The 55715-nt window shown below is 67.7% G+C and carries 55 protein-coding genes and 1 riboswitch (1 of these 56 running past the window's edge); of the genes, 31 read left to right on the top strand and 24 right to left on the bottom strand.

Annotated features, from left to right (window positions below; translation table 11 throughout):
- The 3 genes from AC1DDH_RS16715 to AC1DDH_RS16725 all read left to right on the top strand — a co-directional run.
- On the top strand, positions 1-273 hold a 273-nt coding region (locus AC1DDH_RS16715; protein ID WP_476872833.1), incomplete at its 5' end, for an enolase C-terminal domain-like protein.
- The gene (locus AC1DDH_RS16720) at positions 263-2536 is read left to right on the top strand and encodes a gluconokinase, GntK/IdnK-type (RefSeq protein WP_476887557.1); all 2274 of its coding nucleotides are present in this window, start codon (positions 263-265) and stop codon (positions 2534-2536) included. The genes AC1DDH_RS16715 and AC1DDH_RS16720, both read left to right, overlap by 11 nt.
- A 146-nt stretch (positions 2537-2682) precedes the next feature.
- Complete coding sequence (locus tag AC1DDH_RS16725) at positions 2683-3930, top strand: FAD-dependent oxidoreductase (RefSeq protein WP_476887556.1); 1248 nt, start codon at positions 2683-2685, stop codon at positions 3928-3930.
- A gap of 9 nt (positions 3931-3939) precedes the next feature.
- Here the strand turns inward: AC1DDH_RS16725 and AC1DDH_RS16730 are convergent, their stop codons facing one another.
- From AC1DDH_RS16730 to acsA, 5 genes are read right to left on the bottom strand one after another with little or no spacing between them, the layout of a single operon-like run.
- On the bottom strand, positions 3940-4182 hold the full coding sequence (locus AC1DDH_RS16730; RefSeq protein ID WP_223914546.1) for an acyl carrier protein: 243 nt from the start codon (positions 4180-4182) through the stop codon (positions 3940-3942).
- 28 nt (positions 4183-4210) lie between these two features.
- Entirely contained in the window at positions 4211-5620 is a 1410-nt protein-coding gene (locus tag AC1DDH_RS16735) for a 2-oxo acid dehydrogenase subunit E2 (protein WP_476955887.1), read from the bottom strand.
- The gene (locus AC1DDH_RS16740; protein ID WP_476955888.1) at positions 5613-6593 is read right to left on the bottom strand and encodes an alpha-ketoacid dehydrogenase subunit beta; all 981 of its coding nucleotides are present in this window, start codon (positions 6591-6593) and stop codon (positions 5613-5615) included. The genes AC1DDH_RS16735 and AC1DDH_RS16740 overlap by 8 nt, the downstream gene beginning before the upstream one ends.
- The gene (gene pdhA / locus AC1DDH_RS16745) at positions 6590-7660 is read right to left on the bottom strand and encodes a pyruvate dehydrogenase (acetyl-transferring) E1 component subunit alpha (RefSeq protein ID WP_476931438.1); all 1071 of its coding nucleotides are present in this window, start codon (positions 7658-7660) and stop codon (positions 6590-6592) included. Before pdhA ends, AC1DDH_RS16740 begins: the two co-directional genes overlap by 4 nt.
- Complete coding sequence (acsA, locus tag AC1DDH_RS16750) at positions 7657-9516, bottom strand: acetate--CoA ligase (RefSeq protein ID WP_476955889.1); 1860 nt, start codon at positions 9514-9516, stop codon at positions 7657-7659. Before acsA ends, pdhA begins: the two co-directional genes overlap by 4 nt.
- A gap of 110 nt (positions 9517-9626) precedes the next feature.
- On the opposite strand from acsA, the gene pyrE reads away from it, so the two are divergent.
- The 4 genes from pyrE to AC1DDH_RS16770 all read left to right on the top strand — a co-directional run bounded on the left by pyrE (position 9627) and on the right by AC1DDH_RS16770 (position 12902).
- Positions 9627-10211, top strand: coding sequence for an orotate phosphoribosyltransferase (pyrE, locus tag AC1DDH_RS16755; RefSeq protein WP_277528120.1), 585 nt, complete (start codon positions 9627-9629; stop codon positions 10209-10211).
- 98 nt (positions 10212-10309) lie between these two features.
- The gene (locus AC1DDH_RS16760; RefSeq protein ID WP_230012582.1) at positions 10310-11083 is read left to right on the top strand and encodes a GAF and ANTAR domain-containing protein; all 774 of its coding nucleotides are present in this window, start codon (positions 10310-10312) and stop codon (positions 11081-11083) included.
- A 95-nt stretch (positions 11084-11178) separates the two neighbouring features.
- Positions 11179-11724 carry a hypothetical protein gene (locus AC1DDH_RS16765; protein WP_223914539.1) on the top strand — a complete coding sequence of 182 codons (546 nt, stop codon included), beginning with the start codon at positions 11179-11181 and terminating at the stop codon, positions 11722-11724.
- Positions 11725-11873: 149 nt separating this feature from the next.
- On the top strand, positions 11874-12902 hold the full coding sequence (locus tag AC1DDH_RS16770) for a thioesterase domain-containing protein (protein ID WP_476850578.1): 1029 nt from the start codon (positions 11874-11876) through the stop codon (positions 12900-12902).
- Between the two features lie 23 nt (positions 12903-12925).
- Here AC1DDH_RS16770 and AC1DDH_RS16775 read toward each other — a convergent pair whose 3' ends face one another.
- Complete coding sequence (locus AC1DDH_RS16775; protein WP_476860029.1) at positions 12926-13780, bottom strand: HAD-IIA family hydrolase; 855 nt, start codon at positions 13778-13780, stop codon at positions 12926-12928.
- Between the two features lie 53 nt (positions 13781-13833).
- Between AC1DDH_RS16775 and AC1DDH_RS16780 the strand changes: the two genes are divergently transcribed.
- The 4 genes from AC1DDH_RS16780 (at position 13834) to AC1DDH_RS16795 (ending at position 16987) form a co-directional block, all read left to right on the top strand.
- Positions 13834-14508: a TrmH family RNA methyltransferase gene (locus AC1DDH_RS16780; RefSeq protein WP_476857644.1), complete on the top strand. Its 675-nt coding sequence runs from the start codon at positions 13834-13836 to the stop codon at positions 14506-14508.
- 189 nt (positions 14509-14697) lie between these two features.
- Complete coding sequence (locus AC1DDH_RS16785; RefSeq protein WP_476955890.1) at positions 14698-15396, top strand: DedA family protein; 699 nt, start codon at positions 14698-14700, stop codon at positions 15394-15396.
- 143 nt (positions 15397-15539) lie between these two features.
- Positions 15540-16559, top strand: a complete 1020-nt coding sequence (fbaA, locus tag AC1DDH_RS16790; RefSeq protein WP_018776137.1) for a class II fructose-bisphosphate aldolase — start codon at positions 15540-15542, stop codon at positions 16557-16559.
- A 2-nt stretch (positions 16560-16561) separates the two neighbouring features.
- Complete coding sequence (locus AC1DDH_RS16795; protein WP_476857647.1) at positions 16562-16987, top strand: DUF3151 domain-containing protein; 426 nt, start codon at positions 16562-16564, stop codon at positions 16985-16987.
- Between the two features lie 176 nt (positions 16988-17163).
- On the opposite strand, the gene AC1DDH_RS16800 is transcribed toward AC1DDH_RS16795, so the two are convergent.
- A complete protein-coding gene (locus AC1DDH_RS16800; RefSeq protein ID WP_028277428.1) occupies positions 17164-17796 on the bottom strand; it encodes a uracil-DNA glycosylase family protein in 633 nt (210 codons plus the stop codon).
- Positions 17797-17981: 185 nt separating this feature from the next.
- Positions 17982-19190 (bottom strand): cobalamin-independent methionine synthase II family protein, encoded by a 1209-nt coding sequence (locus AC1DDH_RS16805; protein ID WP_476857648.1) that lies wholly within the window; start codon positions 19188-19190, stop codon positions 17982-17984.
- Between the two features lie 401 nt (positions 19191-19591).
- On the opposite strand from AC1DDH_RS16805, the gene AC1DDH_RS16810 reads away from it, so the two are divergent.
- Positions 19592-20881, top strand: coding sequence for an adenylosuccinate synthase (locus tag AC1DDH_RS16810; protein WP_018776133.1), 1290 nt, complete (start codon positions 19592-19594; stop codon positions 20879-20881).
- A gap of 151 nt (positions 20882-21032) precedes the next feature.
- Here AC1DDH_RS16810 and AC1DDH_RS16815 read toward each other — a convergent pair whose 3' ends face one another.
- Positions 21033-21695, bottom strand: coding sequence for a GntR family transcriptional regulator (locus AC1DDH_RS16815; protein WP_230009254.1), 663 nt, complete (start codon positions 21693-21695; stop codon positions 21033-21035).
- Positions 21696-21800: 105 nt separating this feature from the next.
- Between AC1DDH_RS16815 and AC1DDH_RS16820 the strand changes: the two genes are divergently transcribed.
- From AC1DDH_RS16820 to AC1DDH_RS16835, 4 genes are all read left to right on the top strand, one after another.
- Positions 21801-22811, top strand: a complete 1011-nt coding sequence (locus AC1DDH_RS16820) for a 1-aminocyclopropane-1-carboxylate deaminase (protein WP_476860033.1) — start codon at positions 21801-21803, stop codon at positions 22809-22811.
- A 333-nt stretch (positions 22812-23144) separates the two neighbouring features.
- Positions 23145-23645, top strand: coding sequence for a hypothetical protein (locus AC1DDH_RS16825; protein WP_476871049.1), 501 nt, complete (start codon positions 23145-23147; stop codon positions 23643-23645).
- 130 nt (positions 23646-23775) lie between these two features.
- Entirely contained in the window at positions 23776-24324 is a 549-nt protein-coding gene (locus AC1DDH_RS16830; protein WP_476850495.1) for an RNA polymerase sigma factor, read from the top strand.
- The gene (locus AC1DDH_RS16835; protein ID WP_476955891.1) at positions 24321-25142 is read left to right on the top strand and encodes a hypothetical protein; all 822 of its coding nucleotides are present in this window, start codon (positions 24321-24323) and stop codon (positions 25140-25142) included. Before AC1DDH_RS16830 ends, AC1DDH_RS16835 begins: the two co-directional genes overlap by 4 nt.
- A gap of 143 nt (positions 25143-25285) precedes the next feature.
- On the opposite strand, the gene AC1DDH_RS16840 is transcribed toward AC1DDH_RS16835, so the two are convergent.
- From AC1DDH_RS16840 to acs, 4 genes are read right to left on the bottom strand one after another with little or no spacing between them, the layout of a single operon-like run.
- Complete coding sequence (locus AC1DDH_RS16840; RefSeq protein ID WP_476955892.1) at positions 25286-25780, bottom strand: CoA-binding protein; 495 nt, start codon at positions 25778-25780, stop codon at positions 25286-25288.
- A complete protein-coding gene (locus tag AC1DDH_RS16845) occupies positions 25780-27120 on the bottom strand; it encodes an O-acetylhomoserine aminocarboxypropyltransferase/cysteine synthase family protein (protein WP_476955893.1) in 1341 nt (446 codons plus the stop codon). The genes AC1DDH_RS16840 and AC1DDH_RS16845 overlap by 1 nt, the downstream gene beginning before the upstream one ends.
- The gene (sfnG, locus tag AC1DDH_RS16850; protein WP_476857654.1) at positions 27120-28328 is read right to left on the bottom strand and encodes a dimethylsulfone monooxygenase SfnG; all 1209 of its coding nucleotides are present in this window, start codon (positions 28326-28328) and stop codon (positions 27120-27122) included. Before sfnG ends, AC1DDH_RS16845 begins: the two co-directional genes overlap by 1 nt.
- Before the next feature lie 10 nt (positions 28329-28338).
- A complete protein-coding gene (gene acs / locus AC1DDH_RS16855) occupies positions 28339-30564 on the bottom strand; it encodes an acetate--CoA ligase (protein WP_476955894.1) in 2226 nt (741 codons plus the stop codon).
- A gap of 307 nt (positions 30565-30871) precedes the next feature.
- On the opposite strand from acs, the gene AC1DDH_RS16860 reads away from it, so the two are divergent.
- From AC1DDH_RS16860 to AC1DDH_RS16910, 11 genes are all read left to right on the top strand, one after another.
- The gene (locus AC1DDH_RS16860) at positions 30872-31297 is read left to right on the top strand and encodes a CoA-binding protein (protein ID WP_476955895.1); all 426 of its coding nucleotides are present in this window, start codon (positions 30872-30874) and stop codon (positions 31295-31297) included.
- A 97-nt stretch (positions 31298-31394) separates the two neighbouring features.
- Positions 31395-31485: riboswitch (SAM riboswitch) on the top strand.
- 139 nt (positions 31486-31624) lie between these two features.
- Complete coding sequence (locus AC1DDH_RS16865) at positions 31625-32434, top strand: methionine ABC transporter ATP-binding protein (RefSeq protein WP_476955896.1); 810 nt, start codon at positions 31625-31627, stop codon at positions 32432-32434.
- On the top strand, positions 32427-33092 hold the full coding sequence (locus tag AC1DDH_RS16870; protein ID WP_476931430.1) for a methionine ABC transporter permease: 666 nt from the start codon (positions 32427-32429) through the stop codon (positions 33090-33092). Before AC1DDH_RS16865 ends, AC1DDH_RS16870 begins: the two co-directional genes overlap by 8 nt.
- A gap of 46 nt (positions 33093-33138) precedes the next feature.
- Positions 33139-34581, top strand: a complete 1443-nt coding sequence (locus tag AC1DDH_RS16875; protein WP_476871043.1) for an LLM class flavin-dependent oxidoreductase — start codon at positions 33139-33141, stop codon at positions 34579-34581.
- 32 nt (positions 34582-34613) lie between these two features.
- Positions 34614-35483 (top strand): MetQ/NlpA family ABC transporter substrate-binding protein, encoded by an 870-nt coding sequence (locus AC1DDH_RS16880; protein WP_476850503.1) that lies wholly within the window; start codon positions 34614-34616, stop codon positions 35481-35483.
- Between the two features lie 27 nt (positions 35484-35510).
- A complete protein-coding gene (locus tag AC1DDH_RS16885; RefSeq protein ID WP_476947641.1) occupies positions 35511-36785 on the top strand; it encodes an acyl-CoA dehydrogenase family protein in 1275 nt (424 codons plus the stop codon).
- Between the two features lie 61 nt (positions 36786-36846).
- On the top strand, positions 36847-37257 hold the full coding sequence (locus AC1DDH_RS16890; protein WP_476850505.1) for an MmcQ/YjbR family DNA-binding protein: 411 nt from the start codon (positions 36847-36849) through the stop codon (positions 37255-37257).
- The gene (locus AC1DDH_RS16895; RefSeq protein ID WP_476955897.1) at positions 37254-37808 is read left to right on the top strand and encodes a DUF1990 family protein; all 555 of its coding nucleotides are present in this window, start codon (positions 37254-37256) and stop codon (positions 37806-37808) included. Before AC1DDH_RS16890 ends, AC1DDH_RS16895 begins: the two co-directional genes overlap by 4 nt.
- 14 nt (positions 37809-37822) lie before the next feature.
- Positions 37823-38425 (top strand): tetratricopeptide repeat protein, encoded by a 603-nt coding sequence (locus tag AC1DDH_RS16900; RefSeq protein ID WP_243181450.1) that lies wholly within the window; start codon positions 37823-37825, stop codon positions 38423-38425.
- Between the two features lie 80 nt (positions 38426-38505).
- Positions 38506-38823 (top strand): putative quinol monooxygenase, encoded by a 318-nt coding sequence (locus tag AC1DDH_RS16905; RefSeq protein ID WP_079555298.1) that lies wholly within the window; start codon positions 38506-38508, stop codon positions 38821-38823.
- 95 nt (positions 38824-38918) lie between these two features.
- Positions 38919-39212, top strand: a complete 294-nt coding sequence (locus AC1DDH_RS16910; RefSeq protein ID WP_476955898.1) for a DUF503 domain-containing protein — start codon at positions 38919-38921, stop codon at positions 39210-39212.
- Positions 39213-39292: 80 nt separating this feature from the next.
- Here AC1DDH_RS16910 and purL read toward each other — a convergent pair whose 3' ends face one another.
- Genes purL through purS form a run of 3 tightly spaced genes read right to left on the bottom strand, consistent with a single transcriptional unit; the run spans position 39293 to position 42634 of the window.
- A complete protein-coding gene (purL, locus tag AC1DDH_RS16915) occupies positions 39293-41626 on the bottom strand; it encodes a phosphoribosylformylglycinamidine synthase subunit PurL (protein ID WP_243181452.1) in 2334 nt (777 codons plus the stop codon).
- Positions 41623-42381, bottom strand: a complete 759-nt coding sequence (purQ, locus tag AC1DDH_RS16920; protein WP_476947639.1) for a phosphoribosylformylglycinamidine synthase subunit PurQ — start codon at positions 42379-42381, stop codon at positions 41623-41625. The genes purL and purQ overlap by 4 nt, the downstream gene beginning before the upstream one ends.
- A gap of 1 nt (position 42382) precedes the next feature.
- Positions 42383-42634 carry a phosphoribosylformylglycinamidine synthase subunit PurS gene (purS, locus tag AC1DDH_RS16925; RefSeq protein WP_018776110.1) on the bottom strand — a complete coding sequence of 84 codons (252 nt, stop codon included), beginning with the start codon at positions 42632-42634 and terminating at the stop codon, positions 42383-42385.
- Between the two features lie 270 nt (positions 42635-42904).
- Between purS and AC1DDH_RS16930 the strand changes: the two genes are divergently transcribed.
- Both AC1DDH_RS16930 and AC1DDH_RS16935 read left to right on the top strand, forming a co-directional pair.
- The gene (locus tag AC1DDH_RS16930) at positions 42905-43090 is read left to right on the top strand and encodes a hypothetical protein (protein WP_476955899.1); all 186 of its coding nucleotides are present in this window, start codon (positions 42905-42907) and stop codon (positions 43088-43090) included.
- A 331-nt stretch (positions 43091-43421) separates the two neighbouring features.
- Entirely contained in the window at positions 43422-46616 is a 3195-nt protein-coding gene (locus AC1DDH_RS16935; protein WP_476857664.1) for a S8 family serine peptidase, read from the top strand.
- 197 nt (positions 46617-46813) lie between these two features.
- On the opposite strand, the gene AC1DDH_RS16940 is transcribed toward AC1DDH_RS16935, so the two are convergent.
- The 4 genes from AC1DDH_RS16940 to AC1DDH_RS16955 are packed head-to-tail and all read right to left on the bottom strand — an operon-like array spanning position 46814 to position 49219.
- Positions 46814-47194, bottom strand: coding sequence for a serine protease inhibitor (locus tag AC1DDH_RS16940; protein ID WP_476871037.1), 381 nt, complete (start codon positions 47192-47194; stop codon positions 46814-46816).
- Positions 47191-48171, bottom strand: coding sequence for a 3-methyladenine DNA glycosylase (locus AC1DDH_RS16945; RefSeq protein WP_476857666.1), 981 nt, complete (start codon positions 48169-48171; stop codon positions 47191-47193). The genes AC1DDH_RS16940 and AC1DDH_RS16945 overlap by 4 nt, the downstream gene beginning before the upstream one ends.
- The gene (locus AC1DDH_RS16950) at positions 48140-48721 is read right to left on the bottom strand and encodes an SSI family serine proteinase inhibitor (protein WP_243181456.1); all 582 of its coding nucleotides are present in this window, start codon (positions 48719-48721) and stop codon (positions 48140-48142) included. The genes AC1DDH_RS16945 and AC1DDH_RS16950 overlap by 32 nt, the downstream gene beginning before the upstream one ends.
- 27 nt (positions 48722-48748) lie before the next feature.
- A complete protein-coding gene (locus AC1DDH_RS16955; RefSeq protein ID WP_476850579.1) occupies positions 48749-49219 on the bottom strand; it encodes a MarR family winged helix-turn-helix transcriptional regulator in 471 nt (156 codons plus the stop codon).
- Between the two features lie 127 nt (positions 49220-49346).
- On the opposite strand from AC1DDH_RS16955, the gene AC1DDH_RS16960 reads away from it, so the two are divergent.
- On the top strand, positions 49347-49571 hold the full coding sequence (locus AC1DDH_RS16960) for a hypothetical protein (protein WP_028278007.1): 225 nt from the start codon (positions 49347-49349) through the stop codon (positions 49569-49571).
- Positions 49572-49714: 143 nt separating this feature from the next.
- The gene (locus tag AC1DDH_RS16965) at positions 49715-49909 is read left to right on the top strand and encodes a hypothetical protein (protein WP_043436631.1); all 195 of its coding nucleotides are present in this window, start codon (positions 49715-49717) and stop codon (positions 49907-49909) included.
- 215 nt (positions 49910-50124) lie between these two features.
- Here AC1DDH_RS16965 and AC1DDH_RS16970 read toward each other — a convergent pair whose 3' ends face one another.
- From AC1DDH_RS16970 to AC1DDH_RS16985, 4 genes are all read right to left on the bottom strand, one after another.
- Positions 50125-51477, bottom strand: coding sequence for an aspartate kinase (locus tag AC1DDH_RS16970; protein WP_018774393.1), 1353 nt, complete (start codon positions 51475-51477; stop codon positions 50125-50127).
- Positions 51478-51938: 461 nt separating this feature from the next.
- Positions 51939-52517 carry a GNAT family N-acetyltransferase gene (locus AC1DDH_RS16975; RefSeq protein WP_476850515.1) on the bottom strand — a complete coding sequence of 193 codons (579 nt, stop codon included), beginning with the start codon at positions 52515-52517 and terminating at the stop codon, positions 51939-51941.
- 12 nt (positions 52518-52529) lie between these two features.
- The gene (gene recR, locus AC1DDH_RS16980; RefSeq protein WP_018774392.1) at positions 52530-53129 is read right to left on the bottom strand and encodes a recombination mediator RecR; all 600 of its coding nucleotides are present in this window, start codon (positions 53127-53129) and stop codon (positions 52530-52532) included.
- A 51-nt stretch (positions 53130-53180) separates the two neighbouring features.
- Positions 53181-55715 carry the 3' portion of a DNA polymerase III subunit gamma and tau gene (locus AC1DDH_RS16985; RefSeq protein WP_476955900.1) on the bottom strand. Its footprint extends 498 nt past the window's final position, so only the last 2535 of its 3033 coding nucleotides appear in the window; its start codon lies off the right edge, out of view; it ends in the stop codon at positions 53181-53183.

Genomic DNA, 55715 nt, shown 5'->3' on the forward strand with positions numbered 1-55715 from the left:
GGCCCCACCGACATCTCCCCGGTCGGGTTCGCCGCGCAGCTGCACGTGGGCCTGGCGATCCACAACTACGGCATCCAGGAATACATGCAGCACTCGGATGCGACCAACGAGGTCTTCGAACAATCCATGACCTTCGTCGACGGCTACCTCCACCCGGGCGAGGCGCCCGGCATCGGCGTGGAATTCAACGAAGAAGCCGCCGCCGCGTTCCCCTACCAGCAGGCCTACCTGCCCTACAACCGCCTCGTCGACGGCACCGTCCATGACTGGTGAGCTGAAGTCCGCCGGTCCCGCCCACATTGTCGTCATGGGCGTGACCAGTTGCGGCAAAAGCACCGTGGGCGCGGCCATCGCCGACCGCCTGGGGGCGGAATTCCTCGACGGCGACTCGCTGCACCCGCAGTCGAACATCGACAAGATGGCCTCGGGTACCCCGCTGGACGACGACGACCGGGCACCCTGGCTGGCCGAGGTCGGCAGGCGCTTCGCGGCGTCGGACTCCGGGCTGGTCATCGCGTGCAGCGCGCTCAAGCGTTCCTACCGCGACATCATCCGCAGCGGGGACTCCTCCGTGGTGTTCGTGCACCTGCACGGCACCCGGGAACTGCTCGGCAGCCGCATGGCAGCGCGTCCGGGCCATTTCATGCCGCTCTCGCTGCTGGATTCGCAGCTCGAAACCCTGGAAGAACTCCAAACGGATGAAGCGAGTGTTGTAGTGGATATCGCCACGCCAGTGAACCAGATCGTTGACGACACTGTTGCGGCCCTTGACGGGCTGCAGGGCGGAGCCACCCGGTTCCTGGTGGACCTGAAGGCCGCGCCGTTCAACCTCGACGATGCCGCGATTGCGTGGGTGGAGTCCACCATCGGCTCCATGTCGGACGAGGAAAAGATCGGGCAGCTGTTCATCAACCACAACAACGACTACTCCCCGGAATACCTCGACGGTGTCCTGGAGCAGTATCACGTGGGCGGCATGCGGTACCGGCCGGGGCCGTCGGCCGAGGTGCAGGAGCACATCCGGTACGCGCAGTCCAAGACACGGGTGCCGCTGCTGATCGCATCGAACCCGGAAATGGGCGGCGCCGGCAGTTGCGACGACGGGACGTTCGTCTCGACCCACCTGCAGGCGGGCTCGCACCCGGACAAGGGCATCGCCCGCCAGATGGGGCGCGTTGCCGGGGTGGAGACCGCCGCGCTGGGCTGCAACTGGGCCTTCGCGCCGATCGTGGACATCCACTACAACTGGCGCAACACCGTCATCTCCACCCGGGCTTTCGGCAACACCCCGGAGATCGTGGTGGAACGGGCCAAGGAGTACTTCGACGGCATCAGCGAATCGCCCACCGTGTGCGCCATGAAGCACTTCCCCGGTGACGGCCTGGACGAGCGGGACCAGCACGTGGTCACGTCCTACAACACGTTCGGCTACGAGCAGTGGAACGCGACCTACGGGCACGTGTACCGGGAGATGATCGGGCACGGCGTGCAGTCCATCATGGTCGGGCACATCGGTGCGCCGGACCTGTCACGGCATTTCCGCCCGGGCCTCGCGGCGGGGGACATCCTGCCCGCGACCCTGGCGCCGGAACTCCTCCAGGACCTGCTGCGCGGCGAGCTCGGCTTCAACGGGCTGATCCTGACCGATGCGTCCCAGATGATCGGCCTCACCCAGGCCATGAAGCGCAGCGAGCTCGTCCCGGCCACCATTGCGGCCGGGTGCGACATGTTCCTGTTCTTCCGGAACCCGGCCGAGGACTTCGGGTACATGCTGGACGGCTACAAGTCCGGGGTCATCACCGAAGCGCGGCTGCATGACGCGCTGCGCCGGATCCTGGCCCTCAAGGCCTCGCTCGGACTGCACCTGAAGTCCCGAGGGGCGCTGGTTCCGCCAGCCGAGGCGCTGGCCCGAATCGGCAGCGAAGCGCACCTGGCCATCGCCGCCGAAATTGCGGACAAGACCGTCACCCTGGTGAAGGACACTGCGCAGAACCTGCCCATCACACCGCGGACGCACAAGCGGATCCGGCTGTACGGCATTTCCGGCGGCTCGGACTTCACCATGGCGGATCCCCTGGCCTACCTCGATGTGGTGGCCGAGGAACTGGAGCGGGCCGGTTTTGAGGTGCACCTCTTCAAGACGGCGGCGCAGCGCAAGGCGGCAGGGGAGGAAGGCGTGAACTTCATGTCCGTCATCTCCGAGGAAGCCACCGGGGACTACGCGGACAAATATGACGCCGCGTTCGTGTTTGCCAATGTGAAGGGCTTCGCGCAGGAGGCAGCGATCCGGATCAAGTGGTCCACGCCGATGGCCGCCGAGATCCCCTGGTACACCACCGAGGTCCCCACGGTGTTCGTCTCGCTCAACCAGCCCAACCACCTCATTGACGTGCCGATGGTCAAGACCGCCATCCACGCCCACGCGGGCACGCCGGCAGCCATCCGGGCCGCCATCGAGAAGATCCAGGGCAAGTCGGAGTTCCAGGGCACGTTCAACGAGAACGTCTTCTGCGACTCCTTCGACACCCGGCTCTAAGCCACGCTGCGTTCTTGACCTGACGCGGCGCAAAATACCCGGCGCTACGAGGATTCCCGTAGCGCAGGGTATTTTGCGCCGCGAAAGCCCGAAACCGGCGCGAAAAACCCCTCCCGCGGCACCCCTCGCAGGCGTAGCGTGGGGCCATGGAGAAGACCGGATGCGCGGTGGTGGGCGGTGGACCTGCAGGGATGATGCTGGGCTTGCTCCTGGCACGGGCCGGGGTGCGGGTGACGGTGTTGGAGAAGCACGCCGATTTTCTGCGCGACTTCCGCGGCGACACGGTGCACCCGTCCACGATCCGGCTCATTGACGAACTCGGACTCGGCCGGGAGTTTCGCCGGTTGCCGCAGAGCCGCCTGAAGAATGTCGTTTTCCCGGTCCCGGGCGGGGCGCCCGTGACCATGGGCGACTTTGACGCCCTGCCGCCGCCGTACAACTACATTGCCATGATGCCGCAATGGGATTTCCTGAGCTTCCTCGCCGAGGCCGCAGCCCAGGAGCCGGGGTTTACGCTGCTCATGAGCCACACCGCCACGGGCTTGGTCCGCAACGGAGGCCGTGTCCGCGGAGTCCGGTTCCGGACCGCCGACGGCACACAGGACGAGCTCCTGGCGGACCTGGTGGTTGCCACGGACGGCCGCCATTCCGCGCTGCGCACCGCGGCCGGGCTGGCGCCAAAGGAGTTCCCGGTACCCTTCGACACGTGGTGGTTCCGGCTGCCCCGCTATCCCTCCGAAACGGGTGAGGTGGCCGGGCTCGTGCCGGCGTTCGGCCCCGGCGAGGCGCTGCTGGCCCTGTTCCGCAACGACTACTACCAAATGGGCTACCTCGCCGCCAAGGGCGCCGACGCCCGGATCCGCGCGGAAGGCGTCGAGGGCTTCCGACGGCGGGTGGCGGCCCTCCGCCCGGATCTTGCGGACCGGGTTGACGCCATCGAATCCCTTGATGACCTCCACTGGCTCGACGTGCGGCTGAACCGGCTGCACTCGTGGCACATCAACGGGCTGCTGTTCATCGGGGACGCCGCGCACGCGATGTCCCCGGCCGGCGGCGTCGGAATCAACCTCGCCATCCAGGACGCGGCCGCCGCCGCCGAGTACCTTGCCCCCGCACTGCTCCGGGGCCGGGTGACCACGGCAGACCTGGAGAAAGTCGAGCGGCGGCGCCGGCTGCCCACCGTCATTGTGCAGAGCGTCCAACGGCTCATGCAGAGGGCAGTCTTCGGCCCGATCCTGACCGGGAAGCGGTCCAAGGCTCCGGCCGCGGCATTGTTCTTTGCCCGGCACGTTCCGGTGTTCCGCACCATCATTCCCCGCTTCATCGCCTTTGGCCCGCGCCCCGAGCACGCACCGGCCTTCGCGCGGCGGGCCGAACCCCAGCCGCAGCCCTAACCGATGCGGTTAGCCGTGCGCCGTGAGGTAGCCGATCAGGCCCTTCACGGTAGCCACCGCCGGGTAGTCGCGCTCCGGAATGTCCACGCCGGTGGCCGTGTCGATCGTTTCCACGAGCCGCAGGAAATCAAGCGAATCGAGTTCCAAATCCTGGCGCAGCCGGGCGTCCTCGTCGACGTCGTCGAGTTCGACGTCAGGGGCCACCGCGCCGATCGCGGCGTGCACCGCCGCGCGGGCGTCCTGTTCGTTCATGGTTCCTCCGGTTTCCTGGCTTTGGGTGTCACAGGTGCTCCGGTTCCTGCAACAGCTCGTTGATCCGGGCGAGGTAACGGGCGCCGCGCAGGCCGTCGCTGACCCGGTGGTCCGCGGACAGCGTAGCGATGGCGGCATGCCGGACCCCGAGGAGCCCGTCCTGGGCCCAGGGCTGTTCCATCACCCGGCCGAAGCCCACCATGGCCACCTGGGGCGGATAGATCACGCCGTAGACACTGTCTACGCCGAGGTCTCCGAGGTTGGTCACGGTCAAGGTTGGATCGGCCATTTCGGCGCGCTGGAGACGCCCCGCACGTGCCCGGCTGACAAGATCCCGCAGCTGCTCCATGAGCACGTCCAGGGGCAGGGTGTCGGCGTCGTGGATTGCCGGGGCCACCAGACCGCCTTGGCGCAGGGCCACCGCGACGCCCAGGTGCACTGCCGCACTGGGACGGAAACCGCCGTCGACGTAGAAGCCGTTGACCTCGGGGACGTCCCGTGCCGCCAGAGCCGCGGCTTTTAGCAGGAGCGCCGACGGCACCAGCCGGCCGGCGACGGGCCGGTGCGCATTGACCGACTGCATCCACCCGACGGCGGTGCGCAGATCCAGCGTGGTGCTGAGGTAGTAGTGCGGGATGGTCTGCTTCGAGCGCGTCATCAGGGCGCCGATGGCCCGACGCAGGCTGGCCACGCGCTCGCGGGCTTCCGACGTCGGCCTCCCTCTAGCTGGTGTCTCCGGCGCTTCCAGTACGGCCGCGACGCGTTCCGGAGCTGGGGATTCCGTCGCGGATGCAACCCGACCGGGCTCCGGGGGACCCGGCGTTGGAACTCTGGCTGCTGCGCGCTGCACGTCGGCCACCGTCACGGCGCCGTCCGGGCCGGTGCCGGTCATGGTGGAAAGCCCGATCCCGAGTTCCGCGGCGAGCCGCCGCGCCCGCGGCGACGAACGCACCCTGCCCGTCCCGCCGGTCCGGGCCGCCACCGCGTGTTCGACGTCGGCGCGGGTGATGGCGCCGTCCTTGCCGGTGCCCTGGATCCTGCCAGTGTCCACGCCCAGCCGGTGCGCCAGGTGCCGCACGGGAGGGGCGATCGGGGGACCCGCCGTCGGCCCGACCGGCTCAGGGGGCCGCGGCGTGAGAGCAGCGGGTTTCGACGGCGCCCCCGCCGGGGGAGCCGCACGAACTGGAGCCCCGACCTCGGCAGGGGTCTGGGTGATCACGGCCAGCGGGGTTCCCACCGGAACGGTTTCGCCGATGCCCACCAGGAGGTCCGCCACGACGCCTTCCTGGAAGGACTCCACGTCCATGACCGTCTTGTCCGTGTCCACGACCGCCACGAGATCGCCGCGGCGCACATAGTCACCGCGCTTGACCAGCCATTCGACGATCTTGCCGTGCTCCATGTCGGCCCCGAGCGAGGGCATCAGGAAGTCACCCACCGGCGCCTACTGTTGCTTTGGCCGCGGCCACGATCCGTTCCGCGGACGGCAGGGCGGCGAGTTCCAGGTGCTTGGCATAGGGGATCGGCACCTCGGCGCTGCAGACCCTGGCCACCGGCGCATCGAGGTCGAAGAACGCCTGCTCGGTGATCCGCGCACTCACCTCGGCCGACAGGCTGCCGCTGCGCCAGCCTTCATCGACCACGACGGCCCGGTGCGTCCTGGTCACGGAGGAGAGGATGGCGGCGTCGTCGAGCGGGCGGAGCGTGCGCAGGTCCAGGACCTCGGCGTCGATCCCTTCGGCGGCGAGCTGTTCCGCGGCGTCGAGCACCACGGGCAGGGTCCCGCCGTAGGTGATCAGCGAGATGTCGTTGCCGGGGCGTCGGATGGCTGCCGTGCCGATGTCCACCGGGCCGGCGTCGTCGGCCAGTTCCCCGGGGACGTTGTACAGCGAGCCGTGCTCGAAGATCAGCACGGGGTCCGGGTCCTGCAGCGCCGTCCAGAGCATGCCGCGGGCGTCTTCGAGGGTGGCCGGGGCCAGGACCCGCAGCCCCGGGATGTGCGCGTACCAGCCTTCGAGGCTGTGCGAGTGCTGGGCGCCGAGCTGGCGGCCCGCACCGGTGGTCATGCGGATCACGAGCGGGACGTGGAACTGCCCACCGGACATGTGCAGCAAGGTGGCGGCATTATTCACGATCTGGTCGAGCGCCAGGAGGCTGAAGTTGACGGTCATGATTTCCACGATCGGGCGCATGCCGCCCAGGGCCGCGCCGATCCCGGCACCGACGAACCCGGATTCCGAGAGCGGGGTGTCGCGGATCCGGTCCGGGCCGAACTCCTCCAGCAGGCCCAGGCTGACCGCGAACGAGCCGCCATAGGCGCCCACGTCCTCGCCCATCAGGAATACGCGTTCGTCGCGGATCATGGCGTCGCGGATGCCCGCCCGTAGCGCCTCTCGGTAGCTCGATTTCATGGCGTGCCTGCGGCCTTCCCGGCAGGCTGCCCGGCTGTGCCCGCGCCAGTGGCTGTGCCCGCGCCGTCTTCGGCGCCGCGCTCGCTGTAGACAAAGCGGGTCAGTTCCTCCACCGGTTCCGGGGTTCCGGCCTCGGCGAACTCGACGGCGGCCGCGATCTCCGCCTGCGCGTCCGCCTGCAGCTGCTCCCACTCGGCGGCCGAGAGGTGGCCCGCGGACTCCAGCGCGGTCCGCAGCAGCGTGATCGGGTCCCGTTCCATCCACCGCGCCACCTCCTCCTTCGTCCGGTAGCGTTCGGGATCGAACATCGAGTGGGCCCGGAAACGGTAGGTCCGCAGCTCCAGGAAGTGCGGACCGCCTCCGGAGCGGACGGCGTCCACCGCGCGGCGTGCACCCTCCTCGACGGCCAGGACGTCCATGCCGTCCACGGCCCACGCGGGGATCTCGTAGCCGGCAGCCTTGAGGGCGATGTCCGTCTGCGATTCGGAACGGGCCAGGGCGGTACCCATGGCATAGAGGTTGTTCTCGCAGCAGAACAGCACGGGCAGCTGCCACAGGGCCGCCAGATTCAGGCTCTCGTGGAATGCGCCTTCGGCCACCGCGCCTTCGCCGAAGAAGCACACCGTGACATTGGAGCGCCCCGCCATCTTGTCGGCCAGTGCCAGGCCGACGGCGAGAGGTAGGCCCCCGGCGACGATCGCGTTGCCGCCGAAGAAGCGGGTGGGGGCATCGAACAGGTGCATTGACCCGCCCCGGCCACGGCAGCACCCCTCAACGTAGCCGTACATTTCGGCGAGGATCGCCTCGGCCGAGACGCCCCGCAACAGCGCGTGCCCGTGCTCCCGGTACGTCGCGACGACGGCGTCCTCCGGTCCCAATGACGCCAGGACGCCGGCGGCGACAGCCTCCTCGCCAATGTACACGTGCAGGAAGCCGCGGATCTTGGCTGCACTGTACAGCTCGACGCATTTCTCTTCGAGCTGGCGGACGCGCAACATCTGCAGCAGCAGGTGCTGGCCGTGGGCCGCGTCCAAAGGGCCTCCGCGTGGGCTCGCTGTACCGGTCATTTCGGTGCCTGTTCGGTGCTGGCCGGCTCTATGCGGGCCGGGTTTGGCGGGACCGGGGGCGTCTCGATGGTGGAGGTGTCGCCCTCGGGCAGGCCGAGCTCGCGGGCCTTGAGCAGGCGCCGGAGGATCTTCCCGCTGCGGGTCTTGGGCAGTGCGGCGGTGAAGTCAAGCAGCCGCGGCGCAACGGCGGGGCCCAGCCGCTTGCGGGCGAAGCCGATGATGTCCAGGGCCAGCTCCCCGGACGGTTCCCAGCCGGTCCGGAGTTCAACGAAGGCCTTGACCACCTCGCCGGCCACCGGGTCCGGGACCCCGATCACGCCGGCCTCGGCGACGGCCGGGTGCTCCATGAGGGAACTCTCCACCTCGAACGGGCCGATCAGGTGCCCCGACGACTTGATGACGTCGTCGCCCCGGCCCACAAACCAGTAGTAGCCGTCGGCGTCGCGTTTGGCGAGATCCCCGGTCAGGTACCAGCCCCCGGCGAAGCAGCGGCGGTAGCGCTCCTCTTCGTGCAGATAGCCGCGGAACATGGAGGGCCAGCCGGGCCGGAGGGCCAGTTCCCCCATGGAGTCGGGGTCCGTGACCAGCACCGCTTCGCCGTCGCGGATGACGGGCTTGCCGTCCGCATCCCGGGCCACGACGGCGGCCTCGACGCCGGGCAATGGACGGCCCATCGAGCCGGGCCGGATCTCGGTTGCGGCGTAGTTCGAGATCATGATGCCGCCTGTTTCGGTCTGCCACCAGTTGTCGTGCACCGGCTGGCCGAAGGCCTCCTGCCCCCACACCACAACCTCCGGGTTGAGCGGCTCGCCGACGCTGGCGACGAAGCGCAAGGCGGAGAGGTCGTGTCCTGCGGCGCGGTCGGCTCCGGCCTTCATGAGCATGCGCAAGGCCGTCGGGGCCGTGTACCAGACCGTGACTCCTTGCTCGGCGAGGATCCGGTACCACCGGTCGGCGTCCATTTCCTCCTCGTCCACGATGGCCGTCACGCCGTGGCTCAGGGGTGCGATCACGCCGTACGAGGTGCCCGTGACCCAGCCCGGGTCGGCCGTGCACCAGTAGACGTCTCCGGGTTGCAGGTCCAGGGCGAAGGTTCCGGTCGCGTGGTGGGCGGTCACGGCGTCGTGCACGTGTATCGCGCCCTTGGGAGTGCCGGTGGTGCCGGACGTGAAGTGCAGCAGGGCCATGTCCTCCGGCTGGGTGGCCGCGATCTCCCCGTCCGGCGGGGCTTGGCGCATGAGGGCGGCCAGGTCGAGGGTTCCGGGCTCGGGATCGCCGTCGGCGTCGATGAGCAGGACGTGGCGCAACTCCGGGAGCTGCCCGCGCAGCTGGACGATCTTCCTGCGGTACAGCGCCCGCGTGGTGACCAGCGCCCGGCCGGAGCCCAGCGTGAGGCGCTGCCGCACCGGCTCGGGACCGAAAGCGGAGAACAGCGGGCAGAACACGCTCGCGTTCTTGAACGTGCCGAGCACCGCGATGTACAGGGCGGGGCCGCGGCCGGTGAGGGAGAAGACCCGTTCCCCGCGGCCGACGCCAAGGCTGCGCAGGACGCCGGCGAAGCGACTGGTCTGTTCGGCGAGTTCGGCGTAGCTCAAGGAGTGGGTGCTGCCATCGGCCCGGACGAACCGCAAGGCCTCACGTCCTGCCGTGCTGCCGGCCGCGTGCCGGTCCACTGCCTCGTAGGCGATGTTGAGGCCGCGGCCACCGGGGAGTCCGGATAGGGCTCGCCGGGCCTCATCCCAGGTGAAGGCCGCGCACGCCGCGTCATAATCCACCAGGTTCGGCCGGACCCGGAAACTGCCGATGTCTTTGGTGATCGCAGGCCAGCGGATGGATGGTTCGGTTCCTGCCGTCATGGTTCCATCCGACTCCCGTGTGCCGGTGCCGCCCAGAGCAAAAGGTCCCGGACCGACGTGCAAGACCCCGGCTGGGAATCCGCGGCGGACCAGCCACTAAACTGGGAGCCATGACTGCCACCCGTGACTTCGCAGCCGACGCTGCCGCTGCCCGTGCCCGACTGCTGGAACTGATCAAGGAACTGGCCGTAGTCCGCGGCAAGGTCATCCTCTCCAGCGGCGCCGAGGCCGACTACTACATCGACCTGCGCCGCATCACCCTGCACCACGAGGCGTCCAAACTCGTCGGGCAGGTCATGCTCTCGCTGATGGAGGACGCCGGGATCGATTTCGAGTGCGCCGGGGGACTCACCATGGGGGCGGACCCGGTGGGCACGGCCGTCATGCATGCCGCCGTCGACGCCGGCCGCCCGGTGGACGCGTTCGTCGTCCGCAAGGCGCAGAAGTCCTACGGCATGGGACGCCAGGTGGAAGGCCCCTCGGTCGAGGGCCGCAAGGTCCTGGTCCTGGAGGACACCTCAACAACCGGCGGGTCCGCGCTGACCGCCGTCGAAGGCGTCCGCAAGGCCGGCGGCAACGTGGTGGCCGTCGCCGTGATCGTGGACCGCGACACCGGAGCCAAGGAAAAGATCGAGGCCGAAGCCGGCGTTCCGTACCTCTTCGCCTTCGGCAAGGACGAACTGGGCCTCAACTAGCGTTTCTCCCTCAGCTGACGCGGGTGGACGGTGCCTAGGGGGTGACTTATCATTTCTTAAATACCCCCCGTCCGTACCCGCATCTGGAGAAACGCGACATGCTCCCGCCCCCTGAAGACTTGACCGCTGACTCCGTCAACACTGTCGACCAGATCCAGAACCTGATCCTGGACAGCGCAGACTTCGAAGCGTTCCTGAACGAACTCGCGCGTTTTTCCGCGCACCAGGTGGCCGGCTCCGGCGACGACGCGCTGTGCGGAATCACCCTGCTCCGGGACCGTAAGGCCGCCACGATCGGGTGGAGCAGCGACTCCGCCCGCGAAGTGGACGAGATCCAGTACTCACTGTCCCAGGGCCCCTGCCTGACCGCCGCCAAGGAGGAACGGGAAGTCTACGTCCCGGACCTCTTCGACGAGGACCGCTGGGGCCCTGACTACGCCTCCGCCGTCGCCTCGCACGGCCTGCGCTCGGTGTTGTCGGTGCCTTTCCACCTCCAGGGCGAAGCCCAGGCGGCCCTGAACCTGTACTCCGATGTCCCGCACAAGTTCGACGGCGACGTCGCGGTCCGGGCCCGCGGGTACACCCGTGAAATCTCCCAGGCGCTGCGGCTGGCAGTCCGCTTCTCGCTGCACACGGACAGCGCCACGAACCTGCGCGCCACGCTCGAATCCCGGACCGTGATCGACATGGCCATCGGGATCGTCATGGCCCAGAACCGTTGCGACCAGGAAACCGCGGTCCGGATCCTCACCGATGCCTCCAGCAACGGCAACGTCAAACTCCGCGACATCGCCGCCTCACTGGTGCAATCTGTCGGCGGAACGGCTACCAGGACGCACTACGAAGAGCCGAACCGGCGGCAGGCTGGCTGAACCGGCAGCGGCCTATGACTTGTGTGCGACCACAAGCGCGGATACGCTGAATGAGGTTGAGCCGTCGGCCATAGACATCCTTATTTGGAGTACCTATGGACCAAACACTGCAAGCCCACGTCAAACTCGATGTCGTTTCCGACGTCGTCCGGATTAGTGTCCGGGGGAGCCTCACACAAGCCTCCCGCCCCTCCCTGATGCAAATTATCCAGCGCATCCGCCGCATGGGGATCATCTCGCACATCCGCGTCGACCTCGGCCTGGCCGCATTCGTGGAATCAGCGGCGCTGGCCGGCCTGCGCAACGACCTCAACGCGATCGACGGCGGGGCCTCCGGCTCGGAGGTCGCCGGCATGCCGGCTCCCGGTGGAGTCTCCCTGGAACTGACCGCGCACCGCGACGATTCCGCTGCATTGCCACCTCTGGACATGGCTGGGGAATTTACGGCCTCGATCGATCCCTCAGGCACCCGGAAGCTGAACCGGTTCTCCGACGACGAACTCTTCGCCGCGAGCGACTCTGTGTTCGGCCTTCTCGATGATCCCGCTGACATGGCCCGCTCGGAACTCCTGGCGACCTATGACGAGATCGGCATGGAAATCAGCCGCCGCGAGGTCGGCCGCGAGCCCGAACCCGCGTAAACGGCAACGGCGCTTCAACGGCGTGCCAGCGGCGCCAACCGCGCCAGCGGCCCGCCAACCGCGCTTCCACGCTGAGCTTCGTGACCGCTGCATGGTCCGGTTTCTCATCCCCGCCGAAGCGTGGATACGGTAGAGATGTGCCGGCCGAGATGGATCCGAACCATCCGCGAGGCCCCGGTGCTTCCGAGGCCCGCATGCTCCGCCGCGCCGTCGAGCTTAAACGGGTTTCCCGGCGATCGTTCCTGATCGGCGCCGGGTCCGCGTCGCTGCTGGCGGCGGACATGCTGTTCACTCAGCGCGTGCAGGCCGAGCGGCGTGTCAGCCGGATCCTCGAAGTACCTGATGACGTTGCCGAACGGTATTACCCCCACGCCAGCTGGATCCTGTTCCCCGGCTACAAAACGAGCTGGGAAGAAGCCCTGTGGATCCTGAACGCGCTGCGCGGCTCCCTGAATAAGAGGGGCCAGCTCGCCGCCGTCGGGTATTCCAACGAAGGCCTGGACATCGACGAGGTGGTCATCGCCGTGATCGAGCACGTCCGCGCCCACAATCTCACCACCCTCTACTTCTACGGCCATAGTTTTGGCGGCATGGTGGCAACCCAGGTAGCGGCCCGGCTGCGCGAACTGCACGGCGTCGAAGTGGCGTTCATCCTGCTCGACTCCAGCCCGGCGAGCCGGCACGACGTGCTGGACCAGAGCTGGTTCGAGGGCGTGGTGCTGCTCTACGAAAGCGGGTTCCGCTTCCCCACAGTGCTGCGCGGCGGCTATGAGCTCGGCGAGAGGATGCTGCACAAGAATGAACGCAGTTGGGGCCAGGTGGTGGACCAGACACTGGAACAGCTGTCCCCGATCGCACCGTCCAGCGTGCTGATCCAGTCCGAATCCGCCTTCATCTTCCACTTTGAGGCCAGCCGTTTCGTCGGGAAGCTGGGCGAAACGAAGATGGCGTTCGTCGGCAACCCCCGGGACAAGACGGTGGATTACGAGACCGCCCGGGACACCTGGTCACTGTCCTTCAAAACCAACATGGTCTCGGATGACCTGCGCACCGACGGGGCGAGGCCGGAGCACGCGAGCCCTGGCTGGAGCCCGTTCATCTACCGGCCCATCATCGAAAAACTCCAGGACGACCTCTTCCCGCTGCCGGGCGGCGGCGGGAAGAAGACCGCGTTCTGAGGTATCGCGTTCTGGGGTGTTGCTCAGATCTGGTTCTTGAGGTCCGCCACGGAATTCAGGATCTGGTTCGGCCGGAACGGATACGCGGCGATATCGTCCCGGTGGGTGATGCCGCTGAGCACCAGCACCGTGTGCAGGCCCGCCTCCATGCCGGCGATGATGTCGGTGTCCATGCGGTCGCCGATCATGGCCGTGGTTTCCGAGTGCGCGTCGATCTGGTTCATCGCCGACCGGAACATCATCGGGTTGGGCTTGCCCACAATGTACGGTTCGCGCCCCGTGGCCTTGGTGATGAGGGCGGCGATGGCCCCGGTGGCAGGCATGGGTCCGTCCTTCGAGGGCCCGGTGGCGTCCGGGTTGGTGGCGATGAAACGCGCGCCGGCGAGGATCAGGCGGATGGCCATGGTGATGGCTTCAAACGAATAGGTGCGGGTCTCGCCGAGCACCACGAAGTCGGGGTTCTGGTCGGTGAGGATGAAGCCGGCCTCGTGGAGCGCCGTCGTGAGTCCTGCTTCGCCGATCGTGTAGGCGCGGTTCCCCGACTCCGAACCGCGGACCTGGTCCTTGAGGAACTGGGCCGTGGCCAGGGCCGAGGTCCAGATGTTCTCCTCCGGGATTTCCAGCCCGGAAGAGCTCAGCCGGGCCGCGAGGTCCCGGGGCGTGAAGATCGAGTTGTTGGTCAGCACGAGGAACCGCTTGGAGGTGTCCACCCAGCGCTGGATCAGCTCCGCCGCGCCCGGGATGGGCTGGTTCTCGTGGACCAGCACGCCGTCCATGTCCGTGAGCCAGCACTCGATTTCCTGGCCGCTGCGGTACATGGAGGCGTACGAACGGCCCTCGTCTGAATCGGTACCCTGCTCTTCGCGCTGATCTGCCATGCTGTCCTCCGCCTAAGTGTGCCGCTTCCTGTCACCCAGTCTAATGTTGAGGCGTGACTGAACCCGAGATCCCCGCCCCGTCCCTCCCCGCCGCAGAGGAAGGGCCGGAACCGAAGGCGGAGGTCGGCGTCGGACCCTGGGAAGGCGAAGTTCCCCAGGGTGGGCACTGGGACCCGGACCTGCTGGCGGACGGCGACCGGCGCAACGTGGTGGACAAATACCGCTACTGGAAGCACGAGGCGATCGTGGCCGACCTGGACTCCAAGCGGCACAACTTCCACATCGCGATCGAGAACTGGCAGCACGACCTCAACATCGGCACCGTGGTCCGGACCGCCAACGCGTTCCTCGCCAAGGAAGTCCACATCATCGGACGACGCCGGTGGAACCGCCGCGGGGCCATGGTCACCGACCGCTACCAGCACGTCCGCCACCACCCCACCGTTGAGGACTTCGTGGCCTGGGCGCAGGGGGAGGGGTTGGCGATCATCGGGATCGACATCTTCCCGGACTCGGTGCCGCTGGAGACCTACGAACTGCCCAAGGACTGCGTCCTGGTGTTCGGCCAGGAAGGCCCGGGCCTGACCCCTGAAGTCCACGAAGCGGCGCTGGACACCCTGTCGATCGAACAGTTCGGCTCCACCCGTTCCATCAACGCGGCCTCCGCCGCCGCGATCGCGATGCACGCCTGGATCCGCCGCCACGTGTTCGGCCAACTCCCGGGCTAAAGCCACTCTTAGGCGTCCGTGGCCCCGGGGGTTCCGTACCGACAAGCGAGCCGTTGACTTGGGTCGCAAACCAGCAGACGCTGTCGGTGCGAGGCGAACGTGCGAGGAGAAGGATGTGGACCGGAACCGAAGACATCACCGTTGCACGTCGGATGAAGCCGTCCCTTTCGGCAGGGGAGCGGAAACCCGGTGAGCGGGTTTGTGGACAGCGTCCTGAATGTAGACCCGCTGCGGGCCCTGATCATCGTGGGCCTGCTGGTCTTCGCCGAGGACGCCCTCTTCGTCGGCTTCGTTGTCCCCGGGGAGACCGCCGCGGTTCTGGGCGGGGTCGTGGCCGGCCGCGGGGTCCTGCCCTTGTGGTCCGTGATGGTCGTGGTCGTGCTGGCCGCGATCATCGGGGACTCGGCCGGATACGAGGTCGGCAAACACCTGGGACCGAGACTTCTGGGTCTGAAAGTCATGAACAGGCGTCTGGCGAGACTTGAAAAGGCCCAGGATTTCCTGCGCCTCCGAGGCGGTTCGGCGGTGTTCCTGGGCCGGTTTGTGGCATTTTTCCGCGCCGTCATGCCCGCACTGGCCGGCAGCTCACGGATGCCCTACCTGAAGTTTCTGGCCTTCAACGCCGCCGGCGGCCTGGTGTGGGGTGCAGGATTTGTCCTGCTCGGTTACCTGGCCGGGAACTCCTACGAAGCGGCAGCCACATCTGCCGGACGCGGCGTCACCGCGGTGGTCGCGGTAGTCGTCGTGGCAGCCGTGATCACGTTGCGGATCCGGAAAGCCCGCGCCACGCGTAAAGCCAGAGCCACGCGTACCGCCAGCGGCCGGCGCAATGCCGGCGGCGGGGCCGGGGCCGGCGCCGGCCAGTCCTCCGGCAGCCCGGAACCATGACCGAAGCGCCCGGCCGCGAGTGTTACAGGGGCCACGTGACCGGAGACACGGCCCCGGCGCAGGAATGGCTAGGATGGTTCCTAGCCGACGAGGTTCCCTCCAGGATCACCAGCCCGCAGACGAAATTCACATTAGGAGTCAGCATGCCCATTGCAACCCCAGAGATCTACTCCGAGATGATCGACCGCGCCAAGACGGGCGGCTTCGCCTTCCCGGCGGTCAACGTCACGTCCTCCCAGACCCTGAACGCCGCCCTGCGCGGCTTCGCCGAGGCCGAGTCCGACGGCATCGTCCAGGTCTCCACCGGCGGCGCAGCTTACTGGTCCGGCGCCGCCACCAAGGACATGGTTGCCGGCTCCCTCGGTTTTGCCGCGTTCGCCCGCGAAGTCGCGAAGAACTACGGCGTGAACATCGCCCTGCACACGGACCACTGCCCCAAGGACAAGCTCGACGGCTTTGTGCTCCCGCTGCTCGCCGCCTCCGAGGCCGAGGTCAAGGCAGGCCGCAACCCCCTCTTCAACTCGCACATGTGGGACGGCTCCGCCGAGACCCTGCAGGAAAACCTGCGGATCGCCCGTGAACTGCTCGAGCGCACCGCCGCCGCCAAGATGATCCTCGAGGTCGAGATCGGCACCGTGGGCGGCGAGGAAGACGGCGTCGAGAACGCCATCAACGACAAGCTCTACACCACGGTCGAGGACGCCCTGGCCACCATCGACGCGCTCGGTTCCGGCGAAAACGGCCGCTACATCACGGCGCTGACCTTCGGCAACGTGCACGGCGTCTACAAGCCGGGCGGCGTCAAGCTCCGCCCCGAGATCCTCAAGGACATCCAGGAGCAGGTCGGCGCCAAGATCGGCAAGGCCAACCCGTTCGACCTCGTGTTCCACGGCGGCTCCGGCTCCTCGGACAAGGAAATCGCGGACGCCGTCTCCTACGGCGTCATCAAGATGAACATCGACACCGACACCCAGTACGCCTACACCCGCCCCGTGGTGGACCACATGTTCCGCAACTACGACGGCGTGCTGAAGGTCGACGGCGAGGTCGGCAACAAGAAGCTCTACGATCCCCGCGTCTGGGGCGCTTCGGCGGAGGCCGGCCTGGCCGCCCGCGTGGTCGAGGCCGCCCAGCAGCTGGGCTCCACCGGCAAGACCTTCTAGCCATGTCCGACGAGTTCCGGAAAAACCTGATGGGTCCCGAGCCCACGCTCCTGCCTGCCGAGAGCGAGATCTACCAGCATCTCGCGCTCGGCCAGGAAGCCGTGGACCTCGTGGCGAAGTACCCCACCTCCTCGCTCCTGTGGGCCATCCTCGCCGAGGAGGCCTGGAACGAGGGCCGCACCATCGATTCCTACGCGTACTCGCGGGTCGGCTACCACCGCGGCCTGGATTCGCTGCGCCGCAACGGGTGGCGCGGCGTCGGGCCGATCCCGTGGGAGCACGAACCCAACCGCGGCTTCCTGCGCTCCCTCTACTCGCTTGGCCGTGCGTCCGCGGCGATCGGCGAGCCCGAGGAGCCGGAGCGGATCGAAAAGTTCCTGAAGGATTCCGATCCCGGCGCGAAGGCGGCCATCGAAGCCGAGGGCTGAGGCGCCGCCAAACGACGCAACGCGGGGTCACTTACGGTCCATCCCACCACGGTGGATGGGCCGTAAGTGACCCCGCGTTGCGGTTTAAGCGACGGATTAACGTGTTAACGCGTTAACGTGCGACGGCGGGCTCCCGCCTTGAGGTGGGAGCCCGCCGTCGTTTGTGCGTGGGTGGGTCAGCTGGCCTTGGCCAGGCCCGTGCGGGCCATGGCGTCCGCGTAGGCGGTGTGCATCTCCGCCAGGTACTCTTCCTGCCGGGCCGGGGTGCCGGCGAACGCCCGGCCGCTGAGCGAGCGGACCTTGTAGGTCTTCAGGCCGCGGCGCCAGATCATGGGCACTTCGGTCTTGAGCAGCAGGTTGGCCAGGCGGTTGGCCTCGGTGCCGTGGGCGACGATCACGGAGGCGCGGGGAACGAGGGCCAGGAACTTCAGCAGCGGCTTCAGGCCCGCGGAAATCTGGTCCGGCGTGAACTTGCCGTTCGGCTCGCCGGGGACGTGCCACGGGTGGACGTTCCAGGGCATGACGAACTCGGGGCGCAGGCCGAGTTTCCACTGGATGCCCAGCATGCGGGTGGCGGCCTCGTCGTCGCCGGCGGTGATGAAGCCTGACGCGTCAGCGGTGCCGATGTTGGAGTACAGGCTGATGATCCGGCACTCGTCGACGTCGTGCATGGGGTCCACGTAGGGGACAGCGGTGCCAGCTTTGGTTGCCTGGAGGACGTCAAGGAGCTCGTTGACGGGGGCGACGTTAGGTTCGTACCGGCGGCTCAGAAGCTCTTCGCGGAAATTTTCGGTGGCCAGGGCTGTCATATGTTGCTGGGTCTCCTGCGGGATTGGCAAAGCTGCCACACCGGATGCAGGCACGCCGAATACGGGCATGCGGAGCAATGGTGTGGTTTGAAAATGTGGTGTGGACCGATTCCTGGTCGATCCTTATCAGTCTATCAAGCCCCGCGAAATGCGGCGCCGGGCTGGACCCCGCCGGCCAGGTGCTGCTACCAGAGCCGCTGGGTGGCGCGGCGTGCGCCTTCGCCGAGGGCCTCCAGCTTGGCGTAGGCGATTTGGGGATGCACCCTGCCGCCCAGCCCGCAATCGGTGGACGCAATCACGTTTTCACGTCCCACGAGCTCGGCGAAGCGCACGATCCGGTCGGCCACGAGATCCGGATGCTCCACGACGTTGGTGGCGTGTGAGACGACGCCGGGGATGATGACCTTCCCTTCGGGAAGCTTCGCATCCTCCCAGACGCGCCATTCGTGCTCGTGCCGGACGTTGGCCGCCTCGAAGGAGTAGCCGCCGGCATTGACCTGCAGGACTGAGTCGACGATGTCCGCGAAGGGGATGTCCGTGGTGTGCGGGCCGTGCCAGGAACCCCAACAGACATGCAGCCGGATCTGCTCCTGGGGAAGACCGCGCAGCGCCCAGTTCGTTGCTTCGACCCGGAGTTGGATGAACTTCAGGTAGTCCGCCAGGCTCGGCTCGGGGTTGATCTGGTCCCAGCTCTCGGCCAGGGAGGGGTCGTCGAGCTGGACTGTCAGGCCGGCGTCGATGATGGCCTTGTATTCCTCGCGCATCGCGTCGGCGCAGGCGTAGAGGAGTTCCTCATCGCTGCCGTAGTAATCGTTGGCCACACGGGCGCACGAACCGGGCGAGAGGGAGGCGATGAACCCCTCGGCGAGCCCGGCCGCGGCCAGTCCGGTCTTGAGGTTGGCAACGTCCGAGGCCACGAGCTCCTGGCCCGTGTACGTCAGTGGCCCGGCGACCTTGGGCTGCGTGACGGCCTTGCGGTGGGCCAGGATCCCGGAGGAGGGGTCGTTGTAGGCGTCATCGAACTTCTGCCGGTCCCGGCGGTCCGGGAAGGAGGTCAGGACGATGTGGCCGGGTGAGGAGCGGTGCACCGTGGCGTCGGCCCAGCGGTCCACGTCGGTCGGTTCCAGGCCGCCGAGCCGTGAGAAGGAGTAATTCCACCAGGCGCCGTAGTCCACGGAGCTGGACATCGTGTGCCCGTACTCGCCGTCATTGGGTATGTCGATGCCCAGCTCCTTCTGGCGCTGGACGACGTCCACTACCGAGGTTTCGAGCAGGTCCAGGAATTCGGGCGTGATGCCGTCGGTTTCCTTGGCCTCGTTTGCGGCGATCAGCTCCGGCGTGCGGGGCAATGAGCCGGCATGGGTCACACGGATGTGGTCAGTGGTCCGGGGCATGGCGCGGATTCCTTTCGGCCGCTCGGGATTCTCACTCCCACTCAATTCCACCTCGCGCCGTCCCGCAAGTGGTGCCCGCTATGTGTCGGGCCTGAGCTGGTGGATGAGGCAGCTACGACGAACGCCAGGAAAAAAGAACGGCTCGTCCGCCGCGGCGGACGCGTGGCCCCCCCTCGCGGAAGCCGCCCTGGCGTTCACCACCTAGGCGGCGCGTCCAAGCAAGGACCCAAAGCGATGCCGGGCACCGATTTCGGCTAAACTTGGGTGGTAAGAGCCCCGGAACTCTGGCGTTGGATACGAACACAGCGATAGATTCGGGGCATTCTCATGAACGGCGCTGAACTGCGGTGACCGCCTGGTCATTAAACGCAGTTCGGCCCGAACGAATGGGGGAGGATCCCATGCCAGCAATCGTGATCGTCGGAGCCCAATGGGGCGACGAAGGCAAAGGTAAGGCCACTGACCTGCTTGGCGGCCGCGTCGACTATGTCGTCAAGCCCAACGGCGGCAACAACGCCGGGCACACCGTCGTCGTAGGCGGTGAGAAGTATGAGCTCAAGCTCCTTCCGGCCGGCATCCTGAGCCCGAACGCGATTCCGATCATCGGCAACGGCTGCGTGGTGAACCTGGAAGCCCTGTTCCAGGAGATCGACGGACTGGAGGCCCGCGGCGCGGACACCTCCAAGCTGCGCGTCTCCGCCAACGCGCACCTCGTGGCGCCCTACCACCAGGTCCTGGACAAGGTCACCGAGCGGTTCCTCGGCAGCCGCGCCATCGGCACCACCGGCCGCGGCATCGGCCCGGCCTACATGGACAAGGTGGCCCGCCTCGGCATCCGCGTCCAGGACGTCTTTGACGCCTCGATCCTGCGCCAGAAGGTAGAGGGTTCGCTGCGCCAGAAGAACGAGCTCCTGGTCAAGGTCTACAACCGCCGGGACATCGAGGTGGACGAGATCGTGGAGTACTTCCTGTCCTTCGCCGAGCGCCTCCGCCCGCTGGTCATCGACAGCACCTACGTCCTGAACACCGCCCTGGACGAGGGCAAGGTGGTCCTGATGGAGGGCGGCCAGGCCACCTTCCTGGACGTTGACCACGGCACCTACCCCTTCGTGACGTCCTCGAACCCGACCGCGGGCGGCGCCTCCGTGGGCTCTGGCATCGGCCCCACCCGGATCTCGCGTTCCATCGGCATCATCAAGGCCTACACCACCCGCGTGGGCGCAGGGCCGTTCCCGACGGAACTGTTCGATGAGATGGGCATGTACCTGCAGAAGACCGGCGGCGAGTTCGGCGTCAACACCGGCCGTCCCCGCCGCTGCGGCTGGTACGACGCCGTGCTGGCACGCCACGCCTCCCGCGTCAACGGCTTCACGGACTACTTCGTCACCAAGCTGGACGTGCTGACGGGCATCGAACAGATCCCGGTCTGCGTGGCTTACGACGTCGATGGTGTGCGGCACGACGAAATGCCCATGACCCAGACCGAGTTCCACCACGCCAAGCCGATCTTCGAATACTTCGAAGGCTGGACCGAGGACATCACCGGCGCCCGTACCCTGGAGGACCTGCCGGAGAACGCCCGGAACTACGTCCTGGCCCTGGAAAAGCTCTCCGGCACGCGGTTCTCCGCGATCGGCGTCGGCCCGGACCGCGACCAGACGATCGTGGTCAACGACCTCATCAACGACTGACACTGGCCGGCACCGACTGACGTGTCACCAACCGGCGTACGACGGCGGCGGGTCGCCCTTGCAGGGGCGGGCCGCCGCCGTCGCGGTTAAGGCCGCAGCCGTCGCAGTTAAGGCAGCAGCCACGCCTGGCCCAGGCGGGACCACAACGGTCCTAGGCGGGGTCTTCCGCGGACGTGAACCGCAGCGAGAGCCAGTTCTCCCGGCACGCCCTGGCGGCCGCCTCGGCGTCGCCAAGGCGGGCGAGCCGGATGATTTCAGCGTGCTGAGCCACCGATTCCCGGGCGGCAAAGGAGCCGAAACGCATCCGCTCCACCCGGCGCAGGACGGGGGTGGTTTGTTCCAGGAGTTCCCGGAGCACCGGGTTGCCGCTGACCGTGACAAAGACGGCGTGGAAATCGTCATCGGCCCGCAGTGCCGACTCGACCTCCGCCGCCTGCAGGGCCTGTTCGAAGCGCGCGTTGGCCCCGGCCATGGCGGCGAGGTGCTCCTCCGCCAGGAGCGGGACCGCCAGGCGTGCGGCCAGCTCGTGCAGTCCCGCCACCACCTGCTGCGTGCTGAGCGTCGACGCCGGGTCGCAGGGGGCCACGATGGTCGCCTTGCCCGGCAGCGCAACCACCAGGCCGGCGCGTTCCAGCCGCAGCAGCGCCTCGCGGATGGGTGTCCGGCTCACGCCGAGCCACGCTTCCAGTTCGGCGTCCTTCAGCCGTTCGCCGGGCTCGAAGGTGCCGTCGACGATCGCGTTACGGATCGATTCAAAGACGTTGTCCCGCAGCAGCGGCCGCTTGTGGACTCCGGCGAGCGAGGGTACGGGCATGCAACATATCGTATATCCCTCTTGCCCTTCCGGAGCCCGTATCCGACAATGCAATATATTGCATATTTGCTGTGACCGTTTCCCACCGCGAGCGAAGGACCGACGATGGCCATCACCGATTTCGAACGCTACCCCCTGATGTTTGGGCCGAGCCCCGTCCATCCGCTGCCGCGGCTCAGCGCACACCTGGGCGGGGCGCAGATCTGGGCGAAACGCGAGGACGTCAACAGTGGCCTCGCGTTTGGCGGCAACAAGACGCGCAAGCTGGAGTACTTCGTCCCGGAGGCCTTGGCGCAGGGTGCGGACACCCTCGTCTCGATTGGCGGCTACCAGTCCAACCACACCCGCCAGGTCGCGGCGGTGGCCGCGAAGCTCGGCCTCAAAGCACGCCTGGTCCAGGAAAACTGGGTCGACTGGCCCGATCCGTTGTCCGACCGGGTAGGCAACATCCTGCTCTCGCGGATCATGGGCGCCGACGTGCGGCTGGACAGTGCGGGCTTCGACATCGGCATCCGCAGCAGCTGGGAGACCGCCATTGAAGAGGTCAAGGCCGCCGGCGGCAAGCCCTACGCGATCCCGGCCGGCGGGTCAGACCACAGGCTGGGCGGTCTGGGCTTCGCCAACTGGGCCTACGAGGTGGAAGAGCAGGAGCGCGAGCTCGGCATCTTTTTCGACACGATTGTCGTCTGCACCGTCACGGGCTCCACCCACGCCGGGATGATCGCGGGTTTTGCCGGCCAGGACAAACCGCGCCGCGTGATCGGCATCGACGCGTCGGCAACCCTGGCGAAGACCCGTGACCAGGTGGAACGCATCGCCCGGAACACCGCCGAGCTGATCGGCCTGGGCAGGGAACTCCGGGACGAGGAAATCAACGTCATGGAGGGCTGGGCCGGGGACCTCTATGGGATTCCCGTCGATTCCACCCTGGAAGCCATCCGCCTGGGCGCCTCGCTCGAGGCCATGATCACCGACCCCGTCTACGAGGGCAAGTCCCTGGCCGGGCTGATCGACCTTGTGAAAAGCCGGGAAATTCCGGCCGGCAGCAATGTCCTCTACGCCCACCTCGGCGGCCAGGTCGCCCTGAATGCCTACAGCGGGCTCTTCCGGTCCTGACGCGGCGTCGTCGTTAAGCTCCTGCGGCGACGGGTTCCCTGGCGGGGGCCCACCGTCGTCGTTAAGCCCCTGCAGCGCCGGCTCAAAAAAGAAATCAAGAAATTTCCGATTGGTGCGTAACCTTTCGGGCCCGCCCAGCGATTACTCCTTTGTAAGCGCCGCCGGAGTCTTGGACCCCCCACCAGACCCCGGCTGGCCTTCCACCGTAAGTGCCGGCCGGCGCCTGCCCCCATGGGCGCCGGCCAGCCTTTTCTGGCGAGAGTGGGCTGTCAACTGCCCCCATGAGGCCTCAGCCCGCCTTCAAACCAAAAAAACAAAGGATGTACGTCTGTAATGAAGAGTGTTAGCAAGACCACCAAGATCGCTGTCGGCGCCGCCATTCTGGCAGTCGGAGGTTTCTCCGGCATCGGACTGGCCAATGCCGCTCAGATGTCCGGCACCGAGCAGGCTGAAGTGAGCCACGCTACGCCCGCCACGCCGGCTGTCCCGGCCACGCCTACGCTCCCCGCAAAGCCGGCCGTCCCCGCAGTTCCGGCCGCGCCGTCGACTGACGGCAAGGCCAAGGGCGACGCCGAAGCCGACGTGGACGGCACCGAGGGTGCCGTCGACGGCTCCGCCGACGCAAAGGACGGAGCCACCGTCAAGGGCGACGCCAGCGTCAAGGGTGCTGCCGGCGAGGCACGCGCCAACGCCAACATCCACGCCGCAGTTCCGGCCACCCCGGCGACACCGGCCGTCCCCGGTGCCAAGGGCGTTCCGGCAACCCCCGCTATTCCGGCAACCCCGGCTGTTCCGGCCCAGCCGTCGGTCGAGCTGCCCCAGCACGACAAGTAAATTCCGGCTGTTTAGCCTGGACCCGGCACGGGTCTGAAAGCAAGGAAGGAGCCCTCACTTTGGAGGGCTCCGGGGTGCGGCCGCTAGACTTGCGGGGGCCGCGCCCCAGCAGTAACGGAAGGACAGCCTCTTGGCACAGCAGCTAAGCGATGACGAATTGTCAGCCGCCTTAGCTGGTGACCCTTCAGGTTTCAGCGCGGTGTACACGGTTATTTCCCCGGCCGTGCTGGGCTACTTCCGGGCCCGGGGCGTGGACGACGCCGAGGCCCTGACCCAGGATGTGTTCGTGGACGTCCTGCCAAAGCTGGCCGGCGTCAGCGGCGGTCACGCAGGTCTGAGGACCTTCATTTTCTCCGTCGCCCACGCGCGGCTGGTCGACTACAGGCGGCGGGCAGAACGCACTCCGCATTTGGCCGAATACGATCCCCTGAACGACGCCCGGTACTCGGCATCCGCCGAGGACGAAGCGCTCGGATCCCTGGGCGGTATCTCGGACACCCTCGCGAGGCTCAATGAGGAGCAGCGCGAAGTTCTGGTCCTGCGGATCGTCGCGGACCTTTCCATCGAACAGGTGGCCGGCATCATGGACAAGACGCCGGGTGCCATCAAGCAGCTTCAGCGCCGCGGGCTCAGTGCCCTGCGCGAACTCGTAACCGAAAAGGACCACGCAGCATCATGACCGGCACCCGCGACCCCCAGCAGGATGGCAGCATCCAGGCGATGCTGGGCGACTCCGGCCTCGAATCCGCGGCCGGGCTTCGGAGCGCGCTGGAACAGCTCCGCGCCGTGGTCCCGGATGCCGCTCCCGCGCCCCGCGCCGACCTCGCGGCCCTGCTCGCGGCCGGAACAGCCGGAGCAACCGGTCTTGCCTCCGCCCCTGACACAGCCACGACGACGGCTCTGCCCACCGTCGCGTCCGCGAAGAATGATGCCGATGAATCGCTGCCGGCCGGGGTCACCAGCCTGGCCGGGCGCCGCGGCCGGAAGCGCCGGCTGGCAATCGTCGGTGGCGCCGTCGTGGGTGCCATGACCCTTGGTGCCGGCGCCGTGGCGGCATCCAGCGAGGACTTCCGGCACAGCGTCAGCCGCACCGTCGGGGTCATCTTCCAGACTCCGGGCCACGGCGGCACACCGGCCCCCGAGCATGGCCAGCCCTCGCCGTCCACCATCCCCGCCCTTCCCGCGCCTGTCGCCACGCCGGGTCACGGCACGCCCGGCACGCCCGGTGCTGACCCGTCCGGAGCATCGACGCCCAGCAGTTCCAGCGCCCCGGGCGCCCCGGCGGCCGGACACGCGCCCCCCGCCACGCCGCCCGCCGTCGGCCGCGACGGCATCCTGCCGACCCCCGGGCAGCGGCCCGGGGCGCCGGGGCTGCCCGGATCACCCGACCTTCCGGGCGGCGGCGGAAACGCAGGCAAGGATCTGCCGCGCGTTCCGGGCCACATCACGCCAACCCTGCCGGGCGTCGTTCCGACCAAGGCGCCCGGCCAGCCATAAGCCGCCCTTAAAGCACTTTGTTAACCCGGTTGCGCTATCACTTAGGGCTGTTCTGAGCGCTCAGAACGACCCAAAGTGATAGCGCAACGGGTTGGTTGGCGGGGGTTGGTTCGCGGCGGCTCGAGTTGGGCTGTTCCTGCTGTTTAGGCCAGGACCTGCCGCTTCGAAGAGATGACGCCGGTGTCGAATCCGGCAAGGTGCAGGCCGCCGTGGAACCGGGCATGCTCAATCTTCACGCAGCGGTCCATCACGACGTCGAGTCCGGCGGCCTCGGCCTCCTTGGCAACGTCCTCGTGCCAGGAGCCCAGTTGCAGCCAGAGGGTCTTGGCGCCGGCGGCAATGGCCTCGTCCAGGACGCCGGGCAAGTCGCCGTGCTTGCGGAACACGTCCACAATGTCCGGGCTTTCCGGCAGGTCCGCGAGCGACGGATACGTCGGCTGACCCAGGATTTCCTTCACCACCGGGTTCACGAAATAGACCTTGTACCGGGTGGAGGACTGCAGATAGGTGGCCACGAAATAGCTCGCGCGCGAGGGCTTGTCCGATGCGCCCACAATCGCGATCGACTTCGCCTGCCGCAGCAGGTTCAGGCGCTTCGGCGCCGAGGGGCCGGTCCAGGTCCGTTCTTCAACACTCATCAGTTCGCTCCGATCGTGCAGGCTTCAGCCTCTGCGGATGCATCCGGGGCTGCTGCTTCCGAGGCGGCGTCCAGTGCCTGGTCCAGGTCCCAGAGGATGTCATCGATGTCCTCGAGGCCCACGGAGATGCGGACCAGGTCCTCGGGGACACCTGCCGCCTCGAGCTGTTCGGGGCTCAGTTGCTGGTGGGTGGTGGACCCGGGGTGGATGACCAGGGTCCGGGAGTCGCCCACATTGGCCAGGTGTGAGGCCAGCTGCAGGGACTCGATGAACTTCTGCCCGGCGGCCCGGCCGCCCTTGACGCCGAAGGAGAACACCGAGCCCGGACCCAGCGGCAGGTACTTCTGCGCCCGCTCGAAGTGCGGGTGCGAGGGCAGGCCGGAGAAGTTCACGTAGGCCACGCGCTCGTCCGCTTCGAGCCATTCGGCCACGGCCTGGGCGTTCTTCAGGTGCTCGTCGAGGCGCTGGGGGAGCGTCTCCACGCCCTGCAGCAGCTGGAACGCCGACTGTGGGGACAGTGCGGGTCCGATGTCGCGCAGCTGTTCGCAGCGCAGCTTGGTGAGGAACCCGTACTCGCCGAAGTTCCCCCACCAGGAGACGTTGCCGTAGGAGGCCACGGGCTCGGTCATGGTCGGGTAGTTGCCGTTGCCCCAGTCGAAGCGGCCGCTTTCGACGATCACGCCGCCGAGGGTGGTGCCGTGGCCGCCGAGGAATTTGGTGGCGGAGTGGATCACGATGTCCGCCCCGTGCTCGATCGGCCGCACGAGGTAGGGCGTGCTCAGGGTGGCGTCGACGACGAGCGGGACGCCGGCGTCGTGCGCGACCTTGGCGAGGGCCGCAAGGTCCTGGACCTCCGAGGACGGGTTGGCCACCACCTCCACGAAGATCGCCTTGGTGTTCCCGCGCACCGCGGCGGCGTAGTCCGCCGGATCGGTGCCGGCGACGAATGTGGTGTCCACGCCGAAGCGGCGCAGCGTGACGTCCAGCTGGGTCACCGTGCCGCCGTAGAGCTGGGAGGCGGCCACGATGTGGTCCCCGGCCTGGGTCAGAGCGGCAAAGGTGATGAACTCCGCCGCCATCCCCGACGACGTCGCCACCGCGCCGATTCCGCCCTCCAGGGAGGCGATGCGCTCCTCGAACGCGGCCACGGTGGGGTTGCCGATCCGGGAATAGATGTTGCCGTATTTCTGCAGCGCGAAGAGGTTCGCGGCGTCCTGGGTGTCCTTGAACACGAAGGAGGTGGTCTGGTAGATCGGCACGGCGCGGGCGCCGTGCTCGGCGTCGGGGGTGCCGCCGGCGTGCAGCGCGCGGGTGCGGAATCCGAACTTGCGGTCAGCCATTACGCGTTCACCAGCTTGCTGGTAGTGCCGGCGTTTGCCGCCGGGGTCCGGGACAGGTCCAGTTCGGTGCCGTTCTTGCGGGCGAGGTCGGCCTCGAGTTCGCGGACGATCGGCAGGATGTCCTGGCCGAACGCGGCGACTTCCTCCTGGAAGTGGAGGTAGCCGGTCAGGAACAGGTTCACGCCGATCTTCTTGTACTCCACGATCCGCTCGGCGATCTGTTCCGGGGTGCCGATCAGCTGGGTCTTGAAGCCGTCGTTGTACTGGACCAGGTCCTCGAAGCTCGAGTCGGCCCACATGCCCTTGCCGTCCTTGGTGGCCGCCCCGGCTTCCTGGACGGCGGCGCGGAACCCCTCGACGGCGGGCTTGTGCGCCTTCTCGACGATCTCGCGGAGCGTGTCGCGGGCTTCCTTCTCGGAATCCCGGGCGATCACGAAGCCGTTGAGGCCGAACTTGGGGGAGGGGAGGGCACCTTCCGTGCCGCGACCGGCGGCACCTGACGCCGCCACGACGCCGGCGATGTTCTCCTTGAACCCGTCGAGGTCCTTGCCGTTGGAGAAGTACCAGTCAGCCACCCGGCCGGCGGTGGCCTGCGCGGCCGTGGAGTTGCCGCCGAAGAAGATCTCCGGGTGCGCCCGGCCCGGCACGTCCACCGGTGCCGGGTTCAGGGTGAAGTCGGTGATGTTGTAGTACTTGCCGGACTGGCTGTAGTCCTGCTCGGTCCAGAGCCCGCGGAGGACCTTGATGAATTCCTCGGTGCGGACGTAGCGCTCGTCGTGTTCGAGCCATTCGAGGCCGAAGTTGGTGAATTCGTCCTTGAGCCAGCCGGAGACGATGTTCACGGCGGCGCGGCCGTTGGAGATGTGGTCCGCGGTGATGATGTACTTCGCCAGCACGCCGGGGTGCCACATGCCCGGATGGACGGCGGAGATCACCTTGAGGCGCTCGGTGGCGGCCAGCAGCGCCAGGCTGAACGAGGTGGCCTCGTGCTGTTTGTCCGCGCCGTAGGAGGCGGCGTACCGGGTCTGGGTCAGGGCGTATTCGAAGCCGGAGTTCTCCGCGATCCTGGCCAGCTTCTTGTTGTATTCGAAGTCCCAGCCGGTGCGCTGTTCGATGGTGGATACCACCAGGCCGCCGGAGACGTTGGGGACCCAGTAGGCGAACTTGAGCGGTTCGGAAAGACGGGCGACGTTGCTGATCTCAGTCATGGGTGTTCCTTTACTTCCGGGTGGGGCTTGCTGGTGCCAGGATTTCCGCGGCGCGGTCGCGCAGCACATCCTGGATGCCCGCGATGGATGGTTCGTTCTGCAGCGAGGTGGTGTCGCCGAGCGTTGTGCCTTCGAACAGCTGGGTCAGCAGCCGGCGCATGATCTTGCCGCTGCGGGTTTTCGGCACGTCGGGAACGACGACGACGTCCCGCGGCTTGGCGATCGGCCCGATCTGCTTCGCGACGTGCGCCTTCAGCACACCCTGGATGTCGGGGGTGGCCGCCGAATCCTTCAGCACCACGAACGCGACGATCGCGTGGCCGGTCTTTGGGTCCGCGACCGGGCAGACGCCGGCCTCCACCACGTCCGGGTGGGTGACGAGCGCCGATTCGACCTCGATGGTGGAGAGCAGGTGTCCGGAGACGTTGAGGGTGTCGTCCACCCGCCCGAGGATCCAGATGTCGCCGTCGTCGTCATACTTGGCGCCGTCACCGGCGAGGAACCAGCCCTGCTCGGCGTATTGGCGCCAGTACGAATCGAAGTAGCGGCGCGGGTTGCCCCAGACCGTCCGGGCGATCGCCGGGCCGGGGGAGTCCACCACGATGAAACCCTGGACGCCGGGCGGCACCGTGTTGCCGGCGTCGTCCACGATGCGCGTGCTGACGCCGGGCAGCGGGCGGGCCGCGCAGCCGGGCTTGAACGCGGCGTCCGTCGGTGCCGGGGAGAGGATGGTGGCGCCGGTTTCGGACTGCCACCACGTGTCCACCACGGGGGCGGTGCCGGCGCCGATGTTGGTCCGGAACCAGCGCCAGGCCTCGGGGTTGATGGCCTCGCCTACCGTGCCGAGAAGACGGATAGAGGAGAGGTCGTACGTGTCCGGGACGCCGTCCGGGAACCAGCCCATGAGGGAGCGGACCAGGGTGGGCGCGGTGTAATACTGCGTGACCGCGTAGCGTTCGATGATCTCAAAGTGCCGGCCCGGGTGCGGGGTGTTGGGCGTGCCCTCGAAGATGACCTGCGTGGCGCCGTTGGAGAGCGGGCCGTAGAGCTCATAGGTGTGCGCGGTGACCCAGGCGAGGTCGGCCGTGCACCAGTGCACGTCCTTCTCCCGCAGCGCGGGGTCGGGGTTGCTGAACAGGTGCTCGAAGCTCCATGACGCCTGTGTGAGGTAGCCGCCGGAGGTGTGGACCAGGCCCTTGGGCTTGCCGGTGGTGCCGGAGGTGTACATGATGAACAGCGGCGTCTCGGCGTCGAACGCCTCGGCTTCGTGAGTCTCGGAGGCGGTGCCGACGGCGTCGTGCCACCACACATCGCGGCCGGCGGTCATCGGGACGGTGTCCAGCTCGTCCGCGGGAGTGGTCCGGTTGACCACCAGGACGTGTTCGATGGCGTTGTCGCCGGAGACGGCGGCGTCCGCGTTGTCCTTGACCGGCACGGCGGTGCCGCGGCGGAACTGGCCGTCGGTGGTGACCAGGAGCTTGGCGCCGGTGTCCTCCACCCGGAACTTCAGGGCCTCGGCGGAGAATCCGCCGAAGACCAGGGAATGGATGGCACCGATCCGGGCCACTGCGAGGGTGATGATCACGGTTTCGGGGATGACGGGGAGGTAGATGACCACCCGGTCGCCCTTGGTGATGCCGAGATCCAGGAGGGCATTGGCGGCTTTGGAGACCTCGCGCTGGAGTCCGGCGTAGGTGACGGCACGGCGGTCGCCGGGCTCGCCCTCAAAGTGCAGGGCCACCTTGTCTCCGCGCCCCGCCGCTACGTGGCGGTCGACGCAGTTGTAGGCGACATTGAGCCTGCCCCCTTCGAACCAGGTGATCTGCGGTCCGGTGCCGGCCTCGACGTCGGCCGGGACCCGGCGGTGCGCGGTGTGCCAGGGCTTGGTTTGCTCCGTCGCGCCGCCGGGCAGGTCCGCCCAGTCGAGGCGGAGAGCCTGGGTTTCCCAGAACGCAACCGTCTCTGCCTGGACAGTTCCCGCGGTCGCGGCGCCGCTGTGCCGGGGAAGGTGGTTTCCGGAGGTGGTGCTGCGGTGACGCGCCGGCCCATCGGCGGGGACGCCGTGCACTGCGCCGTCCGTGGACTCGTTCAGGGACCATCCCGAAGAGCCGCGAGAGGAGCCGGCCGCGTCACGCAGCCCTGCTTCGTTCGCCGTCGCGTCCGAAGTGGTTTGTGGGAATGCCTCGGACGCAGTCCGGGCAAAGGTGGGCAGGGCGGAAGAATTCTCAGGGGTCATTGCTGCACTCCATCGGTCCTGGCAGTAGCACCCTTGGTTGCTCCGGCTCCCTCGAATTTCACCGAAGGAGGGCGGAGCGGTTGCGTGGGAATGGTCGTCTCACGTCACCGAGGGGTTGCTGCGGCGTCATCGATCCAGGTCTCTCGGCCGCTCGGGATGGTCACTACCTACTAGAACTTCAGATGCACGATTCCGCAAAATCGGCGTCCGGGAGCGCCGTAATATTCGTTCACCCGGCGTGGGTCCTGCCCAAATCATTCATTTATTCGACAATTGCCCGGAAAGGTCGCAGGAGTAAGGTTGATGCATGGCCCATGTTAACGATCCGGCAGTCATTGACCGCCTCATGCGAACCAAAGGCACGTGGGCGGTGGTCGGCCTCACCACCAACGAATGGCGCTCGGCGAATGAGGTCTCCCTCTATGTCCGGGACCGGATGGGCATGACCATCATTCCGGTCAACCTTCCGGGCGACGATGTCCACGGCGAGAAGGGGTACCGTTCCCTGTCTGACATCCCGGCGGAGAAGCACCCGATCGACGTCGTGGACTGCTTCGTCAACTCCCACAGGGTGGGCGCAGTCATAGACGAGGCCATCGCAGTAGGCGCCAAGGCCGTCTGGCTGCAGCTGGGCGTCTTCGACGACGCCGCGACGGACCGGGCCAAGGCCGCCGGGCTGGACGTCGTCGTGAACGCGTGCCCCGCCCGCGAAGGCTGGCGCGTGGGCATCTAACGGCCCGGGAATGACGATCAACAGATCGGGAAGAGTCGGTTACAAAATGTGACCGGCTTTTTCTGTATCCGGCCTCCTGCCGTGTGAGATGGACTCGTAACCATCCCGAGCGGCTGAGAGATCTGGCTCCGTGACGCCGCAGCAACCCCCTCCTTTGAGGACGGTGCTACCGCCAGGACCGATGGAGAACCACTGTGTTCTGAGGCTCCCCGGCTTCGCTCAGCGCTGCCCGGAAGCCAGGACCCAGGGCTTTCCTCGGGCGAGCCCGGAGGAAATCATGAACACGCAGACAGCGGCAGCGCCGCGGCCCCGAGCAGGTGGGGGCCTGTGATCGAGATCCAGAACGTCAGCACGTCATTCGCTTCGGCCGCGGGACCTTTCACGGCCGTCGATGACGTCAGCCTGCACATCAGGCGGGGCACCATCCAGGGCATCATCGGGTTCTCCGGCGCCGGCAAATCCACGCTGCTGCGCAACATCAACCTCCTCGAGCGCCCGACGTCGGGCCGCGTCCTGGTGGACGGCGTGGACCTGGTGACCCTGTCCGACGCCGAGCTCCGGACCAAGCGGCATGACATCGGCATGATTTTCCAGCACTTCAATCTCCTCAACAACCTCACGGCCCAGGAAAATGTGGAGCTGTCCCTGAAGTTCGCCGGCGTCGGGAAGGCGGAACGCCGGCGGCGGGCCGCCGAAACCCTGGAAATCGTGGACCTCGCCGACAAAGCGGGAACGTATCCGGCCAAACTCTCCGGGGGCCAGAAACAGCGGGTGGCGATCGCCCGCGCCCTCGCCACCGGGCCCAAAGTGCTGCTCTGCGACGAGCCGACGTCGGCCGTGGATCCCCGGACGACGTCATCGGTCCTGCAATACCTGGCCGACGTCAACGCCGAATTCGGCATCACAATCGTGGTGGTCACCCACGAGATGAATGTCATCAAGGCCATCGCGGACAGCGTCGCGGTCATGGAAGAAGGCCGGGTGGTGGAGCAGTTCGACCTCGCCGAACTCCAGCGCCCCGGTTTCCGCCCGGCGACGTCGATCGGCCGCTACCTGGTCTCCGATGAGATCCAGCTGGACCGCTCCGGGAGGGGCACCCACACCACAGCCGCGTCGGAGGGCCTGATCAATGTTTGACCGCATCCTGGAAGTCCTGCCCGAAATCGGCGTCGCCATGGGACAGACCCTCACCATGCTGCTGGTGGCCATCCCGCTGGCGGTGCTGCTCGGGACACCGCTGGGTGTCCAGCTCTACACCATCGGTCCCAACGGGCTCAAGCACAGGCCAAAGCTGCACCGGGTCCTGGACGGGCTGGTCAACCTGCTCCGCTCGTTCCCGTTCCTGATCCTGCTGATCGCGATCATTCCCGTGACCAGGTTCATTGTCGGCACGACCATCGGCACGGCCGCCGTCATTGTCCCGCTGACCCTCAACGCCATTCCGTATTTCGCCCGCTTCGTGGAACAGAACCTGAGCCAGCTCGGCGGCGGAGTGGTCGAAGCGGCACGGTCCATGGGCGCCAGCCGGTCCCAGATCGTCCGGGACGTCCTGATTGTGGAGGCGAAGCCCGGACTCGTCAGCTCCATCACCATCATGACCGTCAGCTTCATCTCCTACTCGGCGATGGCCGGACTGGTGGGCGGCGGCGGAATCGGCGACTTCGCCATCCGGTACGGCTATTACCGCTACGAAACGCCGCTCATGATCACCGCCATTGTCCTGATGATCCTGCTGGTCACCATCGTTCAGCTGGGCGGATCCTATGTTGCCCGGCGCCTGGACAAGCGCCTCTGAGCGCCGGCAGCACCCTCGTCCCACCTCCCACAGCGGAAAGCACCCCATGACTTCAACGCCCAGTACCCGTTTCGACGGACCCCGCCCGCGCCTGCTGATCAGCGCCTTCGTGATGAACACGTCCAGCCACATCATGGGCGGCCAGTGGCGGCGCCCGGAAGCCCAGCAGCACCGGTTCAACGAACTCCAGCTCTGGATCGACCTGGCCCGCCAGCTCGAAGGCGCCAAGTTTGACGCGATCTTCTTCGCCGACGTCGTCGGTCTCTACGGCGACTACGACGGCGGGTGGGCATCGCTGCTGAAAAAGGGCCTGCAGGTGCCGTCCAACGACCCCCTCATCCTGCTGTCCGCGCTCGCCACGGGAACGCGGGAGATCGGGCTGGCCGCGACGTCGTCGGTGATTCAAAGCCATCCGTTCCAGTTCGCCCGGCAAATGTCCACGCTGGACCACATCAGCGGCGGCCGCGTGGCCTGGAACATCGTCACCAGCGTGCTGGAAAACGCGCACCGGAACTTCAACGCCACCGAGCTGACCAAGCATGACGAACGCTACGACTGGGCGGACGAATACGTCGAGGCCGCCTACAAATTGTGGGAAGGATCCTGGGAAGACGACGCGCTGCTCCGGGACAAGGCGACCGGGGTCCACGCGGACCCGGAGAAAGTCAGCAAGATCTACCACCGCGGGCCCCGGTACTCGATCGACGGACCCCACCTCGCGGCCCCTTCACCGCAACGCACCCCGGTGCTTTTCCAGGCCGGGAGCTCCGGCCGCGGCCAGCAGTTCTGCGCCGCCAACGCCGAGGCCACCTTCACACTCGCGCCGAGCACCGAGGTGGCCGCGAAGTACACCGCGGCCGTCCGGGAACAGGCCGTTGCCGCCGGCCGCCATCCGGATGACGTGAAGTTCCTCCAGGGCATGCACTTCGTGGTGGGCGGCACCGAAGCCGAGGCGAACCGCAAAGCCGACGAGCTCGAGGACAGCCTGGACATTGAAGCCCTGCTGGCCCACGTGGGCGGCGGGTTCGGCGTCGACCTCGGCGGCCTGCCGCTGGACACCCCGCTCGGGGACCTTGAAACGGAAGGCAGCCAGGGACATCTCACGGCTATCCGCGCCTCCGTCCGCGGCGGCAACCCCACCCTCCGCGACATTGCGCTCTACCGCAGCCGGGCCAACCGGGTGGTGGGAACGCCGGACCAGATTGCCGACCGTCTCGAGCAGTGGCAGGACGCCGGAATCGACGGCATCAACATCATCAACCAGACCATCCCCGGCTCCTACACCGACTTCATCGACGGTGTGCTGCCGGAACTGCGCAGCCGCGGCCTCGCCCAGACCGGCTACGCGCCGGGAACCCTGCGCGAGAAGCTCTTCGGCGCCGGGCCACGGCTCAACGGACGGCACCCCGCCGCGGCCTTCCGGGGAGCCTTCACCGAATTCTCCGCGGCGGCCGAAAACCAGCCCGCCAGCGTTACCGCCCAGTCATAGCCCAGCGCGAACCACCACAAAGGACCAAGACCATGCAGCGTAGAAATTTCCTCAAATATGCCCTCGCCGGTGCCGGTGCTGTCTCCGCCGCGGCACTGACCGGCTGCGGCCTCACCAACCCCGGCGGTGCCGGCGCCAGCGGCGGCAAGACGATCAAGATTATCGTCACCGAGTCCGCCCCGTACCAGGAACCGACCAAGCTGGCCCAGAAGCTGCTCGCGGCCCAGGGCTGGACCCTGGAGCCCACGTACGTCACGGACATCATCCAGCCCAACCTGGCCGTGGCCAACGGCGAATTCGACGCCAACTTCTTCCAGCACAACGCCTACCTGAAGCAGTTCAACCAGGACAAGGGCCTGGAGAACGTGGGACTGTTCTACGTCTACAGCGCCCCGGGCGGCATCTGGTCTGACAAGTACAAGTCCCTGAACGAGCTCCCGGACGGCGCCAAGATCGGCATTCCCGTGGACCCGGCGAACAACGGCCGTGCCCTGTTCATGCTGCGCGACGCCGGCCTGCTGGAGCTGTCTGACGCCACCGTGATCCACACCTCGCAAAAGAACATCGCGGCCAACCCGAAGAAGCTGCAGTTCGTGGAAGTGGACCAGCAGTCCCTCGCCAAGACCCTTCCTGATGTCGACGCCGGCTTCCTGGTCGCCCGCATGGCCGCGGATGCCGGGCACAGCAAGGACGACGCGCTGGCCTTCGAAACGGATGCGGACCAGGTCCCGTTCCGGATCGTGGTTGCCGGGCGGAAGGATTTTGCCGGGTCGGAGAAGGCCGCGGCCCTTAAGGCCGCCTTCCAGTCCCCGGAGGTCAAGGCCTGGTTTGCCAGCTACCAGAAGGGCATCCTGCCCACCCCCTGGGACCAGGATCCCGCCGCCGACGCCGCCAAGCTCTAGCCCGGCCACCAGCAACCAAGGGAACGCATGTCCTACGCACCAGAGACCACAGCTCCCGGAGCACCATCGGTCGCAGCCGCCTACACCGAGGCGCCGTCGGCCGAAGCCGCCTACGAGAGGCTGGCGCAGCGTTTCCGGCCCGTGTTTGCCCGGATCGCGGAGGGCGCGCTGGCCCGCGAGCAGGACAGGGTCCTGCCCTTCGAACAGGTCCGCTGGCTGAACGAGGAAGGCTTCGGCCGGCTGCGGGTGCCCACGGAACACGGGGGCGACGGCATCGGCTTTGAGCCCTTCTTCCGGCTGCTCATCGAACTCGCCGAGGCGGATTCCTCCGTGGCCCACCTCTACCGCTCGCACTTCGCGTTCGTGGAAACCGTCGGTCTGGAATCCGCGGACTTCCGGAACCGCTGGTACCCGAAAGTGGTGGCCGGCGAGATCTTTGGAAACGCCGCCACGGAGAAATCCGGCAATGTCCTCGGCACCACCGGAACCAAGCTGACCCGCCACGGCGGGGACTGGCTCTTGAACGGCAGGAAGTACTACACCACCGGCACCATCTTCGCCGAGTGGATTGCCGTCATGGCCAGCACCGCGGGCGTGGAGGGCCGGCAGTACGCCGTGGTCAGCACCACCCAGCCCGGAGTGGAAATCCTCGACGACTGGGACGGGTTCGGCCAGCAGCTGACCGGCACCGGCACCACGATTTTCCGTGACGCCGTGGTGCCGGACACCAACATCATCCGGCGCTCGGAATCCACCACGCACGAGCCGGCCTTCTTCCAGCTGGTCCTGCTCGCCGTCCTGGCGGGCATCGGCCGGGCGGCGCTGGCCGACGCGAGGGCGCTGGTCCGCGACCGCAAACGGACCTTCAACACCGGTTCCGGCGAGCTGTTCCGCAGCGACCCGCTGATCCTGCAGCTCGTCGGCCAGCTCTCGGCCAAGGTCTTCGCGGCGGAATCCGTGGTGCTGGCCGCCGCCCGGGAGCTCGACGCCGGCGCGGACCAGAACCTGGATCTCACCCCGGAACAACGCTACGTCCGCGGCGAGATCGCGGTGGAAAAGGCGCAGCTTCTGGTGCCCGAACTCGTCCAGTCCGCGGCCCAGCAGCTCTTCGACGTCACCGGGGCATCCGCCACGTCGAAGTCGAAATCGCTGGACCGGCACTGGCGCAACGCCAGGACCGTTTCCACCCACAACCCCGCCGTGTTCAAGGCCCGCACCGTGGGCGACTACGAAGTCAACGGCACCACTCCCGAAGGGCTGCACAGCATCGGCGACGCCCGCACCGCCGCGCAGGCAGGGTGAGGCGGGCCGCAGCCGGATAGCCCGCGCAGCCGGGCAGGCCGCAGCCGGATAGGCTCGTGCCATGGACGTTGCCACCCTCCGCGAGATCTGCCTGAGCTTCCCCGGTGCGTTTGAGGACTTTCCCTTCGGCCCGGAGACATCGGTTTTCAAGGTGCGGGCGGGGATCGCCGGCGGCACGAGACAGGACGCCAAGATGTTCGCGGCGTCGGCCATGGACCCGGCCGACTGGTCCGTGAGCCTCAAATGCGAGCCGGCCCTGGCCGAACAACTGCGGGCCATCCACCCGGAAATCACCGGCGCCTGGCATATGAACAAGACGCACTGGAACGGGGTCCGGCTGGACGGATCGTTGCCGGACGGCATGATCCGGGACATGGTGGAGGATTCGTATGACCTGGTGGTCGCCTCGTTCAGCCGGAAGCAGCGGGAACAGCTGGGCTGGGCGGGACTGGCCAGGGGCGAGGACACATGAGCGGTGATCCCGGTGCCGGCGCGCGGGACGGGCTGAACTATCCGGGCATTGGCTCCACTGAGCATGGCCAGGCTCCGGCAGGCTTTCCCTGTTTGGTGTCCCGGGCGTACCTCGGCGACGGCCCGGCACTGTACCGGAGGGTGGCGCAGGGGATTCTGACCTGGCAGCTGCAGAGACGCTCCGGGCTGCGCGTCCGCACCGACTCCGACGCCGTCGTGCCCGGCGCGCGCGTAGTGAGCGGATTCGGCGTCGGACCCTTCCGGATCAACGCGCCCTGCGAGGTGGTGTGGGTGCGCCGGCCGGTGCCCGGCGACGGGCCGCAACGAGCCGGGTTCGGGTACGGCACACTGCCCGGTCATCCCGTGCGGGGCGAGGAGGCCTTCGAAGTGGAGATCGACGCCGCCGGCCGGGTGTTCCTGAAAATCACGGCCTTCAGCCGGCCGTCCAACTGGTTCTTCGCGGCCGGCCGCGCCCTCACGGGACGGGCACAAAGGCATGTCACTTCCCGCTACATTGGGAGTGCACACGAACTGGCCGCAGGTGAAAGCTGATCAGGAGCAGATGGATGCTGGAACAGAAAACCCTTGACCAATTGTGGAACTTCGACGACCCCGCCGGGTCCGAAGCCCGGTTCCGGGCGGCGGCCGCAGATGAACGCTACGACGCCGACGAACGCGCCGAACTCACCACCCAGCTGGGCCGGGCCATCGGGCTGCAGGGCCGCTACGAGGAAGCCGACGCCCTGCTGGATGCGGTCGATGCCGACGAGCCCACAGTCGCGGTGCGGGTGCTGCTGGAACGCGGCCGGGTGCTCAATTCCAGCGGCCACCCCGAGATGGCCGTGCCGCTGTTTGAACAGGCGGCCGAACTGGCTGACTACCTGGTCGAGGAATTCCTGGCCGTGGACGCGCTGCACATGCTCGCCATTGCCGACTCCGCCCACGCCGAGACCTGGACCCGGAGCGCCCTGGAGTACGCGTCCACGGTTCACGATGAGCGGACCAAACGGTGGGTGGTTTCGCTGCACAACAACCTCGGCTGGACGCTGCATGACGCCGGCCGGTGCACCGAGGCCATGGTGGAGTTCCAGCTCGCCGAACAGTGGGCCGACCGGATCGGCACCCCGCGGCAGCAGGAACTGGCCCGCGAGGCCATCAAGGCCTGTTGACCCGCCAACTGGCCATGTGACCCGGCATCGTCATGCTGGAAGAATGGAACCTCCGGAAAACCAATGAAAGGCTTTAGCCCATGATCTTCATCGTCGTCAAATTCAAGGTCAAGCCGGACTGGTCGGAGCGCTGGCTGGGACTCGTGAACGATTTCACCCAGGCCACCCGCCAGGAGCCCGGCAACCTGTGGTTCGACTGGTCCCGCAGTGTGGAGGACCCCAATGAATTCGTCCTGGTTGAGGCCTTCAAGGATGACGCCGCCGGGGCCCACGTGAACAGCGCCCACTTCAAGCAGGCTATGGCGGACATGCCTCAGGCGCTGGCCGAGACACCCCGGATCATCAGCCGGCAGCTCGACGGCGACGGCTGGGACCGGATGGGCGAGCTCACCATCTAGCCGGCATCGATTGCAGTGGGCCCACGCCGGCAGGGTTCCCTGGCCGGGCTTGCGAGGCTAGGGGGCAGCTGGGGAGCAATGGATACGCTTATGGCATGTGGATCGGCTGGATTGAATTCGACATCCTTCTGGGCGACGTTCACAGCCTGAAGGAGAAACGTTCCATGGTGCGGCCGCTGCTTGCGGAGCTGAAGCGCCGCTTTGATGTCTCCGTCGCCGAGGTCGGGGACCACGAGCAACACCGGCGCACGCAGTTGGGCGCCGGCCTAGTGGCAGTAGACCGGGCACACGTCGTGGAGGTACTGACCGCCGTCGAACGCTTCGTGGCGGCCCGGCCCGAACTCGAACTCCTCAGCGCACGGCAACGGGAGCTCCGCAGCGACGATTAAACAACGCGGGGTCACTTAGCGCCCATCCCGAGGGGATTTATGGGCGGTAAGTGACCCCGCGTTGCTTTGAGCGGTGGGGCTTAGCCGAAGTACTTCGGCAGGGTCGCCTCGTGGGCTTCGCGGAGCGCGTCGAGGCTCATGGTCTCGACACCGTTGATCTCCAGCGTGCCGCCCTCGGCGTCCACCACACCGATCCGGACGTGCGCGAAGCCGCGGGCGGTGCACATGTCCGTGAAGCGGATTTCCTCCGAGCGGGGCACAGCGACGACGGCGCGGCCCTGGGTTTCGGAGAACAGCGCCGTGAACAGGTCCACGCCGTCGCGGTCCAGGACGTCCTGCAGGGCGATCCGGGCGCCCACGCCGTAACGCAGGGACGACTCCACGAGGGCCGCGGCGAGGCCGCCTTCGGAGAGGTCGTGGGCGGAATCCACCATGCCGTCGCGGGAGGCGTTGATCAGAATCTGGCCCAGTTCGCGCTCGGCGTCGAGGTCAACCTTCGGCGGCAGGCCGCCCAGGTGTCCGCGCATGTTCGACCATTCCGAACCGTCCAGCTCTGCCGCCGTCGTGCCCAGCAGGTAGATGGCCTGGCCGTCTTCCTTCCAGCCCGACGGCGTGCGGCGGGCGACGTCGTCGAATTTGCCCAGCACTGCCACCACGGGGGAGGGGTGGATGGGGGTGGTCCCGGTCTGGTTGTACAGCGAGACGTTGCCGCCGGTGACCGGGATGCCGAGGACCATGCAGGCGTCGGACAGGCCGCGGATGGCTTCGGCGAGCTGCCACATGACGTCTGGGTCCTCGGGGGAGCCGAAATTCAGGCAGTCGCTGACGGCCATCGGCACGGCACCTGAGGTGGCGACGTTGCGGTAGGCCTCGGCCAGGGCCAGCTGAGCGCCGTGGTACGGGTCCAGGTAGGTGTAGCGGCCGTTGGCGTCGGTGGCCAGGGCCACGCCGAGGCCGGTTTCCTCGTCCACCCGGACCACGCCGGCGTCGTCCGGGAACGCCATGGCGGTGTTGCCGCCGACATAGCGGTCGTACTGCTTGGTGATCCAGGACTTGTCGCACATGTTCGGGGAGGCGACGAGCTCGGTGATGGCGGCGGCCAGGTCCGCGGGGGCGGAGGGGCGGCCGGCGTCCTGGACGGACCCGGTGAAGGAGTCGGCCTGGACGGCGTCCTGCCATTCGGGGCGGGCATAGGGTCGGTCGTAGACCGGGCCGTCGTGGGCCACGGTGCGCGGGTCGACGTCGACAATGACCTCGCCTTCCCACGTGATGATGAGGCGGCCGGTGTCGGTCACCTCGCCCAGCCAGGAGTACTCCACCGCCCACTTGTCCATGACCGCTTCAAACGCGGCGATGTTTTCCGGGGTGACCACGGCCATCATGCGTTCCTGCGACTCGGACATCAGGATTTCGCCCGGGGTCAGGGTGGGGTCGCGGAGCAGCACGGAGGTCAGCTCGACTTCCATGCCGCCGTCGCCGTTGGAGGCGAGCTCGGAGGTGGCGCAGGAAATGCCGGCGGCGCCGAGGTCCTGGATGCCCTCCACCAGGGATCCCTTGAACAGCTCCAGGCAGCACTCGATCAGGACCTTCTCGGCGAACGGGTCGCCCACCTGGACCGCGGGGCGCTTGGACGGCTTGGTGTCATCGAAGGACTCCGAGGCCAGCACGGAGGCGCCGCCGATGCCGTCGCCGCCGGTGCGGGCACCGAACAGCACCACCTTGTTGCCCTTGCCGGAGGCGTTCGCGAGGCGGATGTCCTCGTGGCGCATCACGCCGACGGCCAGCGCGTTCACCAGCGGGTTGCCCTGGTACACGGAGTCGAAGACCATTTCGCCGCCGATGTTGGGCAGGCCCAGCGAGTTGCCGTAGCCGCCGATCCCTGCCACCGCGCCGTGCATGACGCGGGCGGTGTCCGGGTGGTCAATGGCGCCGAAGCGCAGCGGATCCATCACCGCTACCGGGCGGGCGCCCATAGAGATGATGTCGCGGACAATGCCGCCGATGCCGGTTGCGGCGCCCTGGTAGGGCTCCACGAACGACGGCGAGTTGTGGGACTCAATCTTGAACGTCACGGCCCAGCCGTCGCCCAGGTTGGTGACACCGGCGTTTTCGCCGATTCCCACGAGCATGTCCTTCTTCATTTCCTCGGTCACCTTGTCGCCGAACTGGCGCAGGTGGTTCTTCGAGGACTTGTAGGAGCAGTGTTCGCTCCACATCACCGAGTACATGGCCAGTTCCGCGCCGGTGGGGCGGCGGCCCAGGACCTTGACCACCTCGTCGAACTCGTTCTGCTTCAGGCCCAGTTCGGCCCAGGGGAGTTCGGTGTCCGGGGTCTTGGCCGCGTTCTCGACGGTGTCGATGTTGAACTTCCGGGCGGTCTCCGCGGGTGCCGCCACTGCGGGTGTCTCCGTCATTTGTTGTCTCCCACGATCTTGTTCAGGACAGAGGTGAAGAACCCGAGGCCCTCGGTGCCGGAGCCGAGCTCGGGACCGAAGCCGGCCTCCACAGCGTGCTCGGGGTGCGGCATGAGGCCCACCACGTTGCCCGCGGCGTTGGAAATGCCGGCGATGTCGCGCCGAGAGCCGTTCGGGTTGAAGCCGACGTAGCGGAACACAACGCGGCCTTCGGCCTCGAGCGCGTCCAGGGTCTTCTCGTCGGCGATGTACTGGCCGTCCTGGTTCTTCAGCGGCACGGTGATTTCCTGGCCGGCGGCGTAGTCCCCGGTCCAGGCGGTGGTGTTGTTCTCCACGCGCAGGACCTGGTCGCGGCACATGAACTTCAGGTGGTCGTTCTTGATCATGGAACCGGGCAGCAGGTGCGACTCGGTCAGGATCTGGAAGCCGTTGCAGATGCCCAGCACGGGCAGCTTGGCCTCGGAATTGGCGGCGTCGATGATCCTGGACATCAGCGGCGCGAAGCGGGCGATCGCGCCGGCGCGGAGGTAATCGCCGTACGAGAACCCGCCGGGAATCACGACGGCGTCAACGTCACCCAGGGTGGTGCCGGCGTGCCAGAGCTCCACCGGGGTGGCGCCGGCCAGACGGACCGCACGGGCGGCGTCGCGGTCGTCCAGGGTGCCGGGGAAGGTGACGACGCCGATCTTCGCGCCGGCGAGCCTGGGGTTGGCGGCGACGGCGACGGCCTCGCCGATCAGGGGGAGTTCAGTCATTTCAGGCCTCAACGACCTCGACGTTGACGACGTCCTCGATGACCGGGTTGGACAGCAGGGTCTCCGCGGCGTCGCGGGCCTGGGCCAGGATCTCCTCGGTCACCTCGCCGTCGACCGTGAGTTCAAAGCGCTTGCCCTGGCGGACAGAGCTGAAAGCGGTGAAGCCCAGCCGGGGCAGAGCACCGACGATGGCCTTCCCCTGCGGGTCCAGAATCTCGGGCTTGGGCATGACGTCGACAACGATCCGGGGCATCCGGTAACTCCTGTGCGTGAGCGTTGGGTAAGGGCGCAGCGGAGTGGTGCCGTCTCACGCCGATCCGCTGTGTGTTGGACTGGTGAATACAGCGTGAAAGGGCGCTCCGCGAGCTTGCATGCCCATTCTACCGGCCACCGTGCGTCCGGCCGTATTCGGGCGGGGAGTGTGAACGAGGCCTCCCCGGCAGGTCCTTGAGCTGGGGAGATGGCGTCGCGGGGGCGGCTGCGCCCTATGGTCGGGGCTGCCGCGGGTCAGTAGGATGTGCGCATGGCTGAGAAACCGAAATCCGTGGTGTTGTCTGTTGTGGCCGTCGCAGTGTTCGCCGGGCTGGGCCGGATGGTTCTGCAGAAGATCAAGGCTGACCGTGCGGCGGAGGCGACCAAGGTGGCCGGCCCCCTGGATGAGAAGACCCGCGCATGGATCAGCGACGTGGTCCGGACTCCCCGAAAATAGGCCGGCGGATCACGAGCGGGCCGGCGGCGGGCCCGAAGATCGTAAGTCGTCGCGGCCTCCGGCGCTGAGCCGGCGCATGCTGGCGTAGGCACTGTGCCCGCCGGAGTCCAATTGACGCAGTTCAGCATCCTCGCCATCGCATCGTGTCGTATTGCGTGACAAATTTTAAATACCTCCTTGTGGTCTATGTCATATCTCGCTCTCGGTCTGTACTGTATGAATCGGCTGGTATCCGTGGGGGCGGGCCGGGCGACCGCCCGGTGAGTTCCCGCCAGTCCGTTGGGCCCGGCGTTGGAGTCGGGCCGTTCCTTTACGAAAGGTTCAAACACTCGTGACATCACCAGGAAAGAGCTTCCTTCGAAGCGGGGGACTCCGGAGGGCCGCGGCACTGACCCTGGGCTTGCCGGTTCTTCTGTCCAGCATCGCGATCGCCCCCGCCAATGCGGCCCCGGCGCAAGGCCCGGGCGTAGCCGGCGTCGCACAGAAGAATATTGATCCGAACAACTACAAGGACGGCCGCTACATAGTGGTCATGGCGGAGAAGCCTTCCGCGACTTACGACGGCGGGACGGCCGGCCTGCCGGCCACCAAGCCTGCCTCCGGCAAGAAACTGGATGCCACCAAGGCCGAAGTCAAGCAGTACAAGGCCCACCTGGAACAGAAGCAGGCCCAGGTGGCCGGCCAGCAGGGCGTCAAGATGCAGCGCCAGTTCACCGCAGCCCTCAACGGCTTCAGCGCCAAGCTGACCGCGGACCAGGCCGTGAAACTGGCCCGGGACCCGTCGGTCCTCGTCGTCGCGCCGGACACGGAGAACGCACCCGATTACTCCACCGCCGACTTCCTGAAGCTCAGCGGGCCCAACGGCACGTGGAACACCAAGTTCGGCGGCCAGGACGCGGCCGGCAAGGGCGTCGTGGTCGGCGTCATTGACACCGGCTACACCCCCTCCAGCGCCTACTTTGCCGGCCAGGAGGTCAAGCCCCTCACCGGAAATCCCGTCGTCGGCGTGCCGTACCGCACCCCGGACGGCAAGATCGCGATGCTCAAAGCCGACGGCGAAACCTTCAAGGGCGAATGCCAGGTCGGCACCGACTTCGACGGCACCGCCTGCAACTCCAAGGTCCTGAGCGCCCGCTACTTTGGCGAGGACTTCGCGGCCACTGTCCCGCCGGAAGACTGGGCTCCGGGCGAACGGCTGTCCCCGGTCGACGCCGCCAGCCACGGAACCCACACCGCCAGCACGGCTGCCGGCAACGCCAATGTCGAGGCCATGGTTGACGGCAGGAGCTTCGGGCTGACCAGCGGCATCGCGCCGGCCGCCAAGCTCTCCGTTTACAAGGTCTGCTGGGAAGACAACGATCCCAACTCCGGTGGGTGCTACTCGTCCGCGTCCGTCGAGGCCATCAACAAGGCCATCGAGGACGGCGTGGACGTCCTGAACTACTCCATCTCCGGCGCCACGGATACCACCACCGATCCGGTCTCCCTGGCATTCCTGTCCGCCGCCTCGGCCGGGATCTTCGTCGCGGTCTCCGCCGGCAACTCCGGCCCGACCGCCAGCACCGTCAACCACGGCGCGCCCTGGCTGACCACGGTCGCGGCCACCAGCTTCTCGCAGGAACTGCAGGGCACGGTCGAGTTCTCCGACGGCAGCAAATACCGCGGCGCCAGCATCATGAACGGCCAGGTTTCCAATGCCGGCGTCGTGCTGGCAGCCAACGCAGGAGCCGCCGGGAAAGCCAGCCCGAATCTGTGCGGCCCCGATTCGCTGGACCCGGCCAAAATCACCGGCAAGGTTGTGGTCTGTGACCGCGGCGTCGTGGACCGCGTCGCAAAGAGCGCCGAAGTCAAGCGCGGAGGCGGCGTCGGCATGATCCTCGTCAACCTGTCCGTCTCCTCACTGGACACGGACAAACACTCAGTCCCCACCGTCCACGTGAACCCGCCCGCCACCGAAGCCATCAAGGCCAAGGTCACGGCCAATCCGGCCATCACGGTTTCCCTGGTCAACAAGGACACCACCGGACTGCCCCTCGAGGCGCAGCCGCAGATCGCCGGGTTCTCTTCCCGCGGCCCGCTGCTCGCTGAAGGCTCCGACCTCCTCAAGCCCGACGTCGCGGCGCCCGGCGTGGCCGTGCTGGCCGGCGTTTCGCCGATCGGCACCGGAGGCGACAACTTCGGTTTTCTTTCCGGCACCTCAATGGCCTCCCCCCACGTAGCCGGCTTCGGCGCGCTGATCCTGGCCATGAAGCCCACGTGGTCCCCGGCGGCGGTCAAATCCGCGATGATGACCACCACTAGCGACGTCAAGAACGCCGACGGATCCAAGAACACCGATGTCTTTGCCACCGGCGCAGGCCAGGTGGACCCGGCCCGCGTGCTGGATCCGGGCCTCGTCTACGACGCCAGCGAGGCAGACTACCTGGAGTTCATCCACGGAACCACCAAGGCGCGGGACATGAACCTGCCCTCCTTCGCCCTCGGCAACCTGGCCGGGAAGATCGAGGTCACCCGCACGCTGACCGCCCTGACCCCGGGGGTCTACAAGGCCCAGTTCAACGTTCCCGGCATCAAGGTCAGCGTGACCCCGGCTGTTCTGAACTTCCGCGCCGCCGGCGAGAAGCGCACGTTCAAGGTCTCCTTTGAGAACCAGGGCGCGCCCCTGGGCAAGTTCGCGACCGGTTCGCTGAGCTGGCAGGGCGCCAACAAGAATGTGGCGTCGCCGATCGCGGTCCGTCCGCAGTCCGTCGTGGCCTTGTCCGATGTCGCCTTCACCTCCGAGGGCGGCAGCGGTTCCGGTGCCATCAAGGTGGTCTCCGGCACGAACGCGCCGATCAACATGACCCTCGACGGTCTCTCGAAGGCCGACTCCACGGCCGCCGAGCTCGTCCCGGGCCCGTTCACCGGCGCCCCGGATGCCTCCAACGTGGTCAAGGAGGTCACAGTCGTGGCCGGCTCCCCGCTGGCCAAATTCTCGGTCATTTCCGCGGATCCGAAGGCTGACTTCGACATGTACGTCATGACCCCGAACGGTCCGCTGACGGTCGCGACGTCGTCGGCCAGCGAATCGGTGTCCATCCCCAACCCGACCCCGGGTAAGTACACGATCTACGCCAACCTGTACGCCAGCCCGAACAACCAGGCCACCAAGGCCTCGGTCGACGCCGCCGTGCTCGGCAAGGTCGAGGGCAAGGCCTCGCTGAGCCCGAACCCGCTCCGGCTCGCCAACGGCAAGGCCGGCAAGGTCACGCTGAGCTGGGATGGGCTTCAGGTCGGTTCGTACATCGGCCGGGTCACCTTCGCCGGTGCCAGCGATCCCACGTTCGTCTCAGTCCTGGTGACCCCGGCCGGGACCGTTGTGGTCCCGCCGACCTCCGAGGACCAGGATTCCAATGACGGTCCGGGTGACGACGCCGATGGCGACAACTCCCACAAGGACAAGAAGGACAAGGGCAAGAAGGTGAAGGAGGAGCAGGGCAAGATGCAGAACAGCGATCAGTCCTTCGCCCCGAACTACGCCATCTAGGCGACGCCATTTAGGCAGAAGCAGCACCAAAATACGGCATCGGCCGGCGGCTCACACCGCCGGCCGTTGCCGTTTAATCCGCCGGGGGCGGAGCCGGGAGAGCCGAGCGCGCGGGAAAGGTCGGGGCGGACCCGGTCCCGGGCCGGCCGGCGGAGCCGGGAGAGCCCAGGGGCCGCGGGCGTCCGTGCCGTGAAGGCTCAGATTGCCCCGGTGGATCCCGCAACCCCGCCCAGCAGCGGCGCCATCGCCCGCCAGCGGGCGATCTCGCAGCCATCGGTGCGGCTGAACGTGCTGTGGACTTCCCGGCCCAGGAACCAGCCGGTCACCACGGCGACCTGCGGACCCCCGTACTGCTGCGTGCACATCTTCGGCGGCCCCGGCTTTGGAAAGAAGATCGCCTCGCCGTGCTGCGTGACCGCCGCGAGGGCGGCCGCCGAATCCGGCAGCGTGGACGCCGGGGCGACGCTGCCGCCGTCGACCGCCAGTCGGAAGGTGTACTCCGGCGCTTCCGGGGCCTCCGTCAGCCGGACGGTGAGATCGATCTCGTGGTGGCTGTGACGCTCGTGGGTGGCGGTCATTGCTGTCCTTCCGTGTGTTCGGGGGCAGGGCCGGAACCCATCGACTGGAGCAGGGGAGCGAGCTCCTGCAACAGCCGCTGCCGCAGTACTTGTGATTCGGCTGAAAAAGCCCGCTGGTGCTCAACGTACGCAGCTTTGCCCTCGGGTGTCTCGATCCGGATCGCCGGATACCCCCAGTCGGCGAGGTCGTACGGCGACGCCCGCATGTCCATGGCCCGGATCCGCCACGAGAGTTCGAAACAGTCCATGACGAGCTCGCTGGGCAGCAACGGGGACAGCTTGTAGGCCCACTTGTATAGGTCCATGTTGGCGTGCAGGCAGCCCGGCTGCTCCATGGTGCGCTGGTTCCCCCGGCTGGGAACCATGCTGTTCAGCGGAACGGCGTCCGGGGTGTAGAAGCGGAAGGCGTCGAAGTGCGAGCACCGGATCCGGTTCTCCTCCACCACCTCGTCGGTGCGCCCGGACCCCAGCCGCAGCTGCAGGTACTCGTGCCGGAGATCGAACTTGTCCTGCCGGTAGACCATGGCCCACTCGTGCAGCCCGAAGCAGCCGAACTGGGCCGGCCGCGCGGCAGTCCCGGCCAGGATGATCCCTGCGAACTGCAGTGCCTCCCGGCGCTCCCTCAGGAAGGCGTCGACGTCGACCGTCACCGCCGGCGACTCCGCCGGCAGCCCGGCGGCCGCGAGTTCTGTGGCGTCGGCCGCGCGGTAATACTTCCACCCGGTCCGCGCCTCAGCCTCGGGGCCGGAGAGCACGACGCCGGCGCCCGGGTGCCAGCGCAGCAGCTGACCGGGCTTCTGGGTGTAGTAGGTGAAGAGGAAGTCCTCCACCGGGTGCTTCCGGCCGGCGGAGCGCCGCTCGAGGTAGGGGTCCGCGTAGCGGCGGACATGTTGGACGTGGGCGGTCTGGCGCGGCAGCCATTCTTCCTGCTGGAGGTGCAAGGGCTTAGCTCGCCCCGCCGGATGAGCCCAGAACATCTTTGGCGGCGTTCCAGGCGGCGATTTCACAGCCGTTTGTCAGGCTGAAGCTCGCCTGAACCGCCCTGCCATCCACGACGCCGGTGACTGTGGCCACCTGCGGGCCGCCGTACTGCTGGGTGCAGGTCTGGTTCTTGGCGGGCGGGGCGGGGCTGAGGATGGCCGGGTTGTTCTTGATGGCGATGCACGCGGCGGCGGCGTTGGGGTGCTGGCTTTCGGCCGCCGGAACCCCGTTTTGGCACACCAGCGTGAAGTTGGCCGCGGTGCCGGTTTCGTTCGGCTTGACCATGATGGCGAGTTCGGCGTTGCCCTTGCCCGGTCCGGACGGCAGCGGGACGGCGGAGGGGGACGGTGCCGGCGAGGTCGTCTCCGTCTCCGGCGACGGCGAGCCCGACGGCGCTGTGGGTGACGGGCTGGAGGGGGTGCCCGACGTCGTGCTGGGGGAGGGAGAAGGTGTGGGCCCGCCGTTCGGCGTGCAGGCGGCCAGTCCGGCCACGGCCATCAGGACGGCCGCCAGGACAAGTGCCGGGCGGCCCGATTGCGTGCGCATCAGCAGTCCTCCTCTGTTTTGCCCAGTCTACCGCCGGGGCGCGTCCTCCGGGCCGGGCCGTGTGGCGGCGATCAGGTCCATCATGGTGGCGTGCAGCTGGCCGACCTGTTCACGGGTCAGGCCCAGCCGGGCCATCATGATGCCCGGGACTTCGGTGGCCTGCTCCCGAAGGGCGGCGCCGCGCGGCGTCAGCCGGACATCCAGGGTGCGCTCGTTGCCTTCCATCCGCTGGCGGGTGATGAAGCCGGCCGTCTCGAGCCGGCGCAGCAGCGGCGAGATGGTTGCCGGCTCCTGGGCCAGGGCGTCGCTGATGTCGCGGACCGACCGCGGGCTCGCTTCCCACAGGCACAACATCACGAGGTACTGCGGGTGGGTCAGGCCGAGCCTGTCCAGGACGGGCTTGTAAGCGCCCACGACGCTGCGGGAGGCCACCGTCAGGGCGAAGCAGAGCTGCTGTTCCAGCAGGAGGTCGTCCTGCGCTGCCTGGGCGTCCGGCAGGCCGTTCGTGGCGTGGCCGCCCTGAATTGCTGGGGTTCCTTGGGTCACACCGACTCCTTCGAATGATTAGTGCACTAATGATTAGCGTACACTGGGAGCATTGTCTTGCTCCCAGGAAAGGATAGCCATGGCCAAGGAAAACGCCGTCGAGAGGTTCATGCGGGCCACCGGGAAGTTCCGGGCGGTGTTCGGGCCGGCAAACCGCAGTTCACTCGGCCACGAGATGACCGACCAGAACAGGCGGCTGCTGGCGGCGCGGCAGGCTGAAACTGAACAGTGGGAGACCTTGCACCGGCCCGACGGCAGCACTTATGTGGTGCCCCGAAACCCTGACGACAAATCCCTGCGCTAGGTCCCTTTTAGCGCCACCTCACCCGGGCCATTTCCCGCTGCCGGGCGTAAAATGAGGGCACTGACACACCGCTGTGCAGCATCCTGAACCATCCGGGACGAGGAAAGGGGGTGGGACTAGTGACACGTGCTGTCAGAGCTTTCATGGAAAAGACCGACAAGCTGAGGCTGCTGTTCGGGCCCGCAAATCGAGGCGACACCGCGGCGCCTGTAGTTCACAAGCACGACGACTTCGAGCACGCCTCGGAAGACGACCTGGCAGGTTTCGAAGTCGAGACGGACGACCACGGACACCACTACGCTGTCCGGAAAACGGATCTCGGGAAAGAAGAGGTCTGACGAGGCCCGCTTCGCCGGTTCCGGGTACCGGGGGCGTCCTGGGCGGCCGCGTGGTACGCGGCCGGAAACGTGGGAATTCGGCCGGAAACGTGGGAATTCGGCCGGAGTTGTGGGGAAGCGGCCGACGACGGGCGGAGACGGGGAAGGGAGCGGCAGGTGCCGCTCCCTTCCCCGTCTTTATGCGGTCCGGGGTCCGCCCGGATGCGCAGGTGCGGCTAGCGGCCGGTGCCGCCGTAGACCGTGGCCTCGTCCTCGCTGTCGAGGTCAAAGGCCCTGTGGATGGCGCGGACGGCGTCGTCGAGCAGATCCGCGTGGGTGACCACGGAGATCCGGATCTCCGAGGTGGAGATCATGTTGATGTTGATGCCGGCCTCGGAGAGGGCCGCGAAGAAGCGGGCGGACACACCCGGGTGCGAGCGCATGCCGGCGCCGATCAGCGAAAGCTTGCCGATCTTCTCGTTATATTCGATGCTCTCAAAGCCGATCCGGTCCTGCGCGGCGTGCAGGGCGGCCAGGGCCTCGGCGCCTTCGACGATCGGGAGGGTGAAGGAGATATCGGTCCGGCCCGTGCCGTGGGTGGACACGTTCTGGACGATCATGTCGATGTTCGAGTGGGCGTCCGCGATGACCTGGAAGATCGCCGCTGCCTTGCCGGGGATGTCAGGTACGCCGACAACCGTGACCTTGGCTTCGGACCGATCGTGTGCCACACCGGAGATGATTGGCTGCTCCAAGGCAACTCCCTCTTGAGTCGTGATCTTGTCGTCGGCGCCGGGCAGAACCCAGGTGCCTTCGTTCTGGCTGAATGAGGAACGGACGTGCAGTGGCACCCCAAAGCGGCGGGCGTATTCAACACAGCGCAGGTGCAGAATCTTAGCGCCGGACGCGGCCAGTTCCAGCATTTCCTCGCTGGAGATGCGGTCGATCTTCCGGGCAGACGCGACCACGCGCGGATCGGCCGTGTACACGCCGTCGACGTCGGTGAAGATCTCGCAGACATCGGCGTCGAGCGCCGCGGCGAGGGCCACCGCCGTCGTGTCCGACCCGCCGCGCCCGAGCGTCGTGATCTCGTTCGTCGTGTGGCTCATGCCCTGGAACCCGGCCACGATCGCGATGTGCCCCTTGTCCAGGGCGGTGCGGATGCGGTGCGGGTCGACGTCGATGATCCGGGCCTTGCCGTGGATGCCGTCGGTGATCATGCCGGCCTGGGACCCGGTGAAAGACTGGGCCGAGGCGCCGAACTTGTTGATGGCCATGGCCAGCAGCGCCATGGAGATTCGTTCGCCGGCGGAGAGGAGCATGTCCATTTCGCGGGCGGGCGCGGAATCGGTGACCTGGCCGGCGAGGTCAAGGAGCTCATCGGTGGTGTCGCCCATGGCGGAAACCACCACGACGACCTCGTCGCCGGCGTTTTGGGCATCCACGACCCGCCGGGCGACGCGCTTGATGCCTTCTGCGTCAGCCACCGAGGAACCGCCAAATTTCTTCACGACAAGGTGCTTGGTGGCGGCGGCCGAGACGGGCAACGTCTGCGATCCGGGCTGGACTTCGGTAGTGGGCAAACTCATTCGCGCACCCTCACTGGATCATCGGGGTTCTGGGCCAGGCAACCAAACGGCGCGACGGCGTAACTTCTCACCCCAGTTTATCGCCGTGCCGCCCGCGCCGTTGAATTGTGACCGAATGGCAGACACTCCGGGTTTTGTCTCCACCGGACATGCCCAGTGCTGCGGGCAAGGAGTGGACATGCTCASTGCTGCCGCGGGACATGCTCATTCTTGGCGGGCWGGAGTGGGCRTGAGGGCATTGTGTCCATTCCCGGGCAGGGGCGCTGGACATGTCCGCCGGGGCAGGGTGGGGGAGCTCGGGCCAGGAGTGGACATGCTCAGTGCTGCCGCGGGACATGCTCATTCTTGGCGGGCAGGAGTGGGCGTGAGGGCATTGTGTCCATTGTTGGGTGCGGGCGCGGGGCATGTCCGCTGGGCGTGGGCGTGGGCGTGGGCGTGGGCGTGGGCGCGGGGCATGTCCGCTAGCCGCGGTCCAGCCGGTAGCGCCAGGACGGGAGCTGTTTTCCCGCTGTGTCCTCGGCAACGGGGAAGAAGCGGTCCTTCCGGAAGCCCAGGCCCTCGAGCAGCCTTCGGGACGGGAGATTGGGCTCGTAGACTCCCGCGAAAATGGTCTCGCTGCCGCGGGCGCCGAAAAGCCAGTCGACCAGGGCGCCGGCGGCCTCCCGGCCGAGACCGAGCCCGTGGTGCTCCGGGTGAAGAACGTAGCCCAGGCTGGCTGAGTCTGCGGGAATCCGGCCGGGCGCCGGGGGTTCCTGCGTGTTCCAGGTCCGGGCGTCGCCAACGACTTCACCGGTGGCCCGGAGCTCGATCGCCCAGCCGAAGTGAAACCACTCGGCCGTGGAGGATGCCGCCGCGGACAGTGTCTGCTCAAGCCGGGCGCTGTTCTGCGCGGGGGTGAGCGGACCATGGGACAGGTACCGCGTGGCCGCCGGATGGGCCCGGAACCGGAGCAGGGCGCCGGCGTCGTCCGCTGTCAACGGACGCAACAGCAACCGCCCGGTGAGGAGCGGCGCCGGGGTGCCGCTGCCGGTGGTTGCCACGAATCCGTCAGCTCAGCTCAGGGCGTTGCGGCGGCCCTCGAAGGCCCTGCCGAGCGTGACTTCGTCGGCGTATTCCAGGTCCCCGCCCACGGGCAGGCCGGACGCCAGCCGGGTGACGGCGATGCCAATCGACTTGAGCATCCGGGCCAGATACGTCGCCGTGGCCTCGCCCTCGAGGTTGGGGTCGGTGGCGATGATGATTTCCTGAATGGCGCCGTCGTTGAGCCGGGTCAGCAGCTCACGGATCCGGAGCTGTTCCGGACCGATCCCGGCGATCGGATTAATCGCGCCGCCCAGGACGTGGTACCTGCCGCGGAAGGACCGCGTGCGCTCCACCGCCAGGACGTCCTTGGATTCTTCGACGACGCAGATCACCGTGGGGTCCCGGCGCGGGTCGCGGCAGATGTTGCACAGTTCCTGCTCGGTCACGTTCCCGCAAACCGTGCAGAACTTGACCCGTTCCTTCACTGTGGTGATGGCATCGACAAGCCGCTTCATGTCCTGGGGATCAGCCTCGAGGATGTGGAAGGCCAGCCGCTGGGCGGACTTCGGCCCCACTCCGGGAAGGCGTCCGAGCTCGTCGATCAGCTCTTGAACTGCGCCTTCGTACACAATGTCCTCGTTCGTTTGGAGTGGGGCCGGGGCCAGCCGGCAGGGGGTCTGCTAGAAGCGGGGCGGCAGGGGGCTTCCATCCAGGGAGCGCTCCTCCACCAGTTTCCCGCCCAGAATACGCTCGACGGCGGCCCGGCCGAAGACGCCCGATTCCTCGATCGTTTCGTCGTCGGCGCTGGGGATGTCCTGTACGTAGACGGTGGTCGCGGCGGCAGCTCGGGTGGGGGCCTTCGCCCGCCCGGCCTCGGCCTCGGGACTGTTCGACAGCCGCTGGTACAGGCTTTGCCGGCCTGCCGGGGCGGCGGCCTCGGGAACGGCAGTGACCGCAACAGCCTCCGCGACGGCAGCTACGGCAGCGGCGGCCACACGCGGCGCAACAGACTCCGCAACCGCCGGCGCCGGAGCCACTTCGGCCCGGGCCGGGTGGTCCGAGGTCAGCCCGGACGGCGCGGACACGACACCCGCGTACTCCGGGATCTGTGCCGCCGCCGGCTCGTAGTGCACAGGCTTCGGCTCGGGCTCGGGCGCAGCGGGCTCGACATCCGGGCTCGTGTACCGGCCGAGGTTCGAATCTGTGCCGACCGTCCAGACGCCGGGTGACTGCTCGACGGCGCGGGCCCACGCGTCATCCGCCGCGTCCGGTTCTGCGCCCGGTGTCCGGGCCGGGGAGCCGGCGGTTTTGGATGCCTGCGCGGCAGGGGACTTGCGGGCCGGAGCGGTAGCGGCAGCCGCGGGCTCGGGGCGGCGCGGCGTGGCTACGGGCGAGGGGTCCCAATCCATTGGTGGTTCCTCGTCCAGCGGAGGGGCGTCCTCGTCCCGGGGCGGTCCCCAGTCGTCATCGGCGTCGGCGTAGGACCCGGAAGGCTCCGAAGGGCCGTCCGATTCGGCTGCCGGCTCGGCTGCGCGGACCGGCGCCTGGGCTGCGGGGGCCGGAGTGGGTTGCGTCGAAGGCATTGAGGCGGCGGGAACGTGCGCCGGGGCCACCCGCGAGGTGACGGCTTCAGCGGCATCGTTGGCCGGAGATGGGGCCTGCTGGGGAGCCGGGCTCAGGCCCCAAGCGACGTCGGCCGATGTCGCCTGGCTTGCGGACGATGCCGGGGTCTCCGGGCTAGCCGGCGGCGCTTTTGGGTTTGGCTCAGAGCTCGCTGGGCTGTTGCTGCTGCCGGCCACGGCCCGGATCTGGCAATCGATGCCGATGGTCTTGTGGATCGCCTGCCGGAGGTTCTCGGCGTGGTCGGCCCGGCCGAAGGCGCCCGCCAGCCCGGCGGTGGTGAACGCGAGGGTCAGGACGTGGTCTTCGAAATGGCCCACCTGGGCGTTGGGTTCCACCAGCGCCCAGGTGCTGCGTTTGATCTTGGTGAGCGTTTGCAGGATCTCGGGCCAGGCGCGGCGCAAAACCTCCACGTCGGCTCCGGGTCCGGCGGCGGAGCCGGGAGCTGGGCTGGGAACAGCGGCAGGCGCCCGGCCGGGCTCGGCCGGCTCGGGACGCGCGGGGACGGAGGGTGCTGGGGTGGATGCCGCCGGGGCGGACGGTGCAGGGGCGGATGGGGCAACCGTTGGGGCAGTCGCCGACGCGGGCAGGGACGGAGGCGCGGCGGCGGGACCTGCGGCAGGGGCGGGCCGGCTGGCCGCCGCGGGTTCGTCCACAGGCCAGTCGCCGGTGCTGACCCGTGGTGCCGTCAGCGGTTCTCGGACGGGCTCGTCCTGCCGGGCGGGCGCGGAGACTGTGGCCGGCGGCTGCTCGTCCTGACGCGGGCCGGAGGGGGTGGTGGTCGTGGCAGTCGGCGCGGCGTGCGAAGGTGCGGCGGGCACGTGCGCTGCCGGCAACTGTGGCGCGGCTGCCTGCTCCGTGCGTGCAGGCGGAACGGTGGCAGGTGCGGGGGCGCTGGCGAGGGGAGCTCCGACGTCGTTCCCGGCGTAGTTCAACCGCCGCTCGACGCGGTCGATCCGGGCCGCAATGCCACGCTCGGTCTGCTCGGAGCTGGGCAGCAGGATACGGGCGCACAGCAGTTCCAGATGCAGGCGCGGAGAGGTGGCCCCGGTCATGTCCGTGAGCGCGGTATTGGTCACGTCAGCGGCGCGGGAGAGCTCGGCCGCCCCGAGGTTGTGCGCCTGGTTCTGCAGGCGGGCGATCTGGTCCGCCGGCATGCCGCGGAGGATGGACTGGGCGCTTTCGGGCATGGCCTGGACGATGATGAGGTCGCGGAAGCGTTCGAGCAGGTCCTCGACGAAACGCCGGGGATCGTGCCCGGTCTGGATGACGCGGTCCACAGCGCGGAACACCGTGGCGGCATCCGACGCCGCGACGGCTTCGACGACGTCATCGAGCAGGGAGGCGTGCGTGTAGCCCAGGAGGGCGACCGCGAGTTCGTAGTCCAGTCCGTTTGGTCCGGCGCCGGCCATGAGCTGGTCGAGCACGGAGAGGGAGTCGCGGACCGAACCGCCGCCCGCGCGGATGACGAGCGAGAGCACCCCGGGCGCCACGGGGACGTTCTCCTGGGTGCAGAGCAGCTCCAGATACGCCATGAGAGGCTCCGGCGGCACCAAGCGGAAAGGGTAGTGGTGCGTGCGGGAACGGATGGTGCC

It is taken from the genome of Arthrobacter sp. 10T425 (assembly GCF_056393985.1).

Coding starts and splice junctions, on each gene's coding strand:
- sfnG (WP_476857654.1), bottom strand. CDS start 28,328: ATGACTGAGATCAGCAACGTCGCCCGTCTTTCCGAACCGCTCAAGTTC.
- acs (WP_476955894.1), bottom strand. CDS start 30,564: ATGACCCCTGAGAATTCTTCCGCCCTGCCCACCTTTGCCCGGACTGCG.
- fbaA (WP_018776137.1), top strand. CDS start 15,540: ATGCCCATTGCAACCCCAGAGATCTACTCCGAGATGATCGACCGCGCC.
- AC1DDH_RS16775 (WP_476860029.1), bottom strand. CDS start 13,780: ATGGCAGATCAGCGCGAAGAGCAGGGTACCGATTCAGACGAGGGCCGT.
- AC1DDH_RS16770 (WP_476850578.1), top strand. CDS start 11,874: ATGGATCCGAACCATCCGCGAGGCCCCGGTGCTTCCGAGGCCCGCATG.
- AC1DDH_RS16720 (WP_476887557.1), top strand. CDS start 263: ATGACTGGTGAGCTGAAGTCCGCCGGTCCCGCCCACATTGTCGTCATG.
- AC1DDH_RS16910 (WP_476955898.1), top strand. CDS start 38,919: ATGTGGATCGGCTGGATTGAATTCGACATCCTTCTGGGCGACGTTCAC.
- AC1DDH_RS16905 (WP_079555298.1), top strand. CDS start 38,506: ATGATCTTCATCGTCGTCAAATTCAAGGTCAAGCCGGACTGGTCGGAG.
- AC1DDH_RS16815 (WP_230009254.1), bottom strand. CDS start 21,695: ATGCCCGTACCCTCGCTCGCCGGAGTCCACAAGCGGCCGCTGCTGCGG.
- AC1DDH_RS16860 (WP_476955895.1), top strand. CDS start 30,872: ATGGCCCATGTTAACGATCCGGCAGTCATTGACCGCCTCATGCGAACC.
- acsA (WP_476955889.1), bottom strand. CDS start 9,516: ATGACGGCAGGAACCGAACCATCCATCCGCTGGCCTGCGATCACCAAA.
- AC1DDH_RS16740 (WP_476955888.1), bottom strand. CDS start 6,593: ATGAAATCGAGCTACCGAGAGGCGCTACGGGCGGGCATCCGCGACGCC.
- AC1DDH_RS16840 (WP_476955892.1), bottom strand. CDS start 25,780: ATGAGTGTTGAAGAACGGACCTGGACCGGCCCCTCGGCGCCGAAGCGC.
- AC1DDH_RS16725 (WP_476887556.1), top strand. CDS start 2,683: ATGGAGAAGACCGGATGCGCGGTGGTGGGCGGTGGACCTGCAGGGATG.
- AC1DDH_RS16940 (WP_476871037.1), bottom strand. CDS start 47,194: ATGACCGCCACCCACGAGCGTCACAGCCACCACGAGATCGATCTCACC.
- AC1DDH_RS16950 (WP_243181456.1), bottom strand. CDS start 48,721: ATGCGCACGCAATCGGGCCGCCCGGCACTTGTCCTGGCGGCCGTCCTG.
- purS (WP_018776110.1), bottom strand. CDS start 42,634: ATGCCCCGGATCGTTGTCGACGTCATGCCCAAGCCCGAGATTCTGGAC.
- AC1DDH_RS16820 (WP_476860033.1), top strand. CDS start 21,801: ATGGCCATCACCGATTTCGAACGCTACCCCCTGATGTTTGGGCCGAGC.
- AC1DDH_RS16845 (WP_476955893.1), bottom strand. CDS start 27,120: ATGGCTGACCGCAAGTTCGGATTCCGCACCCGCGCGCTGCACGCCGGC.
- pyrE (WP_277528120.1), top strand. CDS start 9,627: ATGACTGCCACCCGTGACTTCGCAGCCGACGCTGCCGCTGCCCGTGCC.
- AC1DDH_RS16835 (WP_476955891.1), top strand. CDS start 24,321: ATGACCGGCACCCGCGACCCCCAGCAGGATGGCAGCATCCAGGCGATG.
- AC1DDH_RS16730 (WP_223914546.1), bottom strand. CDS start 4,182: ATGAACGAACAGGACGCCCGCGCGGCGGTGCACGCCGCGATCGGCGCG.
- AC1DDH_RS16885 (WP_476947641.1), top strand. CDS start 35,511: ATGTCCTACGCACCAGAGACCACAGCTCCCGGAGCACCATCGGTCGCA.
- AC1DDH_RS16875 (WP_476871043.1), top strand. CDS start 33,139: ATGACTTCAACGCCCAGTACCCGTTTCGACGGACCCCGCCCGCGCCTG.
- AC1DDH_RS16825 (WP_476871049.1), top strand. CDS start 23,145: ATGAAGAGTGTTAGCAAGACCACCAAGATCGCTGTCGGCGCCGCCATT.
- AC1DDH_RS16810 (WP_018776133.1), top strand. CDS start 19,592: ATGCCAGCAATCGTGATCGTCGGAGCCCAATGGGGCGACGAAGGCAAA.
- AC1DDH_RS16895 (WP_476955897.1), top strand. CDS start 37,254: ATGAGCGGTGATCCCGGTGCCGGCGCGCGGGACGGGCTGAACTATCCG.
- AC1DDH_RS16930 (WP_476955899.1), top strand. CDS start 42,905: ATGGCTGAGAAACCGAAATCCGTGGTGTTGTCTGTTGTGGCCGTCGCA.
- AC1DDH_RS16965 (WP_043436631.1), top strand. CDS start 49,715: ATGGAAAAGACCGACAAGCTGAGGCTGCTGTTCGGGCCCGCAAATCGA.
- AC1DDH_RS16960 (WP_028278007.1), top strand. CDS start 49,347: ATGGCCAAGGAAAACGCCGTCGAGAGGTTCATGCGGGCCACCGGGAAG.
- purL (WP_243181452.1), bottom strand. CDS start 41,626: ATGACGGAGACACCCGCAGTGGCGGCACCCGCGGAGACCGCCCGGAAG.
- AC1DDH_RS16890 (WP_476850505.1), top strand. CDS start 36,847: ATGGACGTTGCCACCCTCCGCGAGATCTGCCTGAGCTTCCCCGGTGCG.
- AC1DDH_RS16880 (WP_476850503.1), top strand. CDS start 34,614: ATGCAGCGTAGAAATTTCCTCAAATATGCCCTCGCCGGTGCCGGTGCT.
- AC1DDH_RS16805 (WP_476857648.1), bottom strand. CDS start 19,190: ATGCCCCGGACCACTGACCACATCCGTGTGACCCATGCCGGCTCATTG.
- AC1DDH_RS16870 (WP_476931430.1), top strand. CDS start 32,427: ATGTTTGACCGCATCCTGGAAGTCCTGCCCGAAATCGGCGTCGCCATG.
- AC1DDH_RS16900 (WP_243181450.1), top strand. CDS start 37,823: ATGCTGGAACAGAAAACCCTTGACCAATTGTGGAACTTCGACGACCCC.
- pdhA (WP_476931438.1), bottom strand. CDS start 7,660: ATGACCGGTACAGCGAGCCCACGCGGAGGCCCTTTGGACGCGGCCCAC.
- purQ (WP_476947639.1), bottom strand. CDS start 42,381: ATGACTGAACTCCCCCTGATCGGCGAGGCCGTCGCCGTCGCCGCCAAC.
- AC1DDH_RS16760 (WP_230012582.1), top strand. CDS start 10,310: ATGCTCCCGCCCCCTGAAGACTTGACCGCTGACTCCGTCAACACTGTC.
- AC1DDH_RS16970 (WP_018774393.1), bottom strand. CDS start 51,477: ATGAGTTTGCCCACTACCGAAGTCCAGCCCGGATCGCAGACGTTGCCC.
- AC1DDH_RS16800 (WP_028277428.1), bottom strand. CDS start 17,796: ATGACAGCCCTGGCCACCGAAAATTTCCGCGAAGAGCTTCTGAGCCGC.
- AC1DDH_RS16945 (WP_476857666.1), bottom strand. CDS start 48,171: ATGTTCTGGGCTCATCCGGCGGGGCGAGCTAAGCCCTTGCACCTCCAG.
- AC1DDH_RS16765 (WP_223914539.1), top strand. CDS start 11,179: ATGGACCAAACACTGCAAGCCCACGTCAAACTCGATGTCGTTTCCGAC.
- AC1DDH_RS16795 (WP_476857647.1), top strand. CDS start 16,562: ATGTCCGACGAGTTCCGGAAAAACCTGATGGGTCCCGAGCCCACGCTC.